At 59.3% G+C, this 41,669-nt stretch carries 31 protein-coding genes and 1 pseudogene; 22 read left to right on the top strand and 10 right to left on the bottom strand.

Features of this window, described 5'->3' with window-relative positions; all coding sequences use genetic code 11:
* Positions 1 to 1,287: 1,287 nt before the first annotated feature.
* Positions 1,288 to 3,477, bottom strand: coding sequence for an MMPL family transporter (locus tag MP439_08210; GenBank protein MCI2976045.1), 2,190 nt, complete (start codon positions 3,475 to 3,477; stop codon positions 1,288 to 1,290).
* A gap of 125 nt (positions 3,478 to 3,602) precedes the next feature.
* Between MP439_08210 and MP439_08205 the strand changes: the two genes are divergently transcribed.
* The 5 genes from MP439_08205 to MP439_08185 all read left to right on the top strand — a co-directional run bounded on the left by MP439_08205 (position 3,603) and on the right by MP439_08185 (position 7,765).
* Positions 3,603 to 4,259: a TetR family transcriptional regulator gene (locus tag MP439_08205; protein ID MCI2976044.1), complete on the top strand. Its 657-nt coding sequence runs from the start codon at positions 3,603 to 3,605 to the stop codon at positions 4,257 to 4,259.
* A gap of 171 nt (positions 4,260 to 4,430) precedes the next feature.
* Entirely contained in the window at positions 4,431 to 4,772 is a 342-nt protein-coding gene (locus MP439_08200; GenBank protein MCI2976043.1) for a hypothetical protein, read from the top strand.
* Between the two features lie 236 nt (positions 4,773 to 5,008).
* On the top strand, positions 5,009 to 6,373 hold the full coding sequence (locus MP439_08195) for a ferric reductase-like transmembrane domain-containing protein (protein ID MCI2976042.1): 1,365 nt from the start codon (positions 5,009 to 5,011) through the stop codon (positions 6,371 to 6,373).
* Positions 6,374 to 6,545: 172 nt separating this feature from the next.
* Positions 6,546 to 7,004, top strand: a complete 459-nt coding sequence (locus MP439_08190) for an FMN-binding protein (protein ID MCI2976041.1) — start codon at positions 6,546 to 6,548, stop codon at positions 7,002 to 7,004.
* Entirely contained in the window at positions 7,004 to 7,765 is a 762-nt protein-coding gene (locus MP439_08185; protein MCI2976040.1) for an FAD:protein FMN transferase, read from the top strand. Before MP439_08190 ends, MP439_08185 begins: the two co-directional genes overlap by 1 nt.
* Positions 7,766 to 7,802: 37 nt before the next feature.
* Here the strand turns inward: MP439_08185 and MP439_08180 are convergent.
* Together MP439_08180 and MP439_08175 are read right to left on the bottom strand one after the other, a co-directional pair.
* Positions 7,803 to 8,521, bottom strand: a pseudogene (locus tag MP439_08180) (Dyp-type peroxidase).
* A 210-nt stretch (positions 8,522 to 8,731) separates the two neighbouring features.
* Positions 8,732 to 9,061 carry a DoxX family protein gene (locus tag MP439_08175; GenBank protein ID MCI2976039.1) on the bottom strand — a complete coding sequence of 110 codons (330 nt, stop codon included), beginning with the start codon at positions 9,059 to 9,061 and terminating at the stop codon, positions 8,732 to 8,734.
* 864 nt (positions 9,062 to 9,925) lie between these two features.
* Here MP439_08175 and MP439_08170 point away from each other — a divergent pair.
* Positions 9,926 to 10,795, top strand: coding sequence for an aldo/keto reductase (locus MP439_08170; protein ID MCI2976038.1), 870 nt, complete (start codon positions 9,926 to 9,928; stop codon positions 10,793 to 10,795).
* Between the two features lie 97 nt (positions 10,796 to 10,892).
* Here MP439_08170 and MP439_08165 read toward each other — a convergent pair whose 3' ends face one another.
* The 3 genes from MP439_08165 to MP439_08155 all read right to left on the bottom strand — a co-directional run bounded on the left by MP439_08165 (position 10,893) and on the right by MP439_08155 (position 14,048).
* Positions 10,893 to 12,014 (bottom strand): MFS transporter, encoded by a 1,122-nt coding sequence (locus MP439_08165; GenBank protein MCI2976037.1) that lies wholly within the window; start codon positions 12,012 to 12,014, stop codon positions 10,893 to 10,895.
* A 107-nt stretch (positions 12,015 to 12,121) separates the two neighbouring features.
* Complete coding sequence (locus MP439_08160; protein MCI2976036.1) at positions 12,122 to 12,439, bottom strand: DUF962 domain-containing protein; 318 nt, start codon at positions 12,437 to 12,439, stop codon at positions 12,122 to 12,124.
* A gap of 157 nt (positions 12,440 to 12,596) precedes the next feature.
* On the bottom strand, positions 12,597 to 14,048 hold the full coding sequence (locus tag MP439_08155; protein ID MCI2976035.1) for a DNA recombination protein RmuC: 1,452 nt from the start codon (positions 14,046 to 14,048) through the stop codon (positions 12,597 to 12,599).
* 128 nt (positions 14,049 to 14,176) lie between these two features.
* Between MP439_08155 and MP439_08150 the strand changes: the two genes are divergently transcribed.
* The 16 genes from MP439_08150 to MP439_08075 all read left to right on the top strand — a co-directional run bounded on the left by MP439_08150 (position 14,177) and on the right by MP439_08075 (position 33,917).
* Complete coding sequence (locus MP439_08150; GenBank protein ID MCI2976034.1) at positions 14,177 to 15,931, top strand: S53 family peptidase; 1,755 nt, start codon at positions 14,177 to 14,179, stop codon at positions 15,929 to 15,931.
* Between the two features lie 23 nt (positions 15,932 to 15,954).
* Positions 15,955 to 16,686 carry a precorrin-2 C(20)-methyltransferase gene (locus tag MP439_08145; protein ID MCI2976033.1) on the top strand — a complete coding sequence of 244 codons (732 nt, stop codon included), beginning with the start codon at positions 15,955 to 15,957 and terminating at the stop codon, positions 16,684 to 16,686.
* The gene (locus tag MP439_08140) at positions 16,683 to 17,216 is read left to right on the top strand and encodes a bifunctional adenosylcobinamide kinase/adenosylcobinamide-phosphate guanylyltransferase (GenBank protein ID MCI2976032.1); all 534 of its coding nucleotides are present in this window, start codon (positions 16,683 to 16,685) and stop codon (positions 17,214 to 17,216) included. Before MP439_08145 ends, MP439_08140 begins: the two co-directional genes overlap by 4 nt.
* Positions 17,217 to 17,378: 162 nt before the next feature.
* Positions 17,379 to 18,074 carry an adenosylcobinamide-GDP ribazoletransferase gene (locus MP439_08135; GenBank protein ID MCI2976031.1) on the top strand — a complete coding sequence of 232 codons (696 nt, stop codon included), beginning with the start codon at positions 17,379 to 17,381 and terminating at the stop codon, positions 18,072 to 18,074.
* Entirely contained in the window at positions 18,067 to 18,987 is a 921-nt protein-coding gene (gene cbiB / locus MP439_08130) for an adenosylcobinamide-phosphate synthase CbiB (protein MCI2976030.1), read from the top strand. The genes MP439_08135 and cbiB overlap by 8 nt, the downstream gene beginning before the upstream one ends.
* A gap of 529 nt (positions 18,988 to 19,516) precedes the next feature.
* Entirely contained in the window at positions 19,517 to 19,903 is a 387-nt protein-coding gene (locus MP439_08125) for a cupredoxin domain-containing protein (GenBank protein ID MCI2976029.1), read from the top strand.
* A 72-nt stretch (positions 19,904 to 19,975) separates the two neighbouring features.
* Complete coding sequence (locus MP439_08120) at positions 19,976 to 20,836, top strand: ferritin-like domain-containing protein (protein MCI2976028.1); 861 nt, start codon at positions 19,976 to 19,978, stop codon at positions 20,834 to 20,836.
* Between the two features lie 59 nt (positions 20,837 to 20,895).
* On the top strand, positions 20,896 to 21,684 hold the full coding sequence (locus MP439_08115) for a ferritin-like domain-containing protein (protein ID MCI2976027.1): 789 nt from the start codon (positions 20,896 to 20,898) through the stop codon (positions 21,682 to 21,684).
* 162 nt (positions 21,685 to 21,846) lie between these two features.
* The gene (locus MP439_08110; protein MCI2976026.1) at positions 21,847 to 23,979 is read left to right on the top strand and encodes a prolyl oligopeptidase family serine peptidase; all 2,133 of its coding nucleotides are present in this window, start codon (positions 21,847 to 21,849) and stop codon (positions 23,977 to 23,979) included.
* A gap of 282 nt (positions 23,980 to 24,261) precedes the next feature.
* Positions 24,262 to 25,839, top strand: a complete 1,578-nt coding sequence (locus tag MP439_08105; protein ID MCI2976025.1) for a hypothetical protein — start codon at positions 24,262 to 24,264, stop codon at positions 25,837 to 25,839.
* Positions 25,840 to 25,866: 27 nt separating this feature from the next.
* Complete coding sequence (locus tag MP439_08100; protein MCI2976024.1) at positions 25,867 to 26,964, top strand: NTP transferase domain-containing protein; 1,098 nt, start codon at positions 25,867 to 25,869, stop codon at positions 26,962 to 26,964.
* Between the two features lie 290 nt (positions 26,965 to 27,254).
* Entirely contained in the window at positions 27,255 to 28,226 is a 972-nt protein-coding gene (locus tag MP439_08095; protein ID MCI2976023.1) for a ribose-phosphate diphosphokinase, read from the top strand.
* A gap of 123 nt (positions 28,227 to 28,349) precedes the next feature.
* Positions 28,350 to 28,874 carry a 50S ribosomal protein L25 gene (locus MP439_08090; protein MCI2976022.1) on the top strand — a complete coding sequence of 175 codons (525 nt, stop codon included), beginning with the start codon at positions 28,350 to 28,352 and terminating at the stop codon, positions 28,872 to 28,874.
* A 17-nt stretch (positions 28,875 to 28,891) separates the two neighbouring features.
* A complete protein-coding gene (gene pth, locus MP439_08085) occupies positions 28,892 to 29,470 on the top strand; it encodes an aminoacyl-tRNA hydrolase (protein ID MCI2976021.1) in 579 nt (192 codons plus the stop codon).
* Positions 29,470 to 32,850: a transcription-repair coupling factor gene (gene mfd, locus MP439_08080; GenBank protein MCI2976020.1), complete on the top strand. Its 3,381-nt coding sequence runs from the start codon at positions 29,470 to 29,472 to the stop codon at positions 32,848 to 32,850. Before pth ends, mfd begins: the two co-directional genes overlap by 1 nt.
* A gap of 44 nt (positions 32,851 to 32,894) precedes the next feature.
* A complete protein-coding gene (locus MP439_08075; protein ID MCI2976019.1) occupies positions 32,895 to 33,917 on the top strand; it encodes a peptidylprolyl isomerase in 1,023 nt (340 codons plus the stop codon).
* Between the two features lie 393 nt (positions 33,918 to 34,310).
* Here MP439_08075 and MP439_08070 read toward each other — a convergent pair whose 3' ends face one another.
* The 4 genes from MP439_08070 to MP439_08055 form a co-directional block, all read right to left on the bottom strand.
* The gene (locus tag MP439_08070; GenBank protein ID MCI2976018.1) at positions 34,311 to 36,569 is read right to left on the bottom strand and encodes a xanthine dehydrogenase family protein molybdopterin-binding subunit; all 2,259 of its coding nucleotides are present in this window, start codon (positions 36,567 to 36,569) and stop codon (positions 34,311 to 34,313) included.
* A 180-nt stretch (positions 36,570 to 36,749) separates the two neighbouring features.
* Entirely contained in the window at positions 36,750 to 37,055 is a 306-nt protein-coding gene (locus tag MP439_08065; protein ID MCI2976017.1) for a septum formation initiator family protein, read from the bottom strand.
* The gene (gene eno / locus MP439_08060) at positions 37,055 to 38,296 is read right to left on the bottom strand and encodes a phosphopyruvate hydratase (GenBank protein ID MCI2976016.1); all 1,242 of its coding nucleotides are present in this window, start codon (positions 38,294 to 38,296) and stop codon (positions 37,055 to 37,057) included. The genes MP439_08065 and eno overlap by 1 nt, the downstream gene beginning before the upstream one ends.
* A gap of 193 nt (positions 38,297 to 38,489) precedes the next feature.
* The gene (locus tag MP439_08055) at positions 38,490 to 39,812 is read right to left on the bottom strand and encodes a hypothetical protein (GenBank protein MCI2976015.1); all 1,323 of its coding nucleotides are present in this window, start codon (positions 39,810 to 39,812) and stop codon (positions 38,490 to 38,492) included.
* Positions 39,813 to 41,669: the final 1,857 nt, after the last annotated feature.

Below are 41,669 nucleotides of genomic sequence, written 5' to 3'. Positions count from 1 at the left end.
TTCGGTGATCATTGCTCTTGGCCGTTGTGATGGAGATTGGGGAACCCGTTGCTTGGCTCTGGTTCTCGTCTTCTATAGACCACTTCCTTGATCGCGGCGCCCGAAATCGTCGTAGGCTGGGCCTTTGTGCGTCTCGTGCGAGCTTGCTGTTGCTTTGTACCCAGGTTGTTTCGTACCCAGGTTGTTTCGTGCGATGTGCTTGGTTCGCTTAGAGCCAGCGTCTCTCTTTGATAGAGCGTGAAGCCTGTTCCTTGCCTTGCCGGTCCTATTCCGGCGCTCGGTCATAGACCTAGGTGCTTGGCCATACTCGTTTCCATGATGAACCCTGGAGTCATCGGTACCGACCTCGGTAATCCCCCAGTCAAGGGCTACAGCTGGGCCGGTTGCCTTAGCTAGACGCGCAATGTCGTAATGGGGTGGATGAAGGCCCGCTGGTGTTCTTTATCGAGCACAACTCTGATGTTGCCCGACACCCAAGAGATGCCAGACCGAGGTAGTCAGATGCGCTTGTGAGGGGTTGAGCTGGACGTAACGTCTGGTGTTGCCTTTGGCTGTGTCATTGTCGACAGCCGAGTACAAGGTAGCGTCCAAAGACAGAGAGCGAGACTTGGTAACCGTTGGCCAGCTAGTGCCGAGCGAGCCCCGAATGACACGGTGTGGGTACGAGGCTATCTTTGCGCTCGCGTCAGGAAGGATAGCCACCGTGGGAATCTCTGGTATACCACCACCCATGATCTGCCCGATGGCCGAGTATCTCGCGAGACGGGTGTAGGCATCATGTCTCTCGTTCTCGTCTGTGAAGCGTCTCCACATCTTTGCCTTGATGTTGCCGATAGCAAAGCAGGACTCGATGTGGCAAACACAGGTATCCACGGCATCAAAGGAGGCTGGTCTATTAGATGAACGTTGATGCCCGCTGGGTATCGACCCTTGGCGTAGTCGCGCAAGCTCTTGCTTGGATCTAGTAGTCCCCACAGGCTAATCTGGCGCAGATGAGTGACAACGACGCGCTTTGCATCGCTCTTGTCCCCGATCACCAAGCACCGCTCGTCATACTTGCCCTTCTTGGGTGACAATGTGGCCAGACCTACCGTGCGCTTCACACTATCGGCCATAGGACGAGGATCAGACATCGAAGGTTCAGACATCGAATCATGGGCGTACCCCCGTTGTGGTGTGCATAGGAGGATCAATACGTCCCTTTGTTTCCCATCGGTGTAGTGTCACTGAGTGGACTCTAAGCTCTTGTGCCACAACCCAATAGGTACTGACCTTGTTCTAGAGACATTATGGCAAACTATGTTCAAGAGTGATCAACGTAGCCGTATCAGTAGCGTGCCCCTCGGCGTCGATGTGTGGGGCAATGCGATCGAGCCACGCCGGTATGTACCAGCTTGTCTTGCCCAACAGCGTCATGATGGAGGGGACCAACAGGAGTCTGACGATGGTTGCGTCGATGAGAACACTGACGCCAAAACCGATGGCGAACATCTTGATGACCACATCGGTTGAGCCAGCGAAGGCAAAGAAGACGCTCGCCATGATCAGCGCAACCGCCGAAATCACCCGGCCGGTCGAGGAGAGGCCCTCAGATACCGCCTCCGTGTTGTCAGCCGTGCGCAGCCAGATCTCGCGCACCCGCGAGAGCAGAAAGACCTCATAGTCCATCGAGAGCCCAAAGACGACCGCAAAGACCACGAGTGGAACGTAGGCCTCGATCGAGACGTCTTGTGGGACGCCGAGCAGGCTTCGCCCCCAACCCCACTGGAAGGTTGCCACCAAGACGCCATAGGCAGCGCCGATGCTCAGAAGGTTCATGATCACCGCCTTGATCGCCAAGACGAGGCTGCGAAAAGCGGACAGGATCACCATGAAGGCGATGATGAGGACGACGATGATCGTCACCGCAAGATGTGAGCCAAGCGTCTGGTCAAACTGTATCTGGAGCGCGGTGGCGCCGGTGAGGTAGCCCTGCGCACCCGTCCCGCGGGTCACCTGCGGGATCGTGGTGTTGACGAGCGTGGTAAACAGTGTCGACGTCGCCTGGGCATCCGGGCCAGATTTGGGGATGACATTTGCCATCAGGAGGGCTCCGTTGGATGAGGGTTGCGCAGGAGAGGCGGAGGCGATATCGGGAACCTTTGCCAGGTCGGTCGTAAGATCGTTCGCGATGGTGGAGGAGGAGACATGGTCGTGGACGAGGTTGACCACGATGGTGAGTGGACCATTCGCTCCCGGTCCGAAGGCGCTTGCGATGTCATCGTAGGCCCGGCGTGAGGTGAAGCTGGTGGGGTAGGAGGAGTCACCGACGTTGCCAAGGCGCATCGAGAAGAACGGCACGATCAAGATGCAAAGGAGTACCAGGCCGGTCAACAAGAAGATCACCGGTCGCCGTTGTAGGCTTCGGGCGTACCGATGCCAGAGATCCTGATCGCTACCGGCCTCAGCGACGGTGCGGCCGACGTGCCATCGATCGATACGACGACCAGCCAAGCCAAGCCCTGCGGGCACGAGCGTCACGGCTCCGGCAGCCGCCGTGAAGACACCGAAGAAGGCGGCAAAGCCGAGTTGGCCGAAGAAGGTGATGCCAGAGGCGTAGAGTCCAAAGAGCGCAACCGAGACACTGGCTGCCGCTACGAGGACGGCGTGGCCGCTGGTGGCGACCGTCTGGCCGGCGGCGGTCACTGGATCCAGTCCGTCCATGATGCGCTGGCGAAAGCGTGTGGTCAAGAAGACGGCGTAGTCGATTCCCACCCCGAGCCCGATCATCAGCGCCAGCGTCGGCGACGCGGTTCCAAAGGTGATGACGCTGGCGACGATGCCGAGCAGTGAGATGCCGATCCCGACACTAAAGAGCGCGGTGACCAGGGGTAGCCCGGTCGCGACGAGACTGCCAAAACTGATGATGAGCACGATGATGGCGACGCCAAAGCCAATACCCTCGGAGGCGAGGTCTTTGGTTGGCGGGTTAACGATCGCGTCGAAACCTCCTCCGTAGTTGACGGTCAGGCCGGCGTGCGTCGTCGGCTCCATCGCTTGGTACAGCGAAGATGCATAACTGGTACCAAGCGATGCCGGAAGTACAGAGAGGTGGACGGTAATGAGCGCGGTATCGCCTGAGCTCGACAGGCCGGTAGCGCCAGGAGCAAGCGGGTTCGAGACCGTGATGACGTCCTTGAGCTTGGAGAGATTCTGTTCACTCTCGTCGAGCGCGCTCGATTGTGAGGCCAAGTCCTTGCCGGTGACGACCACCAGCCCGGTGTATCCGGAGGCCTTCGGATCGTCATGGGTCAGGAGGGCAAACCCGGTCGATGCCTGCGTTCCCGCGAGGTTGATGTTGTTTTGGTAGACGCTCGAGATTGCGTGATGCCCAGCGAGTGCCGCAATCAAGACGACGAGCCATATGCCGATGGTACGGCCTGGCCGTCGTGCACAGGTGTGCCCAATACGTTCAAGAACTCCTGGCCGTCGTTCCATGGTGGTTATCTCCTCCCCAGATCTGGCTCTCAGGCAGCATATCATACGGCAGAAGTGCCAGTTAGCGATTTTGTCAAAAAACCTTGCCTTCTGGTTATGCATGGGGAACTGGTAGGGTGGTGAGGGTGAGTGAAATTCAGCAGCCCGGGAGACGCGAGCGTCATAAGGCACGGACGAGAGAGCAACTCATCACGACAGCTCGCGAGCTCTTTGCTCGCCAAGGCTTCGCCGAGACGACGGTCCTCCAGATCACCGATACAGTTGATGTCTCTCAGCGGACGTTTTTTCGGTACTTCGATTCGAAGGAAGATCTGCTTCTTGTAGACCTGGTTGACTTTTTTGACGCTGTTGCTAACGAGCTTCACACCCGTCCATCGCACGAGCCACCGTTGGTGGCGTTGTATGAGTCGTTGGTGGTAAGCATCCAACGCCGCTTGGACGATTCCGCGGAGGTTCCGATGTTTCGGCCCCGCCAACTCGGCATCGACCTGACCAGCCAACTTGCGCGTACCTATGTGAACTGGGAGCTTCGCATTGCCGATATTCTCGCCGAGCGATTGTTGAACACGGCCAAAGATCCCCAGGATGCCCGTATCCATGCCGATGTGGCCGCGGTGGTTGGTGTGAGTGTGTTGCGCAGCGCGGTGAACGAGGTGACCGCGGCTGATTTCGAGGCGTTCCATTTGGGCACGAAGGCCCTTACCGAGCGACTTCAACATGCCTTCGATCTCGCTGCGTTGGAGCTGGATAGGCTGGCTAGCCACTACTCGGCGCTTGACTGAGCCCCTGACCAGGAATCGCTGCAGTCGCAAGGTTAACCCCTTGCACGGGTAAGGGTGCGTCTTGGGCACAATGCGTGTCGCCTCGCAGCTCGAAGCCATAGCGATGCTGGGCTAGCATGAGGTGACGGTCTGGCACAATTGATGTGACGGAATATCGATAAAGGAGGGTCGATGGACACCGCTAATCAGATGGCCACCAGTGATGGCAATCAATCGAGGCTTGTACGAATCCTCGCGTTTGTGCCACGGATTCTTGCTTCCAAACCCCACATTATTCTGCTGACCGTGCTGGGTGTTTACCTGGTCGTGCTTCCGTTATTGTCGGTGCATGTTTCTGCCTTTGCAGAACTGGTTGGTGGTAACTATACGAATGTCACCAGTGACCTCGGGGCCTGCATCGCTGCGGGGGGAACCATCCACCTGATCAAATCACACCGTGAACACCGCAGTGAACTTGCCAAGCTGCAGGAGTTGGTAGCCGATCTCCATCGCAAGTTGGACGCCAAGGCGTGATGGCCCAAGTCTCAGCTGTGCTTCAGCGCGTGCCAAGCTTGGTCGGGCACGATGGTGTCATCATTGGTGCGATGGATGTCCAATAGCACCACGTCAAACGCCGATGTGGGCGGGTGATGGGGTGAGAGTTGCCACGACGCGGTATTGTCGGTCGACGTAACGTGTCTGGTTGTAGCGACATCGGTGATGATTGGTGTAGCACATCGCGTGGTGATCCACGCGTGAGAAGGAGTTTGATGAAGACGTCAGCCCTCGATGATGGGGTGAGCCGAGGCGTTCAACGATCGGATCGGAGAAGTGCCGGCGAGACCGGCTTGCTGATCAGCCTTGCGGCTGGTGGGATCGGCCTCGGCGTTGTGCTAGGGCTTCCGTTGGTTGACGGAACGGTGCACGAGATCGGTGCCCCAGGTGGATGGACTCTTTTTCTTGGGTCCTTCACCGGACTGGTTGGTACCTATCTTGCGCTCTTAATGGTGCTGATGGCTTCGCGGGTGCCGTTGCTCGAACGCGCGCTCGGTCGAGGTGGCGTGATGCGGTGGCACAAGAACCTCTCGGTGCTAGCAATCTCGTTCATTCTTGCGCATGCGGTGCTGACGACGGTGGCCTATGCAAAGATCGCCAAGACTGGTATCGTGCACGAAATCGGGGTGCTGATCAACTCGTATCCTGATATGATCACCGCCTTTGTCGCGCTGGGCTTGATGTTGTTGATCGGGCTGGTGTCGCTCCCCTGGTTACGCCAGCGGCTCTCGCGAGAGAGCTGGTGGCTTCTGCATCTCTTGATCTATGCGGCGCTCGTCCTCTCGTTCGCTCACGAGCTGGCACTTGGGCCTAGCTTTGTGAACCACTCCGTTGCCCAATGGGTGTGGGGGGTTGCCTGGATTCTCGCTGGGATCGCCATCATCGTTTATCGGGTGCTGATACCGATGATGCGCTCGCTTCGTCATGGGCTCAGGGTGGCAGCGGTCGAGCCGCAGCCCAATGGGGTGATCAAGATCCTGCTGCAAGGGCAATATCTCGAGGACTTGAAGCTTGAAGGTGGTCAGTTCTTTGAGTGGCGCTTTCTCACGCGCGGTCGATGGTGGCAGGCCCACCCGTTCTCCATCGTTGACCGCCAGGGCGATACCCTGCGCCTCATGGTACGACCCGTCGGCGACTTTACTGCGAAGCTCGCCGACCTGAAGGTCGGCACCTCAGTATGGTTTGAGGGTCCGTACGGCAACTTCACCGCAGCCCAGCAGCAAAAGGATCGGGTGCTCTTGATCGCGGGGGGTATTGGCGTCACCGCCCTGCGTGGCTTGCTTGAGGACCTCCCGCTTGGGAGCCGGCCCGCGGTCGTGTTGCGGGTGACCGCCAAGACCGATCTTGTGCTGGTCGACGAGCTAGAGCGACTGGCCAACGAGCGCAACGGCAGAGTCTACATCCTGAGCGGAGATCGCACCGAGGTTGATTTGCGTACCATCGCCGGCAATATCAAGGACTATCGGAGCCGCGATATCTTCATCAGCGGGTCACCCGGGTTCGTTGAGGCCGTCCATGATGTGTTTGTGCAGCTCGGCGTCAAACGCCGCCAGCTCCATGTCGAGGCGTACACGATCTGATGGCATGGGTTTTCGAGACGTTGATGAAGGTGCGCGCCAAAGTGCCGTTCGGAGTCGGTGGTGATCAAGCACAGGCATTTGCGTTGATGAGTCCGGATGCACGATCGGTGAGAGGTGGACACGACATGGACATGCACGGAGTTAAACAACCAATCATTGAGAGGGCGTCCTGATGCGTCGATGGTTCACATTGCTCGGTGCGACCGTAGTTGGTTTAGTTGGGATCCTTGCGCTACATCCACGGGCTAAGACCCAGCTCAGCGTCGCAGCCGTAGATAAGAGCTCTAAGCAGGCCAAGACAAGCGCAAAGACCAAGGCCTCAACACCCGCCGCTGCGTCGCTCCCAGCTGGTCCAGTGTCGGTGACTGGACCAGTGACCAACTATGGCTTTGGCGATATCGCCGTGACCGTCGATGTTGCTAATCACAAGATTGTCAATATTGCAATCGCCAAGTTTCAGGCATTGGAGGCCTATTCGGTCGAGATTGAGCAGGCTGCAGTGCCCTCGTTGCGCACCGAGGCACTCAAAGCACAGGGTCTTCCGATCGCGATCGTCTCGGGTGCCACCTACACCAGTCAGGGGTTTGCCTACTCGCTGCAAGGTGCGCTCAACAAGCTTAAGGGCAGTTGATGTTGGCAGAGATTGCAACCATGGGGACGGTCTTCACCCTGACGGTCGACGAGGATTCGCAGCTGCTAGCTGTCTGGAATGACCTAGTCGATGAGGTTACCCATGAACTCGAGCGCATCGACGACACGTTTAGCACCTATCGGGTCAACAGCGAGGTAAATCGCTTTCGTCGAGGTGAGGGCATCGTTCACAGCGAGGACTTTGACGAGGTGTTGGTGCTCTGTGAGGTTGCTAGAGAGCTGACTGATGGGTATTTCGATCCCTGGGCGGTGCCTGGGGGCTACGATCCTTCGGGACTCGTGAAGGGTTGGGCTGGTGAGCGAGCGCTGGCGTTGTTGGTAGATGCGGGGGCCAACGAGGCGGTTGTCAACGCTGGCGGCGATATCGCCATCCATGCAATCAATCCGGTCAACATCGCTATCCGCCATCCAAATGAGGCCGATCGGGTCTGTGGGGTCGTGCAAAGCACAACCGGTGTCGCGACCTCTGGCCTGTACGAGCGAGGTTGTCACATCGTCAATCCGTTTGGGGATGAGCTCAGCGCCGTAGCGGCGACCGTTGTGGGTGCTCCGCTCTATCTCGCGGATGCCTTCGCGACCGCGCTGATCGCCGGAGGTGCAGAGGTGCTCGCCGAGATGGCCCGCCAGGGCCAATTCCGTGGATGCTACATAACCCCTGACCTGGTCATGCACGCCATCCCGGGGACCCTGGTGGACATCGACGCTGGTTGTTCAGACCTGGATGATCTCCAAGAAACATAGTGGTCCACATGCGCTCGGTAATGCTGACATCCCTGGCCTAACCGATGAAGTAGGTCCCATACTCCGGCTCACGCAGCGAGCCAAAAGGCATGTTGAGGCGGTAGATGGCGAGCTCTTCGTCGCTCGCTCCGTCGACATTGGTGAGTGCAATGTGAGAGTTCGTCGGCTTAGCGTCGTCGCTCAGTTCGACGTTGTTATCTAGTTTTCGCTGCCTTATCGCCATCTCCTGCTCTTCGGTCGAGAGTGCTTCCCATGCGGTGAGATTATGGAGATGCTTTTGCACCATGACGTAGCTGCCACCGATAAAGTCGGGCTCTTCGCCACCGATAGTGGCTACCTCATCTACTAGCGCTGGGCCGGGATTCTCTGTGCCGTCAACAAAGCCGAGGAGATCGCGCTGATCAAGGTATTGAAACCCTTGTACCTCATCGACCACGACGGAGTCAGATGCAACTGTTGACATATGAGCCGCGAGCCAACTCGAAAGCAGATGCCGAGCTTCCGCGTCCGAATGTAAAAGAGTAGGTCTCCCTAGGTCGCGACCGCCTCACGTTGCACCCCCTTGCGTAGGGTGAACGGGTTGAGTTGTCGTGGCCGATGCCCTGGGGAGAGGCGGTCCCAGAGGAAGGAGCCGATGCCGATGACGCAGCTGAGCCGTGTGTTGGGATAACGAAACCCGACCGCTTTGGTCAAGCCATCGATACTGCCGAGCAGGGTGCGAAAACTGTCGCCTTGGTCTTCGACCCTGACGACCAAGAAGAGCGCCGCCTGGGTTAATGGTCGCGTATTGGCTTGGGGTCGAATGACGTCTCCTGCGGGTTACTCATTCGCTCTCACGTTCGGCTGCTATGGTGGCCAACATTAGTGCTGACCATCGTCGGTGCCTCGTGATGTGATGTGGCATCGCCCAGCTTGATTAATTGGGATTTATCGATTGGGCTTGATCTACGACGGAGTCTTTAGCGATTACCTGGTGATTTCGAGGAGAAGGCCACCGAGAATTGCGGTGTTCTTGTAGAACTGAATGGCCTGGCTGCTGCGTGCAGCTTCATCCTCTTCGCGCCAGAAAGGGTGTCCAACCAGGGTGGTGGCGGTGATTGACCCGGCAAGTCCAAGGGCTGCGAGCTTTGGTTTGATGCCAAGGGCGAGGGCAACACCACCGACGACCATGACGGCACCGTTCAAACGAACAAGCTCCTGGCTCGCCGGTAGACCCGATCGCTCCAATGCTTTGTGACGCATACCTGGCTCGCGCACCGCACCGAGCCCACCATAGATAAGAGGAGAGGCGACCATCGCTCGTCCAAGTTGCAGACACAGTTTTGTTGTTCGTTGCCCCATTTGAGGTTGTCCCTTCGTCGTGTTGCTTGTTTGTTACTACCAGTGTAGCAAGGGGGCGAGCTGTTAGTGGAGGTGGATCGGTACGTTGGACCAGCGGTGGAAACTTGGTTCGTTGTCATCTTGGTGGGTTTGGATGTGACGTTGACTTGTTGGAGGTCTCGCTGAGAAAGGCGATTATGCGGGTTGATTGCGACTAAGCAGCCTGGCCGTTGCAGGCATGGGGCGATTGAAACTACCCCCAAACCGAGACACACCACTCCGTAACACCAAGGAGACTGGTAGATACGGTAGACATGGAAGAGATCAAGGGTAAAGAGACAACGGTTCGAAGAAAGTTTGACCGCGAAGTTAAAGATGACGCCCTCAGGCTTGTCGAGCTATCGAATCGATCCCTCACGCAGGTAGCCCAGGAGTTAGACATCTTGAGAAGCCACCCTGTCCAACTAGATGTTTGAGGCTTACAAAGCCAAACGAGCAGCCAATGGCACTGGTCCTCATCGTCGAGGAGCATCGCCGGCTTTCCCAAATCGATACATCTTGGATCGCACTTGGACCTACGACGTGGCCCACGCGACCCTGCTTCGTGGTGTTAGGTGTCGATCGGCAACTGCTGATCGGGCGAGTGATCGGTGACCTCGGAGGAGGCGTCGGTCATAAGAGGACCTGCGATCGAGAACTAGTCTCACACCCAGCACAGCGGCTGATGCGGCTAGGCTAATGGTTGTTAATGCAAATAGTCGCCCCGAAGATTGGCGTACCACGCCCGGGTGAGCGAAGCAAAGCAATGAGATGAGATGAGATGAGATGAGATGAGATGAGATGAGTGAGGTATCGATGACAGACTATCTTGGTGGTGCATTTTCGATTGGTGGGTCGCTGCGAGTTGGCCGCCTCGGGTATGGCGCAATGCAGATTACAGGCCCCGGTGTTTGGGGCCCGCCTGCTGATCCCGAAGGCGCGAAGGCGGTTCTTCGACGCGCGGTAGAGCTCGGGGTTACCCTCATTGACACCGCGGACTCCTATGGCCCCTACATCAGTGAAGAACTCATCAGCGAGGCCCTGTATCCGTATCCGGCTGGCTTGGTGATTGCCACCAAGGCCGGATTGGTCCGGACAGGCCCCGGTGTTTGGGTGCCGGTTGGCCGCCCGGCGTATCTGCGTCAAGAGGCTGAGATGAGCCTTCGCAGGCTTCGTGTCGAGCGCCTTGACCTCTTCCAGCTCCATCGTGTCGATCCCGAGGTGCCATTGGCCGAGCAGATCGGCGTGCTCAGTGAGCTGCAAGCCGAGGGTAAGGTCGATCGTATCGGCCTCTCGGAGGTTGATGTCGATGTTGTGCGTGAGGCTCAGTCGTATGCCACCATCGATTCGGTGCAGAACCTGTACAACGTCGCAAACCGTCAATCAGAGGCAGTTCTTGACTACTGCGCATCGGAAGGCATTGGCTTCATCCCCTGGTTCCCGATCCAGACGGGCGCACTCGCCAGTGGCGATGGGGCACTCGGAGAGGTCGCACGTGAGGTTGGAGCGACGCCTGCACAGGTTGCGCTGGCATGGCTGCTGGCGAAGTCTCCGGTCATGCTCCCGATCCCAGGAACCTCCAGTGTCGCCCACGTCGAGGAGAATATCAAGGCCGCGGCCATCGTGCTCTCAGATGAACAGCTCGCCCGTTTGGACGCGCTGGCCTCGTAGTGGTTACCTGACACTCACACCAGCCTCCTGGTGCGGCGGGCTGGTGTGAGCACCTGGAGGGTGTGATCGATCCTTTCCAGCATGGTGGCGTTGGTGGTTAGGTGGCCCGTTGTGTGAGCAACCGGTCTCCAAGCACCACCGCGACGGCGGCCATCGCACAGCTTATGGCTGCAAACACCCACCCTGCGCTGTAACTGAAGTGGTTGATCAATACGCCGATGATGGTGGGTCCAAGCATGCCCCCCAGTCGACCCCCGAGCTGGGTCATACCGGTCGCCCTGGCAGGGGTGGCACGGTGTTTTTCGATCACGGCAAAGTTAAAGAGTCCATTCCAACCCCAACCGATCCCCAGCGCGATTACCGCCCCCGGAAGGATCAACGCACCCAGTTCGAGATTTTGCCCGATCGCGAGGACCGCATAGCCGGCGGCTCCGATGATCATCATGGTAGCAATCACTGAGAAGTGTGAAGAGCGTCGGCGATCCGCCAGGAAGCCGCTGGCGATTCGAACGATCACCGTCGCGGCTCCCGCGCTGGCGGCAATGAGGCCGGCCGTACCCTTTGCGATGTGGGCATGCACGGCGCCAGAGACCAGAAAGGCCGCCATGCCAGAGGCGCTCAACACGCCGAGCCCAATGCCGGTAGCAAGCAAGACGATGGGAACCTTGTCGATGCGAGGTAGCGTCTGCCCATGATTAAGTCGCCCAATCGCCCGTGGCTGGGTCGGCCGCGGCACCAGGATGGCGGTTGCGATGGATAGAATCGCCGCGAGTCCGAAGGCCCATCGCCACCCGACGGTGAGCGCGAGCGCTGGCACCGCGAGCCCTCCGAGCAGTGATGCGAACGGGACGGCAGCCTGCTTGATGCCAAAAGTGGCACCCTGTCGTCCGGGGGTGCCGCGCCGAGCGAGGAACAGATTCGAGGCCGTCGCGGTGGCAGCGCTGACCATGCCGCAGGGAAAGAGGAGCAGGGTTACCGTCCACCACGAGGAGGTTACGAGGGCGATGCCTGCGAGCAAGATGCTCCCGATGATGGGTGTCAACTTGAGGACCCGAACCCCTCCAAAGCGCTCGGCGACACGACCTGATGGCACTGCCCACGACGCCGCACCGAGGTAGTAGCTCGTGACTGCGAGGCCGAGCTCGGTGGTGGTAATCGGGAACGATTGGCGCATCTCGACGGCCAGTGCGCCGACCAGAAAGGCCGGAATCGACGCCATGCTTGTCGCCAAGACCGACACCAGGAGATCTCGATTGATGAGCTCATTGCCGAGTCGCTTGGGCTCCTTGGGTTGCGGGTTGCCCGGATGATTGGGTGGGTGCTCGCTCACACGTCGGCGGGGGGGTTCCCGAATGCGCGTGCTAGGTGGGGGCCAAGACGACCCGTGAGCGCAAGCGAAAGCATCCGATAATCGGCTAGCAGCGATGCGACGGGGTGAGAGAAGGTCTCTGGGCGGTTACGCTCAAAGACGAGGTGTGCAAACCAGGCCGGGATGTAGCCAGCCACGGGTGTCAGGAGAAGGTCACGTAAGCGACGAGCGCGAACGATCGTGTAGATTGCCAGGAGCGATCCTAGGTAATGGAGTGTGCGCGTTGAGCGTAGTGAGTGAGCCCGCAGGTACCGTAGCCAGAATTCGTCGTCCATATCCCTACTCTAGCGTTGGCCGTCGCCTGACACAAGAGACCGGGACGAACAGCTGGCACAAAAGAACAGGGCTTGCTGGCGTCAGGGGCACCGGTCGCATCATTGTCCAAAGGATGAGACGATAGGACTCGATCGGTCATATCCATCGACCGAGGCGCTATGCATCATCGCCTGTCGGAGGCGCCTCCTCTAAGAGGCCCGCATCGAGCCGCTGGGCGTCAGCGGCGATCTCGGAGACACTCGGGGCGCCGACATCTGTCGTAGTATGGGCGCGAGGTGCCGTCGAGTGCTCAGCCGTCTGGAGGGTCCTAGTCGTTCGGGGTGACTCAGTCGTTCGGGGTGACTCAGTCATGCGGAGTGATTCATTGACGAGATCGAGCTCATCGAGCTCACCATCCCTGCCATCGACCCCGTGTTCCAAGAAGCGCCGGGCCGAGGGGAGGACGCGTCGTTCTAAGGACCCAACCCCTTCGTTGTAGGCCTTGACGGCGGTGGCGAGGCCGCCACCCATCTTGGCCAGGTGGTCTCGAAAGACGCCGAGCCGTTGGTAAAGCTCGTGACCGATGGCGGCGATCTGGGCGGCGTTTTGCTCGAGTGCCTCTGATCGCCAGCCGAATGCCACGGCCTTGAGGAGGGGTAACAAGGTGGTTGGGGAGGCGATGATAACTGACTGTGTGAACGCCTCTTCGAGCAACGATGGTTTTGCGGCCAACGCCGCGCTCAAGAAGGCCTCGCCTGGGAGAAAGAGGACGACGAAGTCCAGGCTGTTATCCAGCCGCTCGGCGTAGCGACGGGAAGCGAGATCGCGAACCATGACCTCGAGCTGGTGGGCGTGCTCGGCGCGGAGGCTGATCCGCTCCTCGTCGGTCTCGGCCTCAGTCATGCGGAGGAAGGCGTCGAGGGGGGCTTTGGCATCGATGGCGATACACCGATTGCCAGGGAGGCGGACGATCACATCCGGTCGGCTGCGTCCAGTATCGTCTGTGAACGTCGGCTGCTCTTCGAAGTCGCAGTATCTGGTCATCCCGGCGAGTTCGATGACTCGGCGGAGCTGAACCTCACCCCATCCTCCCCGCACGGCTGGTTGGCGTAAGGCCTTGACGAGGCTCTCGGTCTGCTGACGCAATTGGGGAAGATGGATGGTCATGAGGTCGACAAGCGACTTGTCGAGGGCACCAAATTGCTGCCGTCGATTGTCTTGGAGGTCGCGCAACTCCAAGTTGAGGCGTTTGAGTTCTTCGTCGACCGGCTTGACGACGGTGTCGAAGGAGGTTTTAGCGGTGGCTGAAAACGCTTGTTCTGCACGAGTTGCGAGTTCGTCGGTGTAGCTTTTCATGGTGGTCGACACCTTGGCTTCTAGCAAGCCATGGGCATGTTCGATTGCCCGATCGAGTTCCTCTTGGACGACGTGGGCGGCGTTCACGCGCTCTTCGAGGCGTGCGCGATCCTGCTGGGCTTCGGCGAGGGCGTCGGATTTGGTGTCGAGCTCCTGGCGCAGTCGGGCGCACTCGTTGCGTAGCGCCTCTGAATCGCCAACATGGCGGTGGGCGAGGACGTAGCCGAGCAAGACTCCGAGAATCAACGCTAAGGCTACGGCAAGATAGACCATGACGCCTCCTTGGTGAGTAGTCTAAGGCGCAGGCCTGACAGATCAGCAACTGCGGTGGATGAGTAAGAGCAAGTGGGTAAGGCAACGTGGGAGCATCAAGAGGAGAGCATCAGGCAGATTGGAGCCGATTGCCCCTAGCGACGCTGGTGGTCGTCGCCCTGTTGGTGGTCTCGATGACGGTGGCCCAAACGGGAGCGACTGTGTCCCATCCACTGGGGCGATTGAGCTTGGCGAGCAACCATGTCGCGCCAGCGACCATGAGGATCACCTTTGAGGTTGTGCTCAAACCTCGTGATGAGGCGGCGCTGGTAGCGAGCGCATTCGCCCGCGCTGGGGCGCGCCCCGGAACGTATCTCTCGCCAGCGCAGTTTGGACTTCGCTGGGCACCTCCCCCGGCAACGGTCGACCTCGTTACTGACTATTTTCAAGACTTTGGCTTGAGCACCGCTGCGCGTTGGCCAGGCGGGTTGGTGCTGCCAGTCTCGGGCACGGTGGCCCAGGCCTCGAGTGCGCTTGGCGTCCACTTCGATGTGGCGCGACTCTCGAACGGGCGCTTGGTGGTGGTGGCTGACCGTTATCCGAAGCTTCCACACGCATTGCGTGATGAAATCGCGGGCGTTACCGGCCTCTTTGCCAATGGCTATTTCCCGGTCACCCCAAAGGTGGTGGGGACCAATGTTCGATCATCGTGTAGTGATCTTCTGCACGCCAATAGCTCTCATCTTGGGTATTCTCCGGCCTCCGTTGCCCGTTACTACCATCTTCCTCGCTTTGATCGAGCGCGTCCGGTGACGGTGGGGATCGCCGAGTTTGCCGATGTTGACACCGCAAGAACAACCCCGCTTGGGCGAAGCATAGAGACCTATGCCCACTGTCTCGCCGTCGGGGTACACCTTCGGGTGCAGCGTGTCAACGGCGGATCCACCAACACCAGCCATCGACACCTCGAGGAGGCGGCACTCGATATCGAGACGCTCCTCAGCGACGCTCCAGGAGTTCATCTGATCGTGTACACCGCAAGTTCTGGTGACGCCGATGCCCTGTATCTGCGCATGGTGTCCCAAGACCAGGCGAGCGTCTTATTGACGACCTGGGGCTCGTGTGAGGCCGATACCCCGGCCCAACAGCTACAGATCGAGCAGATTGCCTTTGCGCAAGCTGCCGTACAGGGCCAGACGGTTATCGCCGCCAGTGGTGATGACGGCTCTTCAGACTGTCTCGCCACCGATGGGGGTGATCGTCTTGCTGTTGATGATCCAGCCTCACAACCCTTGGTGACCGCAGTCGGTGGGGAGCAGTTTGTGACCCCGCTTGGACCTGACGCTCGCCCAGCGGTATACAATAGCGCGATCTATGCGGGCGCAAGCGGCGGCGGTGTCTCTAGCTTCTTCGGCGCACCACCGTACCAGCACCAGGTTAAAGGCGAGCTTCGACGTCAAGTAGGCAGACTCTGTCGATTCAAGGGTGGCTGCCGGCTGGTACCAGATGTCGCGATGATCGCTGTGGGTGCAAGGATTGATGTACCCGAGACCGGATGGTCCTTGTTGGGCGGAACGAGTCTGGCCGCCTCGGTTTTTGCCGCTGGGGTGGCTGACGTAGAGTCTGCGGTTGGGACTCGCCTTGGCCTTCTGAACCCATGGCTCTATCGACTCGATGCCGACGGTCAAGTCTTTCACCCGGTACGACAAGGGGGGAACGACTTTCGGCATCTGCACCCCGGTGACTTTCGGGCTACGGGCAGCTACAGCCTGGCGACTGGTTTAGGCACGCCCAATTTTGCAGACCTGTTGCGCGCCCTAGGCCAGCGCCTAGATCCGCCGCCAGCGTCGTGGGTCCGCACGCGCGATGACTTCCACCTGCGCGAGCTTACCGACGCATCCTAACGTCTGGGTTCTAGAGTGAATGGGTGGAAATCTCGAGGGCCATCAGACTCTATGGCGTGGGGCTTGGCCCAGGGGATCCAGCGTTGGTGACGCTCGGTGCGCTTCGGGTTCTCGAGCAGGTAGAGCTCATCATCGTACCGTCGAGTCATGCTCGTCCCGTTGGTCGAGCAGAGCAGGTTGTTCGTGCGCTGCTGGGTGACCCGACGCTGCTTAGGCTTGCGATGCCGATGACCCCGGGTTTGACGGGTGTCGGCGAGCGACGTCGAGTGTTACGAGATGCGATCCGTGCCAATGGGGCGCTCCTCGCCGACGCATCGTCATGTGCCTTTGCCACGCTCGGAGATCCAACGCTGTACTCCACGTTTTCACTCTTTGTCGAAGCCCTCGCTGAGGAGGGTGTCCGGACCTCAGTCACCGTGATCCCAGGGATACCAGCGTTTCTCTCACTGGCGAGCCTGACGACTACCAACCTGCTCGACAACGACGAGCGTTTGCATCTCATCCCTGCGACTGGAGAGGTCGCCGAGCTCGACGCCGCGCTTATGGACCCGGGCGCTGCAATCGTGATTTACAAGCTAACGTCGAACTTCGAGGCGATTCGGTCATTGATCGTTGCGCGGGGTAGACAGGAGGGCGCCATGGTGGGTTTGGAGTTGGGTACCGACGACATCCAGGTACTCACCCTCGAGCAGGCGCCCTCAACGGTGCCCTATTTCGCCACCATCATCGTTCCGGTGCTTCGGAGTCTCACATGAGTGCGACCACCCTGGTGCTTGGTGGAACGCGCTCAGGCAAGTCAGCCTTTGCCGAGTCGCTGCTCGAAGATGAACCGGCAGTCCACTACATCGCCACCCTCGCCCCCTCCTCGGATCCCTCCTTTGGCGAGCGGGTGGCGTTGCATCAGCGACGGCGAGGGCCGCGGTATTCGGTGCTCGAACTCGAAGAGCCAAAGGACCTCGTGCGCCTGCTCGGTTTTGACGATCATCCGGTGCTCTTGGACTCGATTGGAACCTGGATCGCTCGTATCGACGTCTGTGACACCGAGAGTATCAACCTCTTGACCCAACAGCTGATTGCCACCCTTCGAGTGCGGCGTAAGCCGCTGGTGATCGTCTCAGAAGAGGTTGGCCTCGCGGTTCACCCGATCACACCCGCTGGCCGCTGCTTTGTCGACGCGCTTGGCTCGATTAATCAGACGCTCGCTAGGGAGGCAGAGCACGTGTTCTTGGTGGTTGCTGGCATTCCGATCCCGCTGCATCAGTTTCGCCGCGCTGATGAGCGATGACTAGACGGAGTTGCCGGTGATCCTCTGTTTAACTCCATGCCTGGTACCAGCGGTGCACTCCTGGGCAACGATCCGGCGCCGTAGTCGAATACAGTTCTCGACCGTCATGGACCAGCGTTGATACGTCGAGGGTTCGATGGCGCCAGAGGTGCCGTGGCCTTTATGACGATGCTGCCTTTGGGCGGCACGCTCAACGTCGTCAGTTTGGTGGTCTTGCCGCTCACTGGCATCATCGTTGGACTCGTCGTGCTGGTCGGCTTTTGGGTGGGGGATCGATCGGGTTCGCCACTGGTTGGCGCCGTCGTCGCACTCGTCTTCGATGCCGCCATCACCCGGGGCCTGCACTACGATGCGGTGGCCGACACCGCCGATGGGCTTGCGGGATTCGTCGATCGCCAGCGACGTCTCGCGATCATGGATGAGCCGACGGTTGGTGCCTTTGCGGTGCTCGCGGTCACAATCGTGATACTCGCCCGCGTCGCGGCCTGGTCATCACTGGGTTTTCCATTCTACCTTGTCGGATTCTTCCTCTTGGGTCGCTGCCTCATGACGGGCTCGATGCTCTGGTTTGCGCCCGCCAAGGAGCGATCGTTGACGACTGTCTTTACGAGTGAACGACAACCGTGGATCACCTGGGTGTTGGGAGCGGAGGCGGCTGTGGGCATCGCCGGCGTCGTTGTGGGGGCGAATCTTTGGGTCTTGGTACCCATCGGTGTGGGGCTTGGCTTTGGCTTTGGGCTGATCGGTTTCGCACTCCGTCGCATCGGTGGCATCACCGGCGACGTGGTGGGCGCGGCTGGACTCGTGAGTGAATCGACGATGATGCTCGTGACTTCGATTCTCAGGATCCATGGCTAGGTTCTGGGCTCGAGTACCGGACGCGGGTGTAGTGCTCGGGGCGATGGCCCTCGATGCCGTGTTTGGCGATCCAGTGAACCGTTGGCATCCCGTACGCTGGTTCGGCTTGGCTGTGAGCAAACTCGAGCGTGTTGCCTATCGCGATTCCATCGCCGGCGGCGCGGCGTTCATGGGGTTGGCTCTTGGGCCCGTGTTAGCGGCTCCAACGCTGATTGCCCCAGGCGGTCGGCTGCTCGAGGGAGTGGTGCTGTGGTTGACCCTTGGTGGGCGTACGTTGTGCGATGAGGCAGAAGCGGTGGCGACGTTGCTCGAAGCTGGCGACCTGGCGGGTGCGAGACGACGGGTTCGAAGTCTTGTTGGCCGCGACACGGATGAGCTTGATGAAGCCGAAGTCGCCCGCGCGGTCATCGAGTCTGTGGCAGAGAATACCACCGATGCCGTTGTGGGTCCTCTTGTCTGGTACGCGATCGGTGGTCTGGAGGCAGCGATCGCCTTTCGCGCTATCAACACCCTGGATGCGATGGTGGGCCACAAGAACGATCGCTATCGCAACTTTGGTCTGTTCGCAGCCAAGGGCGATGATTTGGCCGTCACTCCAGCTGCACTGGTTGGTTTGGCCCTGACCTGGGGGATGGCGAGCGCCGATGGCCGGCGCCGCATAGCGTCCTGTCTGCGAGTGGTACCCGGCCACCCCTCGCTGAACGCCGGGTTGATTGAGGCTGGCTTTGCTGGTGCCGTAGGAGTACAGCTCGGTGGGGACAACCGCTACCAGGGTCGTTGGGTGGCGACCCCCCTCTTCGCTGGCGGCCAGACCCCTTCAGTGAGCGCTATTCGCCGAGCGTGTCAGCTGTCACGGAGGGTGGCTTGGCTCACCGGCCTCATCATGGTCGCTGGCGTGTGTATGGGGGACTGACACCCAACCGTGGGTGACACCTGGACGACGTTGTAATTGGTGCGATCTCCTGAGGACCCGTCGGTCGCGTGACGTTGTCGTATGCTGCGCGGCCAATCGCTCGCCGCCAACGCTTGGTCGACGGCCCTTTGGCGTCGTCGCGAGATTGGTGACGCGACAGCGGGGATGGATGTCAGCGCGTTGGCGTTGATCGCTCCAAGCAATTGCTCACCAATCCACTGCTCGCCGAGCGTTGTTCACGCGTCGATGGCTGGGCGTCTGCGCTGACAGGGATGCTGGGGCACAACACTCGTAGGCCAGGATTTGTGATGGGTGATCGTGGCGATCAATAGTTGTCACAAAAGCTGGGCACAGCGAATCGATTGGTTCTGACGGTCTTATCGGACAAGGCCGCGTAGCGCTACTTCCTCTGGCGGCAGTAGCGAGAATTGACGGGATGGATGGGGGCTGGTGCGACTGAGAGCAACCTGGCAAAACTTGTAGCTCCTATCGCGCAATCCAAAGATTGATCCGGCAACGAAACTCTAGCATGAACAGACTTAGAGCCATCATTCTTGCAGGAATTCTTGTACTTGGCGCCGGCCTCGTGCTGGCGGCTTGTGGTTCAAGTGGCCAAAGCGTTGGCGCGTCCAACTTACATCCGGGCACATCTGCTTCTGGTAAGTCAGTCACTATTGTCATCAGCAACTTTCAGTTCATCCCCGATGAGGTAACTGTTCATCAGGGAGAAGAGGTCATCATACACAACGAGGATTCCGTTGGCCATACGTTTACGGCGGTTAACCGAAGCTTCAATACTGGCGTGATCCCGCCAGGGCACACCGTTCATATCATCATCCACAACAAGCCTGGAACTTACCCATTTCTCTGTCTTATTCACCAGTTTATGACCGGAACACTCGTTGTTGTGAAGTAGGGAGGCGCCTTAGATCCACAGCAAGCAGTCGTCGTTTACCAGTAAGTATCTCAGTAATAAAGGAGTAAAGAAGTGACCAACGATAAATTTGATCCGCGTCCACTGAATGAGCTCATCGAGCAATCGAATGATCTGCAGTCGGATACGATGCACCAAGCCCGTGAAGGGTTCGCCGAGACGGTAGAACTTGGACACGAGTTGCGAAGTCGTAACGAACTTGACCCCGACGAGGCTGCGGCGGTCGCAAATGAGCGGCGCACCATGTTGCGAACCGGCCTCTTTGGAGCCGGAGCCTTGGCCGCCGCGGGGTTTGGAGCCGCGCTCTTTAGTCTCGAGTCGACACCAGCGTTCGCTTCGGCGCCCACCGATGTCCAGATTCTCCAGAGTAACGCCTCCATCGAGGTCATCGCCATCAATACGTACAAGACAGCCTTGACCCTTCCCTACATCGGTGGCTCGAGCGCTAATGGCGTGATCAAGGCGTTCGCCGAGACCACCATGCACCAGCATGAGGAACACTTAAGCGCCTTCAATGCAGCGGCGAAGTCGCTCGGTGGTTCGCCACAAAACAGTGCAGATCCGGCACTCGTCCCCGTCGTTAAGGCGGCGGTAGCCAAGATCACCGGTCCCGAGGCTGTCGTGGCGTTGGCGTTGGAGCTGGAGCAGGCGGCTGCTGAGACCTACGTCAAGGCAACCGGTGTTATCACCTCCAAGAGTGCGAGGACCCTCACGGCGTCGGTGATGGGCGTGGAGGCCCAGCACGCATCGATTCTGCTCGCGGTACAGGCGCTCTTGAAGGCGAATGCGCCTCAGTTGATTGCCCTACCACCAAACGCCGCTGCGTTGCCGGCAGCCGCCGGCTCGATCGGCTTCCCGGATGCTTTCTTCCCGATCGCAAACGCGCGACCACTTGGGGAAGGAGCCGTTCAGTGAGACACCGTAATCGTACAAACAATCAGCAAGAGAACACGAGTAGCTATAAAGGAGTGGTCATGGATATCAGCGAAGCGGAGTTGGCGGCCAAGGTTGTCGAACTCGATGAGATCCATCATGACGTGAGTCTGCCTGCCATGCAGGCAGAGGCCCATGAATGGTCAGAACGGGTAGCGCAAGAGCGCTCAGCGGTTGAGGCACGGTCACGATTGAACCGCAGGACCTTCCTGCTTGGGGTCGGTGCCACCGTTGGTGCTGGCGCCCTGCTGGCCGCCTGTGGCTCGACCTCGTCGTCCAAGAAGTCATCGTCGAGCTCGAGCGCGCCGACCTTGTCGCCAGCGACGCTGACCGATCTCCATGTTGCAGCCCTGGCTGCAAGCCTTGAAAACCTTGGTGTCTATGCCTACACCGCTGGTATCAATGCGGCCAAGGCTGGCAAGCTTGGGTCGGTGCCACCGGCGATCGTCGTATTCGCAGAGACGGCGCGCGCCCAGCACAAGGAGCATGGTGCGGCCTGGAATGCCATCCTGCGCTCGGCGGGTAAGCCCGCGGTTACCGTCACCGATCCGGTCCTGACCCCAGTTGTCAACAAGGACTTCGCTTCGGTCACCAACACCGTCGACTTGGCCAAGCTGGCATTGGAGATCGAGAACATCGCAGGCGAGACCTACCTGTCGGCGATCGGAGTACTCTCCGAGCCTGCGGCGATTCGTACGGCGGCCAGTATCGAGCCGGTGGAGATGCAGCACTCGGCCATCCTCAACTTTGTCTTGGGAACCTATCCAGTACCGAACGCCTTTGAGCCGACGACACTGGCGCGCCCGACGTCTGACTACACAAAACTCTAAGAGGTTGAGCCTCTGGCGATTGGGGCTCTGAACCTAGCCATCCCTATCATGGGCGAGTGATCGCCTCATCGATATCGCGACCAAGAACCGGCTCCATGCGGTGGAGCCGGTTCTTGGGTGTCTGGGCGGTGATTCGGTAAGGTTCGCCGCTAAGGTCAGTGCATGAGCACACAGCGGTCATTACGACTTGAAGATCTAGGGGTTCGACCTATACCGGGAATGACGCTGCCAAGTCAGGTAACGTTTGGCCCGACCGGCGATCGCCTGTATTACCTTGCGCCCGAGGCTGATGGGCGACTAGCGCTCTTTGGCTTCGATGTCGAGGATGGCAGCGAGCGCCTGGTGTTGGCGGCGCCGACGACCGAGGGTCAAGGTCAAGAGACGCTCGAGGAGGAGTTGCGTAAACAGCGATTGCGCCAGACGCTCGGTGGGGTCAGCGGTTTTCAGATCATCGACGAGCGGCGCGCCCTTGTCAACATCGGCGGTGCGTTGCAGTTAATCGATCTCATCAACGGGAGCAAGCTCGATGGTTTCGATCTCTCAGGCCTCTTAGAGGTTGTGAAGTGGACCGATGAGTGTCTGATCGCGACGACTGGACACGAGATCGTACTGGTCTCGTCTAATGGTCAACGCGACAGCATCGTCTCCGTTGCCGGGGAGGGCATGTCAGTGGGGGTGGCTGAGTACGTTGCCCAAGAGGAGTTGGACCGCATGAGCGGACTCTGGCTGGATCCCTCCGGCAAGTACCTTGCCTACACGGAGGTCGACGAGTCCCGTGTCCAACAGCATCGCATCGTCCGTAGCGATGTACATCCAAATATCGTCGAGGAGTATCGCTACCCTTTCGTCGGCGCCACGAACGCCTCGGTTGCACTGTGCATGATCGAGCTTGCGACGAAGACGCGGACAGTCATCGCACATTTCGATGACCGCTCCTACTTGGGCAACGTCGTTTGGCTCGACCCACAACGCCTGGCCTTCTCGATGTTAAATAGAGAGCAAAATCGGTTGACTCGCTCAATCTTTCAGGTGAGCGACGCCGTATGTGTCGATTGGGACGCTGAAGATGGTGCACCGTGGGTCAACCTCCCTGAGCGGGAGTTTGCCTTTGAAGGTGATCTGCTCACGACCTCCGAGGCCGAGGATGGACATGGCCGCCTCGTTCGCCTTGGGGCTGATGGATCCCGAAGCACTATCGGTGATGTCGTTGTGCGTCGACTGTTAGCTCTCGCGGGTTCATCCCTCTTGCTGGTCGCCACGGGTGAGGTGCCGACCCAGGAGTGGCTGTATCTGGTGGATCTCAACAGTGGTGACTTCCAACGTCTAGCAAGCGACGACACGATGGCGACGGGTGTGCTGGCTCCAGGAGGGGAGCGAGTCTACGTTGAGGCATCCAGTCGGAGGCAGCCACCACGTTCTCTGCTGATCTCGACCCGGCCCGCCGTGGACGAAGCGGTGCAGACGATTCGCGCGAGCACACCTCCATTTGACCTTGTGACTCCGGAGCTCTTCGATATCGGGGCTGCGACTGGTGAGACGCTCTATGGTGCTCTCTACCTACCGCCTGAGGAGCACAGAGCTGGAGCCCCTCTGATCGTATCGGTGTATGGGGGTCCCCAAGCCCAACTGGTCACTGACTCGTATGGCCTCACGCTTGACCTGCAGGCACAGTATCTGGCATCATGTGGTGCCGTGGTCGTCAAACTCGATAACCGCGGGAGTTATGGGCGTGGTCGGACGTTTGAGGCGTATCTCTCAGGGCATTTCGGGGAGGTGGAGTTGGCCGACCAGTTGGAGGCCGTTCAGTATTGTCAACGCCGTTTTGGCACCGACCCGAACCGGGTTGGCATCTATGGATGGAGCTATGGGGGCTACATGACGTTGATAGCGATGACGAGGGCGCCTGAGGTGTTCCGCGTCGGGGTCGCGGGAGCCCCTTGTGTCGACTTTCGTTGGTACGATACCGCCTACACCGAGCGCTACCTTGGCGATCCGATTCGCAATCGCGATGGGTATGACCGAACGTCGGTCTTGGATCAACTCGAGGGACTGCAGGGGAAGCTCATGATAATCCATGGTTTGATGGACGAGAATGTCCACTTTGGCCATACGGCGTCATTCATTTCCCGGGCGAACGAGCTTGGTCGGGATCTGGAGCTGGTGGTGCTGCCAGCGAGCCGTCACGCGCCGGTTGATGCCCCGAGCCTCACGCGAGTTGCGACCAGTCGGACGGAGTTTCTTCTTCGACATCTTGATCTCGAGAGCCATGATCTCGAGAGCTCAGTCGATAACTAGCGAGCCGACAGTGAGACAGTCAACCGACAGCTTGCGAGCAAAGGACAGCTGAAGTTCCTCTGAGAGGCGATGTTTGTCCTTCGCAAGTGCCCTTCGAGGGGCGGTAGGTTGTGCTGGTGAGAGATTGCTCTGTCAGCGATACATTCCGTCTGGCGCTCGCCAGCCCGCCTGGCGAGGGCTACCCCGGGTTTTTGGGCTCCTTGGTCGTCGGTCGGCAATTGACGCTTGGCACTGGACGCTCCTGGTCGACTCAGCGTTGCCCGCGTCCTTTGGTGGTTCGCGATGTTGCAGCACTCAGGGGTTGATTGGCCGCCTTCATCGCTGACCCGGCGGGTTGTCTTGGCGGCGATCTTCGTCGTGTCGCTGGCCATTGCAGTGGTGGGGGTGCTCGACGTTCAAGTCACGCTAGCTCCGGTTCGGCCATCGCTGCTGGTCCTGCCGCGACAAGCATCGGTCGTTGGCGTCGTGGATGGCAAACCGTCGCATCGCTTGGTTGGCATCGGGGCATCCGGAGCCTGGTGGTCCGATCCCGCCTATGCGTTGGGTGCACGGGATCGACGTCGCATTGGCCAACTTCTCTATGGCCCCCACGGTCTTGCTCTGTCGCAATTTCGGTTTAACATCGGCGGTGGGGGTGTTGGCGTGACCACGTGGTGGAAGGCTCCCCCAACCTGGTATCTCCCAAACGGTTCGTTTGACTTTACGAGCGATGCTCGAGCCGTGTATTTCCTCCGTCAGGCCGCTAAGGCTGGTGTGCATGATCTCGTGGGCTTTGTGAACTCGGCGCCGCCGGAGTTTACCTCCAATCACCAGAGTTGTGGAGGTACGCTGTTGGCGAGCGCGATTGGGCCCTATGCGCTCGAACTCGCGCAAACGGTGGAAGGGATCGATACTCATTTTGGTATCAAACTCAGCTACGTCTCCCCGATGAACGAACCGATCGGGTCTCAGGCATCCTGCCACCAGGAGGGTATGGCGGTACCGATTGACGAGCGTGGCCCGCTGGTGGTGGCGCTCAGTCACGACCTGTCACAACTTGCCCCGTGGTGTCATGTGATCGCCGATGAGTCCGCCTTTGTCGCCAACGGATTTCTTATCAATACTCCCAAATGGTTGCGCTATCCCGGCGCTTCCAAGGCGGTCGTGGCCCTCACCTACCATGGGTACGACTATCCCGATGCCGCGACATTGCGCAAGGTCCACCAGCTTGTTACTAGAGAGCACCATCAGGTTTGGGCGAGTGAGATCTGCTGTCACACGCCGAATGGGTTTGCCTACCAATACGACCCAACCATGATCTCAGGTATCTGGCTTGCGGATACCATCTACAACGATCTCATGGTTGCCCAAGCATCGGCGTTCGACTGGTGGTTAGCGCTGTCACCGGATCTCGGTTGCAACCCGGCTTCGGACCCAACATGCTTCTCAGACATCAACGCCCTGGGTCGTAACGATGGCTTGATCTACTTTGACCTCAACGGAGGCAAAGACGATGATCGTCGACTTTACCTGACGAAGCGATACTGGGTGATGGCGAACTTCTCTCGCTATTTACGCCCCGGGGCCGAGCTCTACCCGGTGGCCACTTCGGATGCCAGGATCAAGGCGCTGGCGGCTCGTGAGGGTAACAAAGAGATCGTTATCGCCATTAATCGCACGCCGGTAGGGTCACCAGCTACGCCGTTGATTTTGGACTTTCCATCGTCAAGGGATCATCTCGTCCCTGATTACGCTGTGGAGACCTCCTTTAGCGACAGCCTCAAACCAGTGGCGAACCCCACCGTGACTGGCTCGATTATTGCGACACTGAGTCAGCCATTCAGCGTCACCACGTACGTTTTCACCAGAGCGAGCAAGTAGCCTGAACAGTACCGGAAGGAGGTTTGCTTGGCACTGCGATATGCGATGGTTTTAGCGGCTGGCAAGGGAACGCGGATGGCCTCAGAGCGACCCAAGCCGTTAATGAAGATCTGCGGAGTCTCGATGCTTCGCCACGTGATGACGGCGGTCCTTGGACTTGCGGATCTTGAGCGGGTAGTAGTCGTCGTCGGTCATCAGGCGGAGCTTATTGAGGCTCAGTTGCACGGCTACGATCACCAAGCCCCGGAGATCGTCGCCGCACGGCAACCACGCCAGCGCGGCACTGGCGATGCCGTTTTGGCGGGACTTTCTCGATTGCCCGACCTTTTGCCTGGGGTTGGAGGATCGGGATCGGAGGTGCTGGTACTACCAGCGGACACCCCGCTCATCACGACGGCCACCCTCAGCGCGCTGGCCTTAGAGCATGCCAAGGCCGGTAATGTTGCAACCATCCTCACCATGGAGGTGGATGACCCTACCGGGTACGGTCGCATCGTGCGTAACACCAAGGGAGCAGTTACCCACATCGTCGAAGATCGAGACCTCGTGGGCGATCAGCGCGAGATTCGGGAGGTCAATACCGGTATATACCTGTTCGACCTGGCGGTTTTGCCGGTCGCTCTGCGCCGACTGGCGCCCACCAATGCACAACGGGAGTACTACCTCACCGACGCAGTCGGGTTGCTCGCCCAATCTGGGTATCAGGTCGGCGTGCAGTCGGTCGCCGATATTCACGAGACACGAGGGGTCAACGATCTTGCTCAGTTGGTTGAGGCCGAAGAGTTGATGCGTGAGCGTATCTTGCGTGGTCATATTCGCCGAGGGGTGATGATGGTTCGACCGGAGACGATCACCATCGATGCCCAGGTCGAGATCGGGTCGGGCAGCACCATCTGGCCGAACACCCTCTTGCTTGGACGTACCACAATCGGCGCTGCCACTGAGATCGGGCCTGGCTCGACGTTGATCGACACCGTAGTTGGCGATGGGACCCGGCTGGTTCGAGTTGATGCCTCGGGTGTGGCCATTGGTAGTGGAGTGCAGGCCGGTCCATACGTCTCCATCCGCGATGGTGTCGTGGTTCCAGATCATGGGGTGATCGAGCCGTTTTCGTTGCTCAAGTAAGCGTTGGAACCCATCGTTGTACTTGTATGCATGGTCTCGCATTGGAGGGGGGTCTAGCGTCTTGTAGGAGCACTACCTGGTCAACCTCAGCGCCAAGATCGGGGGTTGGTTGCGGGTTCAAAGAGCCGTCGCCATAGCTCAATCTGAGACGATGGAGCGGCTCGCCTCTGATGAGAGCAGTGCCTAGTCCACAGGCGATAGTACTGTGTCCATGAGCTTGTAGTGTGTCCAGTAGCTAGTACTATGGGCTGCGACCATGGCGGTCACCACAACGAACGAAGGAGCTTTCGATGGAGCTGGTCCCAAGGAAACGGCTTGAGCTTTTTTCGGGTAGGGCCCACCCCGAGCTGGCTCGCGAGGTCGCCGATCATCTCCAGATCCAGCTAGGAGAGTTGACGCTTCGTGAGTTCTCTGATGGGGAGATCTACTCGCGGTTCGACCAGTCGGTGAGGGGCAAGGATATCTTCCTCCTACAGACCCATGCTGGCCCTGTGAATGATTCGATTTTTGAGCAGCTGATCATGGTCGATGCCGCCAAGCGAGCCTCGGCAAAGCGGATCACCGCCGTGTGCCCCTACTACGGTTACTCTCGCCAAGATCGCAAGGCGTCGGGTCGTGAGCCCATCACCGCCAAACTTGTTGCCGATCTCTTTAAGGCCGCCGGTGCGGACCGAATCATCTCGGTCGACCTTCATTCCGGTCAGATCCAAGGGTTTTTTGATGGTCCAGTCGATCATCTGACCGCAACCCAGGTGCTGACGGACTATCTCCGCGCTCAAAACGCCGACGATCTCGTCATTGTCGCGCCGGATGCTGGACGGGTGAAGGTGGCAGAGCGCTATGCCCAAAAGCTCCAGGCAGGGCTCGCCGTCGTCCACAAGAGTCGACCGAAGAACATGGCCAACGTGGTCAACGCGCTCAATGTCGTTGGCGACGTCGCTGACAAGCGTTGTGTCATCGTCGATGACATGATCGATACCGCGGGAACCGTGACGGCGGCCGCCGATCTCTTGCTCGACCGTGGCGCTAACGATGTTTGGGTGATGGCGACACACCCGATCCTCTCCGGCCCGGCGATGAAGCGGCTCGCGGATTCGAGCATCAGCCGCGTCATCGTTACCAACACCTTGCCGTTGACGGGCGATCGTCTCATCGACAAGATCGAGGTGGTCTCCATCGCCAAGGTGATTGCCGACGCAATCGCGGCCGTCTTCGAGGATGGGTCGGTCTCAGAGCTGTTTCATGGCGATAACCTGTCATAGTGGCGGTGCCGAGAGGCAAGCGCAGTGGGCCAAACTATGCTCTTTATGTTGATTCTGAAAAACTACATCGTCGCTGAGGCTTGGTGCCTCGAAGAGACTGATGCTTGAAAAAGTGAGGTTGTTGTGGCCAAGGTTATCGCTTACGAGGGTCGTGAGCCAGGAAGCCCCCAAAGTCGGCGGTTGCGTGCCGAAGGTAAAGTGCCAGCCGTGGTGTACGGGGCTAACTCGGAGCCGCGGAGTCTCTTCGTCGATGCCCATGATTTTGAGACCGCGCTTGGACATCGTGTCAACGTCGGTGCGTTGATGGATCTCGAGGTGGCAGGCAAGGTTACCACCGTGCAGCTGCAGGAGCTCCAGCGGCATCCGGTCCGCCGGACGCTGAGCCATCTTGACTTTCTGGCCATCAATGTCCGCGAAGAGATGGAGGCTACCATCGAGTTGCGCTCGGTGAGTGAGGCGATCGAGATGGAGGAGCCGAGCCTTCGGGTTCGGGGTCACGTGAAGGACATCCCAGACTTCCTTGAGATCTCGTTGGAGATGCTGAACGAGGCCGAGACGCTCACCGCCGGTCAAATCCCCCTTGCAAAGGGCCTTGCGCTCATCGGCGATCCTGAGACGGTCGTCGCACGCCTGGCCGACAAGCTTTAACTGCCATCTCCGAGGAGGTGACCAGCTCGGTTTTGGTAGTTGGACTGGGTAACCCAGGCTCCCGGTATCGGGGAACTCGCCACAACATGGGTTTTGAGGTGGCTGAGGCGGTTGCGCAAGAGTATGGTGTAGCGCTCGTCCGCAGATCCCATGGTGTGGTTGGCAGCGCCGCCATCGGCGATCATGATGTTCATATTCTGTTGCCTCAGACCTTTATGAACGAGTCGGGGCTCGCCGTCGCGGAGTTTGTGCGCTACAACCCGGTGCAGTATCCAGCTGGACTGATCGTTATCCATGATGAGCTCGATCTTGAGCCAGGGGTAGTGCGTGTCAAGGTCGGTGGTGGACTCGCCGGTCATAACGGGCTCAAGTCGATCGTGCATCATATCCACACACAAAACTTCGTTCGGATCAGGGTAGGTATTGGACGGCCGGTTGGTCGCCCGTCCGTGGTCGATTATGTTCTCCAGCGCCCCAGGCCCGAGGATCGAGCCGAGCTCGATGCTGCCGTTCAACGTGGGGTTTGTGCGGTTCGCGACGTGATCGAGGTCGGTCCTGAGCGTGCGATGACCGAGTACAATCGGCGGGTTGGCTGATGTCTTCGACCCTCCTCGCCCGGCTCATCGACCAGATCGGTGGTGTCGTCGACCGCGATCTGCTCGGACCTGCCGCTGGGGCATCCGCGGCGCTGATGGCCAAGAGCGCGAAGGGCCGCAACGTCATGCTCATTGTTGCCAGCGAAGATGAAGCGCAAACCTATGCCTACGATCTCGCGCAGCTACAAGACGATCATCGATGCCTGTGGCTGCCGGCGTGGGACACCGTGCCTTTTGAACGCGTCGCTCCCTCGATGCGCACCGTCGGGCGCCGACTTCGGGCGCTCGCCGCCTTGGAAGACAAGTCCGAGACGGGCGTCATCGTCGTCGCATCCATCCGAGGGGCTCTGCAACGGTTGGTACCAAGCGCCGTCAACATCAAGGGGTACACACTCCACGTCGGGGCGATGACCCCCCAGGCTGAACTGACCCAGTATCTAGCGGACAGCGGCTACCTGCGGGAGTCCCAGGTTTCGAGTCCTGGGGAGTTCGCGGTGCGGGGTTCGATCGTGGATTGCTTTCCTCCAGATTGTGCCTACCCGATTCGAGCTGACTTCTTCGGTGACGAGCTAGATCGCCTCGTCGCATTCGATGCCTCGTCACAGCTGACCGTCGATTCGCTTGCCCAATGCGACATCCTCCCGGCCAAAGAGGTACTCCTTGATGATTCGTTGCGGGCTGGCTTCCTCGAGCTCGCCCAGCGCGCTCCAGTGCTCGCCGATAGGATCGCCGAACTCGTGAATGGGGTGAGCGCCGATCCACTCGAGAGCCTCCTGCCGCTCGTACTCGACCATGAGGCAGTGTTGCCCACTGACCTGCTCAGCGATGATGATGTGCTCATGGTGGCTGGTGGTTCGCTGCTTGAGGCCGAGTCCGTGCGCATCCGATCCGATGAGCAGTCGATGGCCGAGGCATTGGGGCCCACATGGGGTCTCGATGTCATCCCTGCGACGGCTGGCTTGCTCGCGCCCTTCGAACACTTAGATCATAGCGCGGCCAATCGCATCGATTTGGCTCTCCATGACGGAGATCCAGATGTCGTGAGGATCGACCATCGTGACATGCCAGGTTTCGCCGAGCGGGTCAGCTTGCTCGTTGGTGAGGGTTATCGCGTTATCGTAACGGCTGAGTCCACATCACGCCTTCGGGCGCTTCGTACGACGTTCGCCAGCTTTGATCGCCATGGCGTCGTGCTCGGCCAAGATGGCCCCGAGCCGTCCACACCAGGGTTGTATCTGGCAGAGGCTGTGCGGTTGTATCACTCCTTTCAATCAAGGGCTGCCAAGATCGCGGTGATTGCAGACGCCGATCTTGTTCGACCGCTTGTGGCACCCACACCCAAGCGACGGGCGATGCGCACCGCCACCTCGACCCTCGACGATCTTGCCCCGGGCACCTTGGTGGTCCATGAAACCTATGGCGTCGCGCGCTATCAGGGCATCGTCTCACGCTCCATTGCCGAGGTTGAGCGCGACTATCTGCTGCTTGAATTCGGCGGCAAGGACAAGATCTATCTCCCCTCCGACCAGACGGATCGCATTACCCTCTATGTCGGAGGCGAAAACCCAGCGCTGTCAAGGCTTGGCTCCAGAGAATGGAGTCAACAGGTGCGCAAAGCGCGTAGGGCCGCCAACGAGGTTGCCCAAGAGCTGGTGGTGCTGTATCAGAAGCGCCTCATCACCGCAGGCCATGCCAAGGAGGCCGATTCGGTCTGGCAGAGCGAGTTAGAGTCAGCCTTCCCCTATGAGCTCACCCCTGATCAGCTCACGGCCATCGAGGAGACCAAGCGCGACCTCGAGCAACCAACCCCGATGGATCGGATGATCTGTGGCGATGTCGGTTTTGGCAAGACCGAGGTGGCGATACGAGCGGCCTTTAAGACGATTCAAAGCGGCTCCCAGGTGGCGATCCTGGTCCCCACCACGATCCTCGCCCAACAGCATTACGACACCTTCCAGGAGCGCTTCGAGCCCTACGGGGTCAAGGTGGGGCTGTTGTCTCGATTTGTGAGTGGGCGCGAGGTGAAACGGCTCAAGGAGGAGTTGCGACTCGGCACCCTCGACTGTCTCGTGGCGACCCACTCACTCGTCTCGAAGGAGATCGACTTCAAGCGCCTTGGTCTGCTGGTCATCGACGAAGAACAGCGCTTTGGTGTCCAACACAAGGAGTTCTGGAAGACGCGACACCCGGATCTCGATGTGTTGACCTTGTCGGCCACGCCGATCCCACGCACCCTCGAGCTCTCTCTTGTTGGTGTGCGGGACATGTCGCTGCTGCGCACGCCACCATTGGATCGACAGCCGATTCTCACTCACGTCGGACCAGATGACGATGCTGCGATTTCTGAGGCCATTCGACGCGAGCTCATCCGCGGTGGTCAGGTGTTTTACGTACATAATCGGGTACGCGATATCCAGTCAGTCGCTCGCAAGGTTGCTGATCTGGTGCCAAATGCTCGCATTCTGATCGCCCATGGCCAGCTTCCAGAACACGAACTTGAGCGCGTCGTCAACGATTTTTGGCATCGGCACGCCGACGTGCTCGTCTGCACCACCATCATCGAGAGCGGTATCGATCTGCCCTCGGTCAACACCCTCATTGTTGATCATGCTGAGGATCTCGGTCTTGGCCAGCTGCACCAGTTGCGTGGACGAGTCGGTCGCTCGGGGCAGCGAGCCTATGCCTATCTGTTTTATCCACGCACCAAGCCCCTGTCTGAGATCGCTCTGGAGCGGCTACGGACCATCGTTGAGAATACCGACCTCGGTGCCGGTTATCGGATTGCCATGCGCGACCTCGAGCTCCGTGGTGCCGGGACGTTCCTTGGCCAACGCCAGTCCGGTCACATGAGTGCGGTCGGTTACGAGTTGTACGTGCGCCTTGTCGCCGAAGCGGTGGCCCAGATGAAGGGTGATGAGACCATCGAGCCCGCCGAGATCAATATCGACCTTCCGGTGTCCTACTCGATCCCAGCAAGTTATGTCGAGGATGAGGCGACCCGTATGGATCTCTATCGCCGATTTGCGCTTGCACGCAGCGACGCCGAGGTCGGTGAACTCGCTGATGAGTTGTCTGATCGGTTCGGACCCTATCCTTCGGCTGTCGTCAATCTCCTCGACATGACCCGTCTCAAGCTCGGACTCCTCGCCCGTGGCGTGCGCGAGGTGGGTTCGCGTCGCTCCCCACGCTCCGGAACCATGGAGGTCTTCCTGCGGCCCGTGACGCTCCGTCCCTCTGAGGAGGTCCGGCTGCGACGACTGAGGTCGCGACCGACGTACCGTGCGTCCGATCAAGAGATCGTGATACCGTTTCGACCTCGTGATGACCTGATCGGGCTGGTTCGTGAAATCATTATGGGTTCGACGAATTCGCCCTCCTAGGGTAGATCTAGTAGGATGAGGTGGCTGTGAAGCCAAGGAGGAGTATGTCGTCGCACAGGTTGTTGAAGTTTCTACCGCTGTCGCTAGGTCTGGTGTTGGCGAGCTGTTCGACCATCGGTTATGCAGCGAAGGTGGGACCCGAAACCATCACCAACTCGCAGCTGCAAACAGAACTTCGCCAAGTCTCTGCGAATTCGGCCTTCGATGCTTTGCTGAAGAAGAACAAGTCTCCGGTTTTTGGGCCTGACAAGAAGAGCTACACGACGCTATTTGTCGACAATATTTTAAATCGACGGATCACTATTGACCGCATCCTCCAAGAGGAGCACCAATTGGGGTTGACCTCGACTCCACTTGAGGACCAGTTAGCGAAGGCGTTGACGATCCAATCAGTAGGGTCTCAGACGACCTTCAATGACTTCTCGAAGGCCTACCAAACACAACTCGTGAGCGATACCCGTGCGATCGTTACGATGGAGGCTCACCTCGCCAATGTGGCGTTGACGACCTCGGGTGTTCAGGCCTATTATGCGAGCCATCGCGCCAACTTTGTCGATGTCTGCTCTTCTGAGATCCTTGAGACTTCGCCCCTGGAAGCCGAAGCGGTGTTGGCCAAGATCAAGGGAGGCCTTTCGTTCGCCGCCGCGGCGGACCGGTACTCTGAAAACAAGAGCAGTCAGTCACCTGGTGGTGCGGTCGGTTGTGGCACGATCGCCCAGTATGAGCAGGTACTTGGCGCCGGATACGCGAACGCGATCAAGACACTGCCGGTCAATTATCCTTCGTTGCCGGTGCAGATTTCGCAAGGTTTCTCGATCATCGAGGTCACGTCTCGGACACTCATTCCGTTCCGTAACGCGGAGCTAAGTGCCGCCAATGACGAGTTGGCCCACGGATCGGCACTTTTAAATAGCTTTCTTGCTCGTGACTCTAAGACAGAGCCACTCAAGGTCAACCCCGAGTACGGGCGTGTCAAAGACGTGGCTGGGGTTCTACAGGTCGCTCCGAATAACGGCCCGAGTTCCAAGGCGCTGCGGCAATATTTCACGCCGGGGCTTATCGGTTAACATAGACAAAGATACGGTGCACAGCGGGGTTGGTGCGCTTCGACACTGACCAAACGGCGTGTCTTCGGATCTCGTTGCGTTGTCAATGGATAGGGCGATCGGTTGTGGGACGTCTGTGGTCACAGAGCCTTCGATGTCCCCAGCTGTTGACGTAACTGGCTACTGGCATAGTGGGTAATCGATGCGTAGGGTGTCTGATGGGAAGCGTCATCGATCCATTGGATCGAGATCCACGCCTACGTCGATGCTGTAGGTTGTGGGGCCGCTCGGCGTCGTGAGAGCATTCGAGCCCGCCTCAATCCTACGGCTGTCATCGTGATGCACAGCCGAGAGGCGGGTCGCGCTTTCGGGCTGTACGCCTGATACGGGCCTAGGTCTGATGGACGAGCCGAGTCAAGGCCGATCTTGAGCCGAGCTGATTGCGCTGACAATTCGTTGTGGGCTTAAGGGCAGGTTGATGTGGTGAACCCCGAGGTGAGAGAGCGCGTCGATGACGGCGTTCCAGACGGCCGGAGTTGCGCCGATCGTGCCGGATTCTCCGATCCCCTTTGCTCCGAGGGGATTCATGAAGGTGGGCGTCTCCTGATGTATCAGGGCAAATGACGGCAACTCCGTGGCCGAAATCATCGAGTAGTCCGCGAAGTTGGGTGTGAGGGGCGTCCCATCGCCACTGTAGCGAAACTCCTCGAGCAGCGCTTGAGCGATGCCTTGAGCGATGCCACCATGCACTTGGCCCTCAGCGAGTAGAGGACTCAAGATCTTTCCAGCATCGTCGACGGCGGTGAGGCTCACCAACCGCGTTTGACCGGTCTCGACATCGACCTCGACCACCGCAAGATGGGCTCCAAAGGGGAAGGTGGCATCCGCTGGATCGAAGTCGAGGGTCACGTCGAGTGGGTCGTCAAGCTCGCGAGCACGTTTGGCGAGTTCGGCCCAGTGGATTGTGATTGATGGACTACCCTGGACAAACGCCCCAGCTTGACCAAGCGCGATGTCGGCTTCGTTCGCCTCGAGCATCGCGGCCGCTACTCGCTTGGCTCGGATGCTGAGTTCGTGCGCTGCCCCTTGCACCGCTACTCCTCCAGTCTGGAGGGAACGCGATCCGAAGGTGCCGACACCGCGAGGTACAAGGTCGGTGTCGCCGGTGATGACCTGAACTTGGTCGAGGTCGATGCCGAGCTCGTTTGAGACCAGCATTGACCATGCCGTTGCATGGCCTTGACCGTGTGGCGAGGTTCCCGAGTAGGCGACGACGGAGCCGTCATCGCGAACCTCGACGCGTCCATATTCGCTGGAGCCCCCTCCGTTGGTGATTTCAACGTAGACGGCGAGGCCGATCCCGAGCTGCAGCGGCGCCTGATCGACTCGGCGCCGGCGCTGTTCGTCGCGGAGCTGCGCATAGCCAGCCTGCTCGCAGGCCGCGTCGAGCGCGCGGACATAGTCGCCGACGTCGTAGTTGGCACCCGTCGGTGTTGTGAAGGGGAAGGCATCGTTTGGGATCAGGTTGCGACGGCGGATTTCGACCGGATCCATCTCGAGCTCCAGGGCCAGCCGATCCATCATGCGTTCGATGGCGGCAGCCGCTTCGGGTCGTCCGGCTCCGCGGTACGCGGATATCGGGGTGGTGTTCGTGGCGACGGAGACGTAGGAGGTCTCGATCTTGGGTATCACGTAGGTGCCGGGTGCCATCAGCATGGTGAGGGTCGGAAGCAGCGCGCCGAAGGCTGGATATGCTCCGCTGTCTTGGATAATGTGAAGGCGATACCCCACAAGCGTCCCATCTCGCTTGGCTCCAATCTCAACGTACTGGATTTGGGCACGGCCGTGGACGAGACCGAGCATCGATCGACTCCGGTCCTCCTGCCATTTGATGGAGCGACCGAGCTTGATGGCGGCCCCAGCGATGGCGACGTCTTCGGGATACACGGTGACTTTGGCACCAAAGCCTCCGCCAACGTCGAGCGCGCGGACGACGAGCGCAGTGTCATCGATGTCAAGGCAACGCGTCAGCGTTCTCTTGAGGCCGTGTGCGGACTGTGTCGACGCATAGACCACGAGACGGCCATCTGGTGTAGGCACCGCCGCCATCGCGCGTGTCTCAAGTGAGCAAGGTGCCAGGCGTTGGTTGATGAGCCGGTCCGAGACCACGACATCGGCTTCATCAAACAGATGTGGATCATGTTCGGGTTCGCTCTTGGAGAAAATGTTGGTGGTGTCCGGGAAGAGCAGGACCGCGTCCGTGGCGGCCTCTTCGGGGTCGATCACCGCTGTAAGCGGTTCAAAGTCGGCAAAGACCAACTCTGCACCATCGAAAGCTGCCTCTGGGCTCGTGGCGAGGACGAGTGCGTACGGCTCTCCAACGTAGCGGACCCGGTCCACAGCCAAGATGGGCCGTGACCATTCGGGCCGGTCCCGTATTGCCCCGGGAATCGGTTGCACCCCAAGATCGGCGGCGCAAAGGACGTGCTCGACACCGGGCACGGCGAGGGCATCCTCGATGGACACGTTGGTAAACCTGGCGTGCGCGAATGGGGAGGTAACAAAACACGCAAAAAGCGGATCGTCGAGGTCGAGGTTTGCAACGTAGCGGCCCTCACCACGCAGGAGGCTTGGGTCTTCTTTGCGAACGACGCGGCTGCCCAAAATGCTCATGGTTTCCCTTTCTGTTGTGTTGGTCCCCGGTGCTAAAGATCCCCTCGATCACCGGAGGTTCATCTCACGGATAATGGCGAATCATTGATGATGATCATTGGCGACCTGATCGTGCGCCCAGGATTGTTATTGCGTGGGGCCGACAGGCGAATGCAACCTGCTGGAAGCGCGTGAGCGACATCAGGGTCGGGTGGCTGGCGGGTGATAGAGGGGCGAACTCGGGAGAATCTGATACGGGGTTGAGCCGACGGGATACATGCCGAAGTCGTTACGGGCGATCGTCTCGATCCACTGCGGTGAGTTGAGGCGCGTAATGTCTTGACGGAGACTCTTGTTTGTCGCGTCAAGTGCCCGAAGTTGGGCGGCGTCACGGTGTTTGGTGGCGAGGACCCCGAGAAGCTGGCCCGTTGGCAACACCGTCGTTGCGTAGACCACGGCCCCGACGGCCAGTGCCACCACCACAATGATACGTCGCCGACCCTTCACTAGCCTCTTTTCACCCAATCGATATATCGCGCTCCCTCGCCTAGCATAGCCTCAATCCTGAGGAGCTGATTGTATTTCGCCACCCGATCGGACCGGGCTGGGGCACCGGTCTTGATCTGTCCGGCTCCGGTGGCAACGGCCAGGTCAGCGATGAAGGTGTCCTCGGTCTCTCCAGAACGGTGAGAGATGACCGTCGTGTAGGCGTGCGAGCGAGCAAGCTCCATGGTCTCAAGTGTCTCGGTGAGGGTACCGATTTGGTTGAGCTTGATGAGGATTGAGTTCGCGACCGACTCCTTGAAGCCGCGCTCGAGCAGTCGCGGATTCGTGACGAAGATGTCGTCCCCAATGACCTGGATACGCTTGCCGAGCCGCTCAGTGAAGAGTCTCCAGCCACTCCAGTCCTCCTCGGCCATGGGGTCCTCGATGGAGATGATCGGGAAAGCTTCGACGAGTTCCTCGTAGTAATCGACCATCTCTTCACCGGTGAGTGATCGCCCTTCGCCTTTCAGGACGTAGCGTCCATCGACAAAGAACTCGGTGCTGGCCGGATCGATGGCGAGCGAGACGTCGGTACCCGGCCGCAGTCTGGCCTTCTCGATCGCCCCTACTAACAGCGCAAGCGCTTCTTTGTGAGATCCGAGGTCTGGGGCAAAGCCGCCCTCGTCACCAACGGTGGTAGCGAGTGATTTGGCGACGAGTTCTTTCTTGAGGGCCGCATAGGTTTCGACGCCCCACTGCAGGGCTTCGCGAAAGCTGGCGGCACCATGGGGGACGATCATGAACTCTTGCATGTCGAGGTTGTTGGAGGCGTGTACGCCGCCGTTAATCACGTTCATCATCGGGACCGGGAGTAAGGTAGCGTTGACGCCCCCGAGGTACGCAGTGAGGGGTAGGCGGGCGGCGTTGGCCCCAGCCCGAGCGGTCGCGAGCGAGACTGCCAGCATTGCGTTGGCACCGAGGCGGGACTTGTCGGAGGTGTCGTCGAGGGCGATCATGGTTCGATCCAGCAGTCGTTGTTGACGCGCGTCGAGGCCAACAACGGCGTTGGCGATCGTTCCATTGACATTGGCAATTGCCCGAGAGACCCCTTTGCCCGAAAAGTCCTTCCCTCCGTCACGAAGCTCAACGGCCTCATGCTTTCCAGTAGATGCCCCTGACGGTGTAATCGCACGGCCTCGCGCGCCACCGGCGAGTGCCACCTCTGCCTCAACGGTTGGGTTCCCGCGCGAATCCAGCACCATGCGGGCCGCTACCTGGACGATTTCGTTGTCGTTACGCGCCAATGGATTGCCTTTCGTATCCTCTCGAGTCTTCGTCGTACACGAACCTCTTTTCCTTTACCATAGCACCTTCACCTGCGAGCGAATCAATGACTCGATCGATAGGTTGCTTCGATCAAGACCGAGGTGGCATCGGTCGGTCATCGAGGCAGCTCTAGCGGGCCTCGTTGAGTGGGAGATCACCTTCAAGTAGCCGAGCCAGATGCCGTAGCGCCTCCTCGAGGTCGACGCCGTCGGCGAGCGCGGCAAGGGATGCCGTGAGGAAGTTCGCCTTCGCCTGATTCTCTGAGTTCATCGAGGCGAGGATCGCCTGAAGCGTTGCTGGTGTTTGGCCGAGGCCAGTGGCTTTGCGATAGGCCTTTTGGAGTCGGAGTGCCGCTGGGAGTGTCTCAGGGACCCGCGACGGCTGGGCCCCTTTGCGCTCATCGGCTTTGATGATCTCCCAGTTGGCGACGACCTCGTCCGCAGAGTCTACGTTTACATCGGCGAAGACGTGAGGATGTCGGCGTATGAGCTTGAGACGCAGCGCTTGTGCGATCGACTCCAGATCGAAGTCGGCGACGTCGCGACCGATCTCAGCGTGCATCAGGACCTGAAGCAGGAGATCGCCGAGCTCCTCCTCGAGGTGTTGGATGAATGCGTCATTGGGTGCGGGGGCGAGCTCGAGTTCATCGATAGCATCGATGACTTCGTGCGCCTCTTCTAAGAGGTGGCGCGCGAGTGATCGATGCGTTTGTTCGGCATCCCATGGGCATTCAGAGCGCAGGCGATGTACGACCCCAAGCAGCGATGTGAGCTGGGCAAACTGTGGACTGAGGTCGCTGATCCAGAGGCTAGTGAGGTGGTCACAATCGTTGAGCACATCGCTCTGTTCGTCGACCTCGCTGATGTGTTCATCGGTTAGCCCCAGATGGTAGAGCATGTGCACTCGACCATCGCGATCCCTGACGGCGGATACGATGTCGTGAGCGATCATCGGGTCGTAGCACTGCAGAACCAAGAACGTGCCCCCCTCTGCGGGCAGTTCATCGAGTAGCTCGAGGGCGTCGACGATCTTGAGGCCACGAGCGGGGTCGTAGCGGAGTTTGAGTGACGCGTAGTCGATCAGACCTAGGCCCGCGCCAATCTCGACGGTCAGGTCGGTTTGGGCGAGGAGTAACTGCACGCTTTGCTCGGCGATGGCGGGGGAGCCTGGAACGACGTAGGCGATACGTGTGTTGTCGGGAATCGCGGCAAGATCCCTGAGACGGTCAACGATGCGGGGGTACAGTTCGTCAAAGCTCTCGGCCTGGTCGTAGAGATCGTCACAGTTGAGTAGGGGGACGTTGGCGTCCATGGCGACTGCGAGGGCTTCGCTGAGACCGGGGTGGCGCAGGGTACGACAGACGACGGTTGTGCAGCCAGCGATGGCGTTAGCTACGAGCGATGGCGAGGCATCGGCGATGCCCGCTCCAACGAGAACGATTATGGATTCCATCTCCCCAGGTTACCGGTGGGCGCCCCACGTTACGGAGTGGGCGGGTCGATCCGATGATCGATGAGATGGGCGAACCAGTGTCGTCCATGGCGAGGAGAGGTATTCGTTTCCCAGAAAGCGCCAGGTGCCGGTCCTTCGTGAGATCGTGTGGTTGGCTTAGACACCGACGCGGCTTTTGGGTACCAAGGAGCTCAACTGGGTATCGCAGAACTCAACGCAGTGAGCTCCGATTGAGAGTGGACCAGCAGTCTAGCGCACCTGTCGGCAATACCATCGACGCGCGCAACACGGTGGGATCCACGATGTGGTTGACGATCGACTCCCTACCTGCTCAACGGTGTTTCATCAAGTGTTAAAGTTTTCTGCGATCTTATCCGAAACTTACGAACTGAGGCTTGCGAGCCTCGGAGCATGGGTGGAGGGAGAACAGGGTGGACGCATTGTGCCCCGTTTGTCGAGAAAAGGAGCTCGTTATCATCGAGCTCGGTGTTGGTGGCCACGAGCTGGTCCTTGTTAGCTGTGCTGCCTGTGGGACTCGCTGGTGGCGCCGTGATGGATTCGAGGCACAGGTTGGCGAGGTTGTGGAACTCGCTGCAACCACAGCACGAACCAGTGGCCGTCGAAAAAGCGGACGACCCGCGAAAACCGCCTCATAACACAGCCGATCATCGGCCGAGGCGCTAACGCCATAACCTAATACGGCAACATTAACCTTGCTAGGTTCGGAGCCACCGGCGCCGGCGCAAATAACGCGTCGATGGCGGTGGATAAGCCAGAGCTTGCTCAGATCAGGCAGTATTCGGTCGATTCCAGTGGGGGGGGGTCGGTTTTATGGCTCGCCACTATTGGGCCCTGCGAGTCGAACCAACATGTGCCCCAACGTCGACCTTTGGTAACCGACGCTGCCGACTCCTGGCTTGTGGTCGATACGACGGCTGCCCTGCCCTGGCGGTTGCGTCGGGGATCGAGCCGTGGTGGCGCTAACTCCATGGGTGGCAACAATCGAGGATCGTTGGTTGGAGCCGTGTTCATCGGTATTTCCCACGTTCTCATTGTATCCATCGATCCTGGTGGCGAACGGTTGCTCAGATCTTGGATGAGAGCGCACAGCCAGGACTACCTTGCGAGCACACCACCGAGGGACCGTGTGCGAATACGTTGTAGTCGACGACTGCGTTGCGAGGCAACCTGGCAGCTGACCCGCTGGCATTGGTTGTGATCTGGTTGTCGATGTTGTTGGGGTGGGCACGTGTTGGTGCAGTTGGGCTAATCCTCGAGTTGCTGTGGGTGTTGGTGCACTTACGGACTCATGAGCCTAGCTACACGTCGGGGAGGCAAGTGGGGCTCCATCGTTGTCTTTGGCGTTGAGTGCTCTATTTCCGCTCCAAAAGACATCTACATTTATCTGCACCTCTTGTGTTGTCGCTCTCCAGCCGCCTGTGAGTGTTCTGCCCTCTCCACAGGACAGAACGAGCCCAAGTCGATGCTTGACCACCTCCAACTTGCGTTGTCGTGGCATGCCTGGAGTCCTGCCGTGAGCGGTAGCCATAGCATCCAATTGGATACTGCGGCTTTCCATTCGGCGTAGGAACCTCTCGTCAAGGATCTTCTTCACTTGCGCATCGGGAGTGAACCGGTCGATCTGGCGATCTTTGGTCCTTGATGTGATGTCATGGAGGCTACGTGATCCACATCGCCTTGCCAGTTGCAATCCCACGAAGGATTGACACAGTGCAACACATCCCCGTGTCGGTTGTCCCTATGGACATACCCACACGTTGGATCAGGACATGTTTGGCGCCTGGAGGCCGCGTTGACTGTTTGAATGTCGGAACCTGCGACATGCGCATGTACCGT

The organism is Ferrimicrobium sp. (assembly GCA_022690815.1).
Taxonomy (GTDB): domain Bacteria; phylum Actinomycetota; class Acidimicrobiia; order Acidimicrobiales; family Acidimicrobiaceae; genus Ferrimicrobium.
This window is presented reverse-complemented; position numbering and strand designations above follow the sequence as displayed.

Bases quoted from the DNA above. Each gene is read 5' to 3' on its own strand.
- MP439_08190 (MCI2976041.1), top strand. From the start codon at position 6,546: ATGCGTCGATGGTTCACATTGCTCGGTGCGACCGTAGTTGGTTTAGTT.
- MP439_08115 (MCI2976027.1), top strand. From the start codon at position 20,896: ATGGATATCAGCGAAGCGGAGTTGGCGGCCAAGGTTGTCGAACTCGAT.
- MP439_08170 (MCI2976038.1), top strand. From the start codon at position 9,926: ATGAGTGAGGTATCGATGACAGACTATCTTGGTGGTGCATTTTCGATT.
- MP439_08175 (MCI2976039.1), bottom strand. From the start codon at position 9,061: ATGGTCGCCTCTCCTCTTATCTATGGTGGGCTCGGTGCGGTGCGCGAG.
- eno (MCI2976016.1), bottom strand. From the start codon at position 38,296: ATGGTGCTGGATTCGCGCGGGAACCCAACCGTTGAGGCAGAGGTGGCA.
- MP439_08105 (MCI2976025.1), top strand. From the start codon at position 24,262: ATGTTGCAGCACTCAGGGGTTGATTGGCCGCCTTCATCGCTGACCCGG.
- MP439_08125 (MCI2976029.1), top strand. From the start codon at position 19,517: ATGAACAGACTTAGAGCCATCATTCTTGCAGGAATTCTTGTACTTGGC.
- mfd (MCI2976020.1), top strand. From the start codon at position 29,470: ATGTCTTCGACCCTCCTCGCCCGGCTCATCGACCAGATCGGTGGTGTC.
- MP439_08200 (MCI2976043.1), top strand. From the start codon at position 4,431: ATGGACACCGCTAATCAGATGGCCACCAGTGATGGCAATCAATCGAGG.
- MP439_08075 (MCI2976019.1), top strand. From the start codon at position 32,895: ATGTCGTCGCACAGGTTGTTGAAGTTTCTACCGCTGTCGCTAGGTCTG.
- MP439_08210 (MCI2976045.1), bottom strand. From the start codon at position 3,477: ATGGAACGACGGCCAGGAGTTCTTGAACGTATTGGGCACACCTGTGCA.
- cbiB (MCI2976030.1), top strand. From the start codon at position 18,067: ATGGCTAGGTTCTGGGCTCGAGTACCGGACGCGGGTGTAGTGCTCGGG.
- MP439_08195 (MCI2976042.1), top strand. From the start codon at position 5,009: ATGAAGACGTCAGCCCTCGATGATGGGGTGAGCCGAGGCGTTCAACGA.
- MP439_08140 (MCI2976032.1), top strand. From the start codon at position 16,683: ATGAGTGCGACCACCCTGGTGCTTGGTGGAACGCGCTCAGGCAAGTCA.
- MP439_08185 (MCI2976040.1), top strand. From the start codon at position 7,004: ATGTTGGCAGAGATTGCAACCATGGGGACGGTCTTCACCCTGACGGTC.
- MP439_08155 (MCI2976035.1), bottom strand. From the start codon at position 14,048: ATGGTCTATCTTGCCGTAGCCTTAGCGTTGATTCTCGGAGTCTTGCTC.
- MP439_08165 (MCI2976037.1), bottom strand. From the start codon at position 12,014: ATGGCGTCGATTCCGGCCTTTCTGGTCGGCGCACTGGCCGTCGAGATG.
- MP439_08135 (MCI2976031.1), top strand. From the start codon at position 17,379: ATGACGATGCTGCCTTTGGGCGGCACGCTCAACGTCGTCAGTTTGGTG.
- MP439_08110 (MCI2976026.1), top strand. From the start codon at position 21,847: ATGAGCACACAGCGGTCATTACGACTTGAAGATCTAGGGGTTCGACCT.
- MP439_08070 (MCI2976018.1), bottom strand. From the start codon at position 36,569: ATGAGCATTTTGGGCAGCCGCGTCGTTCGCAAAGAAGACCCAAGCCTC.
- MP439_08095 (MCI2976023.1), top strand. From the start codon at position 27,255: ATGGAGCTGGTCCCAAGGAAACGGCTTGAGCTTTTTTCGGGTAGGGCC.
- MP439_08055 (MCI2976015.1), bottom strand. From the start codon at position 39,812: ATGGAATCCATAATCGTTCTCGTTGGAGCGGGCATCGCCGATGCCTCG.
- MP439_08160 (MCI2976036.1), bottom strand. From the start codon at position 12,439: ATGGACGACGAATTCTGGCTACGGTACCTGCGGGCTCACTCACTACGC.